Source organism: Corynebacterium sp., assembly GCF_030530965.1.
Lineage (GTDB): Bacteria > Actinomycetota > Actinomycetes > Mycobacteriales > Mycobacteriaceae > Corynebacterium.
The window spans coordinates 1-44,850 of the sequence record NZ_JAUMTY010000014.1 but is presented as its reverse complement, the minus strand read 5'-3'; the positions used below and the strand labels follow the sequence as shown (position 1 = coordinate 44,850).

Sequence of the window (44,850 nt, the reverse complement as noted above, 5' to 3'; positions counted from 1 at the left end):
TGGAAGTTCGTGTTCCTCCGTTTGCGGCGGTGCAGTGCATCGAAGGCCCACGTCATACCCGGGGGACACCGCCGAATGTGGTGGAAACCGATGGTCTCACGTGGATTCGTCTCGCGCTGGGGATCGTGGAGTGGGAGGACTGCACCTCCGAGGTAGAGTTCTCGGGTTCTCGCGCGGCAGAGGTGTCGCGCTGGTTGCCTCAGGTCCGGTAGTAGCTCAGGTGCGGTAGCGGTCGCGTGAGTTCGGCCGACGCGCCCCACCGCGCTCCCACCCCGTGCACCCCTCCTGCGCTCCGCATCGTCGGGATTTAGTTGGGAAAACCAGCAATTGTTATTACAGTGGGGGACGTGTCGCGCACTGATTGTGTTGATCCGTGGTGTGTAGAGGCCAATGCCCCCACCTCGAGCGAGCCGTTCACGACCGGGCCCTGGGAGGCCGATTCCGGTGTACCTAGTGGGGGATTCGCACCAATCAACCTCGACGATCGCGGTGAAACCGAGCCGCACGAAGAGTGTGGCGTGTTCGGGGTGTACGCGCCGGGGGAGGAGACCGCGAAGCTCACCTACTACGGTCTGTACGCTCTGCAGCACCGGGGGCAGGAAGCAGCGGGGATCGGCGTCGGGGACGGACAGCAGATTCTGGTTTTCAAGGACCTCGGCTTAGTGTCGCAAGTTTTCGACGAGCCCACGTTGTCGGCCCTCAGGGGCCATGTGGCCATCGGTCACACGCGGTATTCCACGGCTGGCGGTGTTCGGTGGGAGCACGCCCAGCCCATGTTCCGCACGGCCCGCAGCGGTGGCGACGTCGCCCTCGGGCATAACGGAAACCTCATTAATCAGGGCGAGTTGCGTCGGGAAGCAGCAGCATATGGCTTGATTGACCCCGCCTCAGACCCCACTGACTCCGACGTCATGTGCGCGTTGCTCGCGTACTACCACGACGAGGACACCTCCCTGATCGAGTCGGCTCAGCAGCTCCTGCCTCGTCTTCGCGGGGCCTTCTGCCTGACCTTCACCGATGGCGAAAAGCTCTACGCCGCTCGCGATCCCCACGGTGTCCGCCCCCTCTGCCTGGGTCGCCTGGAACGTGGTTGGGTTGTCGCGTCGGAAACCTGTGCCCTGGATATCGTCGGTGCCCGCTTCATTCGCGAGGTCGAGCCAGGAGAATTCCTTATTATCGACGACGACGGCGTGCACTCGCACCACTTTGCCCGCCCGCAGCATCGCGGATGCGTGTTCGAGTACGTGTATTTGGCCCGCCCGGATTCGACGATCCGCGGCCGTGCGGTCAATGCGACGCGCGTGGAAATTGGCCGTCGTCTCGCCGAGGAAGCCCCGGTGGAGGGCGATTTGGTGATCCCCGTGCCCTCATCGGGAACGCCGGCTGCCGTTGGTTACGCGCAAGGTTCGGGCATTCCCTTCGGCGAGGGGCTGACGAAGAATGCCTATGTTGGCCGCACGTTCATTGAACCCTCGCAAACCATCCGCCAGCTGGGAATTCGCCTCAAGCTCAACCCGTTACGCGAAGTTATCCGCGGGAAACGGCTCATTGTTGTCGACGATTCCATCGTGCGAGGCAACACCCAGCGCGCCTTAGTCAAGATGCTTCGCGACGCCGGAGCGGCCGAGATCCACGTCCGCATCGCGTCCCCGCCGGTGAAATGGCCGTGTTTTTACGGGATCGACTTCGCCTCCCCCGACGAACTGGTGGCTAATGAGTTTGATCCCGATGACGTCGTGGAGGGAGTGCGCGCCTCGATCGGCGCAGATTCCCTGGCCTACGTGTCGGTGGAAAACATGGTGGCCGCGTCGCGTCAGCAGAGGTCGGAACTGTGCTGTGCCTGTTTCGATGGCCATTACCCACTCGGGTTACCCGATATTGGCCGCAAGGCTGGTGCCGTGCGTGACTTGCAAGAACACACCGCGCCGGGTGGGCGCTGACGGCGACTGAAAGGCCCGGTGTACTCCCGCGGCGCGTTTAGTTTTATGTCGATCGCGGTGTGCTCACTGTGATCGAGATTAATTGCCCAAGGTTATATTAGTTTTAGTGAGACCGACATTTATTTAGCGAGAAAGAGATATACACAATATGAACGCTCATGAGGTAGACAGCACAGGCAATAACGACGACGCGTCGTCGGCTCACGAGGGGACGTCGTATGCCCAGGCCGGTGTGGATATTGAAGCAGGGGACAGGGCTGTTGAGCTCTTCGCACCATTAGCCAAGAAAGCTACTAGGCCAGAGGTTCGCGGTGGCCTCGGTGGCTTTGCCGGGCTTTTCGCGTTGGGGAAGTACAAGGAGCCGCTGCTGGCTGCCTCCTCGGATGGCGTGGGCACCAAGCTTGCTGTGGCTCAGGCGATGGATAAGCACGACACGATTGGCCAGGATCTCGTGGCGATGGTCGTCGATGATCTTGTGGTGTGCGGTGCGGAACCACTGTTCTTGCAGGACTATATCGCTATCGGCAAGGTGATTCCGGAGCACGTGGCGCAGATCGTCGGCGGTATTGCTCAGGGCTGTCAGATGGCGGGGTGCGCGTTGCTTGGTGGTGAGACCGCCGAGCACCCCGGTGTGATGGAGCCTGGCGAGTACGACATTTCTGCGACTGGCGTGGGCGTCGTAGAGGCGGCGGATGTGTTGGGGCCCGATAAGGTCCGCGATGGTGATGTCATTATTGGCATGGCATCGTCGGGGCTTCACTCGAACGGGTATTCACTGGCTAGGAAGGTTTTGTTGGAGGACGCCGGCCTTCCGCTTGATGGGGTTGTGGAAGAGCTTGACCGGCCCTTGGGCGAGGAGCTTCTTGAGCCGACGCGGATTTATGCGTTGGATTGCGTGGAGCTTATTCAGGAATGTGAGACTCACACGTTTTGCCATGTGACCGGTGGCGGACTCGTGGGAAATATGGAGCGTGTGATTCCCGACGGGCTCGTCGCGGAGATGGATCGTGCATCGTGGACGCCGAATCCCATTTTCCGGTTGATCGCGGAGCTGGGCTCTGTGTCTGATGCGGAAATGGAGAAGACATTCAACATGGGTGTGGGCATGGTCGCCGTGGTGAGCGCGGATGAGGCCGATCGCGCTCAGGCACTGTTGACGGCCCGCCATGTGGATTGTTGGACTTTGGGCCGGGTGCGTATTGCCGGCGATGGTGAGCAGGACCGCGCGGTTCTGGTTGGGGATCATCCGCAGGCGTAGGACCTGGTAAACCGGGGAAGCGTGCCCTGCCCTCTGGGCATACGAAAATGGCCAGCTCAGCTATGCCGCGCTGGCCTGGGTTTTCGTTGGGTTGTTCCGGGGGTGAGGTGTACTGGGTGTGCCCAGGAAGACGCCCCCAGTGGTAGTTAGCGCCAGTCGTCTTCGTCGGGCTCGTCTTCTGCCCAACGATCCCACTTGTCGTGGGAGTCTTCTTCTTCCCGTTGTCCGGTCAGTTCACGCTGGAGGCGCTCGAGGTCCATCTCAGGTGAGTTGTACTTCAACTGACGTGCTACCTTGGCTTGCTTTGCCTTGGCGCGGCCGCGACCCATGGTCTGACCCCCTTGGGTTAGCGGGCCGGTGCGGTAATCCTGCGCCGGCCCATGACGAGTTCATAGTTTCTTCCTGCCCATACCCTACCGGTTCTGAACGAAAAATTCTGCATAGGGGGACGCTATGTCGCCGAATTGCGCCGTTGTTGCAGCGCACAGGCCCCTTATTGACCAAAAATTCGGGGTAGGTGCCCGGAGCGTGAAGGGATGGGGGCGCTCCTAGTCTGGTGTACCGGGGCGTGTGCGGGTCGGCCGATTGAGGGCGATCGGCTTAGCGCGTTTCAGTTAGCGCGTTTTCCCGCGCAGCTTGTCGACGGCTTGTCGTCCGGCTTTGGGGGTCTCGTCCAGGTGAGTGGTGTCGGGATCGATGGCGAGCGTTGTGCCGTCGACCTCTAAGGCGTTCGTTTGTGTGGCTGATGAAGACTGTGCCCCACCGGTCGTGCCACCAGCAATTGCTTTTTCGACGATGCTCCGCTTGACGAGCCCCAGCGCGATAGGTCCTTCGTCGCAGTCGTCAACGACGGTTCCGATTCGGCCGACCTTCCGTTTCCCAGAGGTAATAGCCTCACCCGGTTCGGGTCGCCGGGCAGAGTAACCGTCGACTTGAAGTTTGACCAGGAGCCGGGGCGGTCGCCCGAGGTTTTGGATCCGCGATACCGTCTCTTGCCCGCGATAGCACCCCTTGTTCAGGTGAACATAGGAGGTCGTGGGCCCATCGTCGACGGTTGCTCGCTGGGTCGGCGCGCTGGCGGGGGTTCCGATAAAGGCTTCTATTTCGTGCGGCACCGTGCGATCGTCAAGGTCAGCGTGTACCTCCGGTATGACCGCTTTGACGCGTTCCGCTTCGTAGGCCATGAGCCCGGTGGGTTTCGCGCCCGTGTTGATGAGCGCTGTGAAAGCGTCGGTCAGCGAAGGCCTGGGTACCAAGAGATGGACAGAATCTTCAGTGCCGACGAGGGAATCGGTGAATGTAATTGTTCCTTCGGGAAGCGTATCGGGCTGACGCGTGGTCGCCGGCGTGCTCGGAGCGCGATGGCCACCGAAGGTCTTTGCCATAACTGTCGACGTGTCCGGGCCCATCACGGTAATGAGGGCAAGGTCTGCTTCGTGGACACTGACTGCGGACCAAAAGACCATTTGCGTCAGATACGTCTGAAGAGCGTCGAAAGTCTCTGGTCCGGAGATCAGGTAGACGCTGGGTTCGTCGTCACGGTCCGGCGAAGACGCTTTAGGCCGCACGATAGTGAACGCGTGTTCGATGTGCCCCTTTGCGTCCAAGATTAGCCCGTGAGTGGTCGAGCCAGGATCCAGCGCATCAATTTTCTGGCTGATGAGCGAGTTCAGCCACGTTAGCGTATCCGCTCCGCTGATCTGGAGCACCCGTTGATGGGATCTGTCGACGGCCCCCGCAGTGCGCTCAAATGCCCGCTGTTCACCAAGAGGGTTTCCATAATGCCAGGCCACACCATGTTGTTGGTGCCCGTCGGGCGCGTCGGCGGCTCCGTCGATGGCGTCGAGAAGCGGGCTCTGATACGTCGTGGGAGTGGGCGTTTCTCCGGGGGTCTTGCTGGTGTTCGAAGTTTCGCGGGTGGCCACGAGTGCCAGTGTAGCCGGGAATGTGGTGGTTATCATGAAACGTTTCGCCGCAGTTATGTCCCAGGGGCGTCATACAATACGGATATGTCTTCTGCTTCATCTGTGCTTCCGCCGTTGTCGCCCCAGTCGCCGGGCACGAACCCACTCCTCGTTGTCTCTGTGTTGCACGCAGGTTTGGATTCGGTCGGGCGCGAGCCCCGTGTCCATGATTCGTCCCAGCCACTATTATTTGCCGACGACCTTGCTGCGGTTCGTGGCGACGGTATTTTTGAGACGCTGATGCTCCGCGGTGGAAGTGTGCGGAATCTGGACCGGCATGCGAAGCGGTTCCGTCGTTCTGCCGCGATGTTGGGGTTGCCGGAGCCGGACCTGGATTTGTGGGGCCGCGCGACGGACTTAGCCGTGGAGGAGTGGAAGAAGCAGTACCCGGAGCTAGCAGATCGTGATTGTGGCCTGCGGTGGGTGTTGTCTCGTGGCCGTGAGTCGACGGGTCGGCCGACGGGATGGATTACGGTGGCGCCGATGTCGGAGGAGGTTGAGCGTGGCCGTCGCGAGGGGGTCAAAGTGATGTCCGCGGAGCGAGGGTTCCGCTTGGATTTGTCGGAGCGATCACCATGGGCATTGATCGGCGCGAAGACCCTCTCATATGCAGCGAATATGGCGGCCTTGCGCTACGCCCATGAGCATGACTTTGACGACGTCATTTTCATTTCCGACGACGGTGCCGTGTTGGAGGGGCCGACGTCCACTGTGATCGCGGTGTCTGATCGTCGCATGATGACGCCGAAGACGGACGCGGGGATTCTCGCAGGTACGACGCAAGCGTCGATGTTTGGAATTGCGCGCGAGCGTGGTTGGGAGTGTGAGGAGCGGCGTCTTACGCTTGACGACCTTAAAGCGGCTGATGGTGTGTGGTTGGTGTCCTCGGTACGGGTTGCTGCGAGGGTGCTGAGTCTGGATGGGTTCGAATTTGATCGGCCGGATACAGCGGATGAGGTTGAGGAGATTGCCGAGCAGGCGATCGATAAAAGATAACCAGTATGAAAAGAAAGAAAAATGACTGAGACGAATGAAATCCCTGAAGAGATAAAAAAATCTTTCAAAGAGCATGAAGAAAAAATTGAACAAATCGAAAAGCTGCAAACTAACCAAAGCGCAGACTTTGAGAAAAAGATCAAAGCGCTAAGACAAGAGGTTACACGTGAGTCAAGTTCTCTCGAGGCTAATTGCACACGTCTGCGGCGAGAGGTGGAGGAAGCAAAAAGTGAAGTGAGGGAAAGTCAAAAGAAAACCTTCAACGATGTTAATATAGCTCTGGGAAAAACAGATCAACGCTGTGAAGATAAAATAAAAGAGTATGAGAAGAAACAAAACGAAAAATTTAAACTATTAGAGGAAAAAGTAGAACGCTTGAACCAACTTGATTACGCCATGTGGCGCGACGGGACAGAAGCTGGACGGTATTTCTCTCAACAGTGGATACCTGCGGCCCGAGATTGGAATTTGGGATACGAAGAGCTCACTAAGACGTGGGTTAGATTGGTAAAACAAGCTGAACAGGAAGAATTAGGAGACCCAAAGAATTGGGAAGGGGAAGGGTGGCTACCAAACGCTAAAGAAACCGGACAGTTTTACCCCAAGCCACAACTAAAAGAAGAACCTCAACGACCAAAGATCAAACCGTATGATGGTGAAAACGTAGATTACCTGGGGGCATTCTGGAAAGCGGCGATTATTGGAGGGATCCTAGTAGCCATCGCGCTATTGGTCATGTCTACAGTGCTTAACTCTATAACGGATGGATGGTGGGGCTCCCGCCTTCATAATGGGTTATCGTGGTTACTACTACTTATCGTGATTGTGGTAGCTGTGCTATGTGGTTTTATAAATAAGAAAGTAGCTGCAGATAATAACCAAGCCGAATATAATGCCCAGACGGAAAAGCTTCTTCAGAAATATAAAAATCAAAGGAAGTATGTAAAAAACTTCAATAATAATCTAGAGAAGCAATGGGAACAGCAGGAGAGAAAAGCGCGTTCTGATCTTCATAAAAAAATTGACCGGAAGGTTGGGGTTGATAGGGAGAAGTCAGGTTGGGAAAGCGACTGGGCATCCGTACCGACGCGAGAACAATTTGTTGGAATAACGAGGATGCTGAAATCTCCCGAAAAAGTCGCTCCTGCGTACGCTGAATTGCCGAGGCTAAATGAGTATCAATTGAATGACCAAATGCCCGCCAGGTATAAGTATTGGATGAACTTATCCCGAGAGGGTCTTCAAAACAATGGGATCCGCAGTCTATAATAAAAAAGAAAAACCGGACCAGCTTTGTCGATAATACTAACGCGAGTCGTTGAGATTTGTTTATTGCCATATTAAACCGTTCTCTGGATTATAATTTTTATATAAACCACCAGGAATCCTGACCTTGACTAGTTTCGAATGGTGGCAATTTTAAAAGAATATGTTTACGAATTATTGTTTAGAGCTTGGAGGTGTGCGACGCGGAAAGGTTTCCCCAAGGTGATAGATTATCTAGCTTATAGTGCTACACCCTCTCTGGGGGTAAATTACCCAGCTTATTTTTAATGGTTCTTTTAAAATGATAGAAATCGCATTAAGATATTTATATACTCGATCTTGACAGGAGTTGAGGTAGATGATCGGACAGTCGGCTGAGTACCCCAGAGCTATAATTGATCTTTTGGATGGTAGACCAAAAGGGCGCATAAAAGCTCAGCTGGAGTACAGAAATACGGTTATGTATGTAACTCCGCGGGATGATGTGAAGCGGATGCAGAGTTACGACTTCATTAACAACCCTGGCGTGTATTTCCTCATCGGTCCATATGAGTCAAAAAGTTCTCCGGCGGAACTAGATTTCCGAAATGAAGTTTACATTGGGCAAGTCACCACCGGGTCTACGGGTAAATCTTTTACGCAAAGAATTAACAGACATTCCCACAATAAAGATAAGGATTTTTGGACTCATGTAATTGTTGCCTTTGATATACAGCCGTCTTTTAGAATGTCCGAAGGTTCTCTTAATTACGCAGAAAGGCGACTTATTAAGCAAGCCCGGGATGCCCGACGGTATATGGTTAATAATGGCAACGATGGGAATAACGATAATGCTTCGCAAGGTGAAAAGTGGTATTTAGAGTCTAGTTTCTTAGCTGAAGTTAAACTGCTTTTGCCATTGTTGGGCTATAATTTCCTTGAGACTGTGGATGATGCGAGTGAATCCTTGGAAGTTGGAGTAGGCAGCGAGAAGCTGATTTTGTCTAGTTCGAATTATGGGGCGTTTGGTCAGCGTGTACCAGAAGGCTTTGTGGTTTATAAAGGCGCTACGTTTGGTCCCATTGCAAAGACAAAAGACCCCACTCGCAGCGAAAAGATTGAAAGGCTTCGGAAACACTACGGGGTTTCTGGAAACCGTACTCTAAGCAAAGATTGTCTTCTCGACTCTCCTACCCAGGCTGCTGAGTTCGTGTCTGGTTACCATATGAGCGGACCCCTCGCATGGCGGTCCGAGGCGAACGGCAAAACACTAAGCGAGCTCGATCCTTTGTAGGGGGCGGTCTGTCGTGCGTAACTTTTTAAGCAGTTTCGGCTCTCGTATAATTTCTGACCATTAAGGCTCGCATAATTACGTTGAGTATATGCGTTAAGTTTTTAAGGCGTGTCGGCAATTGCGTTGTCGTTGCAGCCCGGTCGGTCGGGTTGCTTGTTCGCTTCTCGCTTAGTCGAGTTTTGTTTCCACTTTGTTTTCTATGTCTATAGTTCTTCATTTGTTTAAGCTCTTGTGACTATTTCGGAACTGGTTTGTGGTGGGCTGTGATGGTGTCTGATGAAACGTTTGCGAACGAGTTACTTTTGGGAAGCGTCAGGGGCTTTCTGACCGAGTTAAAGCCGAGTATTCCGTCGTCAATAGCGGTTTTTTCGGATCGCTCTAAAAGCTTGTGATTTTAACGAGGGAAGTGCGTGTGGCGGACTTCTCGCAGGGTAGGGTTCGACGACCGGGTTGCCCTGTTTTTGGCCGTTTGGATTCTCGTAGAGGATTAATGTCTGTATATTTAACGGAGTTGTTCCTGCTCTGGAAGATTAGAGGGGACGATGTTAGTACCTATTTTTTGCACCGTCACTACCTAATGAGAAAAGGGTCAAGTAATCAAGTAGTTTGGTAAGCGGAGTGACAGCCACACTGGTAAACAGGCTGATGCAACCACAACTCCTGGTTGCAACCGAGCGCCGCGCTTCTCATTTTGCTGAGAAGTCGATGCTCACACAATTTCCGCCATTTAGCCCAGTGTGGTCCTGGCGTGAGAAGCATTTTGACTTTCCAGGATGCGGTGTTGGCGTATGTCGGAAGCCCTAACGTAACAGAGGTTATACCTATTTATGAGGTTGTATTTCGGTTATTTGAGTGTTTTAGCCGTCTGCGATAAACAACTTGTTGTTTTCTTGTATGTAGCTACCATTGCTTGTTTTTCTCGAAGTAGTCGAAGAAAGTTGCTGTGTTGGCTTCGTCCTTTTCCCACTCGTGCCACAATTGCATTATCGTGCGGTCCTCGTAGTGTTTTAGAGTGTCTTCGTATTTTTTGAAGTAGCTGGGGAAATCGTCTGTGTAGGCCTCGTCTTCTTTCCATCGTTGCCACCAGTCTTCCCTCTCCATGTGGGCGTAGAATTTGCTAGGGTCGTGGCATTTGCTGAAGTAGGTGGGGAAATCGTCGCGGGTAGCTTCATCTTCTTTCCAGAATTTTCGCCATTCTTTGATGGCGAAGATCCCGTAGTGTTCGCGGAAGTTCTGGTGTTTGTTGAAGTAGGTGGGGAAATCGTCGCGGGTAGCTTGGTCTTCCCTCCACCAATTCCATATACGCGTAATGGTGACCCGATCGTTGTCGGCTTGGATCTTCAGAATTTCTTCGATATATTCTTTTTCATCAAGCGCGGTGGCTTTGTCTTTCTTAAAAGCTGATGACGGATGCTTAGGGAAGTTCCTAGGAAACATAGTAGAGATCCTTTGACGGTTTGAATGTTCATAGTATAAGGGTAAAGTTGGTCACGGTCTAGATAGTTGGACCTAACATTCTTCTGCATTCGCTGCTCAGTGCGTTACCTATCCTAGGGTTGTGTGGAGTGCAACATAACGAGGCAGCGGTTACATGCTATGTTGTCGATCCGTACGATTGATCTATATGCCTGCCCGATATTAAATAATGGTATATGGGCGACTCTACCGATCACCGGCAACTCGTTGGGCGACGAGAGGTCAGCCGAGTATCGGTGCTCGTTTTAACACCTACTCAGAACCTACTTACGTGAGATGCGGCAGACGCTCTTCTCCGTCCGCTTCGGGCGTCGTCGATAATTGAGGGAATTGCTCAGCTGCCTTGGAAAACGCACGTGTTAGGTGATCCAATGTCTCCCCAGCTTGGCCAGATTTGGGGTCTCGGAGGCTGCGGCTTAACTCAATCTGTAGAACAGAATGCCCCTGTTTTTGCAGGTAATCGGTCACAGTGTAACCGGACTCCGCCTCAAATTTGTCCTGCGACACATGACCATCAAACTCGTCTTGCAATGCGCCGACGATTGCATCCGTCGACTCTGATGGCTCGTCGCCGGTGCCGGCAGACACAGGTTCGTCCAGCGAAGAATCTTTCATTCCATGAATTTCAACAATGACGGCATTCTTGGGGAGGCGGTCGATGATCCTTGTGAACTCGTCATCCCTCGTGGCCCAATCCTTATTCCAATCCGAAACCTTGCCCGTTGTTGTTAACGACGACGCGCCCACACGGTCAGCCACAATCTCAGTAATACCGCCGGTGTACAGGTCAGCTGGTTTCCGTTTACCATCGCGAATCTGTGTTGTGGCATGAGGGGCGATTAGCACGAGAGGTGAACTTGCTGTTCGATCTACCCACCGCACCGAATCAGCCGCTCCAGCACCATCATTGTGATTCGCCTGGTACTTTTCATTCCGTTCGATAAGCTCGGCAGTTCCCGAGTCATGGGTTGTCGCCGTTTCCGAAGCCTCGGATATGGGTGACGTCTCCGGAACAGATGCGTGTGCCGAGCCTAGATTTAGCCCGCTAACCGGCCCCTGAATAAGGAATGTGCCGGCAAGGCCGAGAGTCAGCCCCAACGCTATCCCTAATCTTTTGTTGCCTAAGAAGGAGCCGTGTTGGTCTGCGGAGCGGTGGGCTCTTCTGATGTATCCCTTGGCGGATTCCGTCGAATTGGTATCGCTTGTCACAAGCTTTTCCGACGGCAGATGCCCGCGAACAGAATGGCTATGAAGAGACTGATCATGAATAGGTTGATTATTACGCATACCTAGACAGTAACCCAGAATCGGCACCGGCAACCAGTGTTTGTGATCGGTATGACTCCGCTACAAGGGCTGTAATTCCGCTGCTTAGAGGCTTATACGGATCCCGCAGTCCCGAGAGTCACACCGATGTACTACCACCTCAACCGACCATACTTCCCAGGGTGACTACACGCCCTAGAATGACCACACGTTCTAGGCCGTCGCCTCCGCTATGTCTTGTCGCGTCGCCCATTCCAGAAGCTGGAACAGGTTTTGGTAATTCTGGCCGGTAGCTTCGGTCATCCCTTGCTCGCACGTCCGGTTGATCGATGCGTAAGCAGAGTACGGCCGCTCATTGACCTCACGCGCTTCCGCCCGCGTTGCGCTCTTTGTCAGCTCAGGGTGGAGCATCCCACGGTCACCCGCATACGCGCAGCAACCCCAATGCTTCGGCACCGTCACATCCCGGGCGATAACGCGCGCAATCGCGCACATCTCGTCGATAAGACCTAAATGAGTCAAAGAACACGTCGGGTGGAGGACCAGAGAATCCAACTGCCGCTTCGCTTCCAAGTGCGGCAGCAGATAGCGCACACAGAATTCGACCACATCCATCACCTGCACATTCTCCCATTTAGGGTCACAGGCCGCAGCCTTCTTAACAGTGTCCCGCATGACGTGAATGCCCTCGGTACAGGAGGCTGCATCGCACACAATCGGCAGCCGACCTTCCTCTGACGCCTCCCACAGACCGGAGAGCACGCGTTTGCGCATGACCTCGTAGCCTTCCAACATGCCCTTGGACTTCCACGGCGTACCACAGCACATGCCACCGATACCTTTCGGGGTGCGCCACGTGAGCCCGGCACGCTGCGCTACCGCCTCGAAAGCCTTGGTTGCATTCATCGCTCGCTTTCCATCGCCATCAATGCCGCCGAACATCTCGTTGACGCAGGCGGGGAAGAAAACAAAATCCGCGTGGTCGGTGGAGACATCATGGCGCAAAGGGCCGCCTTGGGGCAGCGCACTCTTATACAGAGGCATCGTGTCATCGCCGACCACCTTTCGCGCAACCCGCGTGGCAGCCGTCGGCAAGGACGACGGAACGGCGTGCGCGGCTGTCATCGCCAGCGAACCAGCCTTGGCGCCGAGGTTCCACCCGTGTGCAGCCACCTTCCAGCCCTTTTGGGCGACACTGCCGGCACTTTCTGCACGCAACTGACGGATCAAATCGCCCGTGTTGATCCCCACAGGGCACCGCGTGAGGCACATCCCGTCCACCGCGCACGTATCCTGCCCGTCATACTGCCACCGCTCCTGCAGCTCCGTGGCCAGCTTTGTGTCCCCGCGGTTCTTTGCCGCAGCAATCTCACGACGAACAACAATCCGCTGGCGTGGCGTCAATGTGAGGTTTCGCGATGGGCACACCGGCTCACAGTACCCACACTCGACGCACCGATCTGCCACCTTCTCGATCCGGTCCGCTACCTTCAGATGCTCAACATACTCATGCGGATCGTCGGTAATGATAACCCCGGGATTGAGCATTCGCTTCGGATCAGCTGCATCCTTAATCCGACGCATAATCTGGTACAACTCCGAACCAAATTGGCGCTCAATAAACGGAGCCATAATGCGCCCCGTTCCATGCTCCGCCTTTAACGAACCGTTATACCCCAGAATGACGTCAACCATATCCTCGGTGAAACGCTGATATCGCTGGAGTTTCTTTACATCCCGGAATTGTTCATTTAGGAGGAAGTGAACATTGCCATCTTTTGCGTGGCCAAAAATAACGGAACCAGGATAATCGTGGTTTCGGAAAAGATGTGTGAGATCATCGCACGCGCGGCCCAAATCCTGGACCGGCACAACGACATCCTCCAGCAGCGCATTCGTTCCGCTCGGCCGCGCTCCAGCAACGGCCGCATACAAGTTATTTCGCGTTGCCCACAAGAGATTCCGTTCTTTCCTATCCGACGTCATCTCGTGGGGCACCGCCAAGGGCATTGCTTCAAGGTGGGGGAGTGCAGCCGAATACCGGTCGCGCAGCTCGTCGTCGCTGTCCCCGGTGAACTCCACCAGCAGCGCAGCGTGATCCTTCACGTCAATTTCGCGAATTGAGCGCGCTACCGACCCCGTCCGTTGTGCCACCTTAAGGCTCGTCGCGTCCAACAGCTCAGCAGTTTGAAATCCATCCGCGACCAATTGAGGAACGGCCGACGATGCGTCGATGAGATTAGAGAAAACCAGAAGCCCAGTAGAAACTCGTGGCTTTACTTCCAAGGTATTGAACGTAGCTTCGGCAATATATGCCAGAGTGCCTTCCGAACCAATTAAGAGGTGCGTGAAAATATCGAGCGGGGACTCATAATCCAGGAACGAATTTAAGCCATACCCCATGGTGTTCTTCATCGAGTACTGGTGCTTGATTTTCCGCACTAACTCAGGACTCGACGTAATCTGTCGACGCATCTGAACGAGGGCATCAAACAAATCCAGTTCCTGCGTGCGGAACTGTTGCTCAGCATCGTGGTCAGCTGAGTTAATGACAGTTCCGCTAGGAAGAATAAATACCAAGGAATCCAGCGTCTGATAGGTATTGAATTGCGTACCGCAATGCATCCCTGACGAATTATTCGCCACCACGCCACCAATCGTGCATGCACTTGACGACGCAGGATCTGGGCCTAGCTTGCGTTTGTATAGCGACAGGTAGGCGTTAACCATTTGGATCGTCGCACCGGGCTGAACGCGCACCTTGCGACCATTATCCAGGACTTCGATGTCTTGGAACCGCCGTCGCGTATCGACCATCACCGCGTCAGTCGTCGCCTGACCAGATAAGCTGGTTCCTCCAGCTCGGAAGCTGACCTGCAAGTTGCACCGATCGGCGGCCGCCATGATGCGGGCGACTTGGTCGGTACTGTCGGGGCGCATGATTCCCTTCGGAACAAGCAGGTAATGCGAGGCATCGTGCGCCTGCGCGATGCGGGACAGCCCGTCATCCGCGTAGTCGATATGTTCCTTGCCGTCCGCCTGAAGGGTGTTCAGAAAACGCCGGAATTGTGGGGCCTCATCGGCGTGGGGATGAGTGATGGGGGAGTCCGCCTCCGTGACAGGGGCTGAGGTCGGATCCATATGCGTCGTCGTCATGGTCCTTAGTCTAGGAACGTAATCCAAAAATCCATGCACCGGTGGCTCTGGATCGTGGCACGTCACACCCATAAATGCTTTATGAAAGTGGGTCCAGCTGCCGACTACGTATCAGTAGCCGTTTAGCGGTTCGGCACACATCGATGAGTCCCCTGCGAGATATTTCCCGCCATTTGGTTGACAAGTCACCAAAGGGTGAGCAATATGGTTGACGTGTCACATAAGGTGGCACGGGCACAACGTGTCAAGCAGTTAAAAAGGAGAAAACAATGACGAACCTGTCCACTATCAACGGAACCTACGACATTGATGCATCGCACTCTCGTTTAGGATTCGTTGTTCGCCACGCCATGGTGACGAAGGTCCGCGGATCGTTCTCCGACTTCACCGGGGAAGCCTCCGGAGACGCCTCTGATCCGTCGTCAATCAAGGTGAATGTGACGGCGCAAGCTGATTCATTTACCACCGGTAACGAAGACCGTGATAAGCACGTCAAATCAGGTGATTTCCTGGATGTGGAAAGCAACCCAACATTAACGTTCACCTCCACCTCTGCGGAGATCAAGGGAAACACGCTGGAACTTACCGGTGACCTTACTATTAAAGGAACCACCCAGTCTGTGACGATTCCGTTTGAATTCGGCGGCGAGGCCAAAGACCCATTCGGCAACGTGCGCGTTGGTTTCGAAGGCGGCATCACCATTTCCCGAAAGGACTTCGGATTGTCCTGGAACGCGGCCCTGGAAACTGGCGGAGTATTGATTTCCGACTCCGTTGCACTGGAACTAGAAATCAGCGCCATAAAGAAGTAAGCGCAAGCAAGAAACATTAGTTAGCGGAGGCGCTTAACTAATTATCGCCGGCGGAGTACCCGTCGGGGATATCTTGCCGGTGTTGTTACCCCGTGAACGACTTGTACTGGTGGTGCGATCCTGCCATTCCCTGTAGAAAGGCAATATGGGCTACTAAAGCAAAGGAATTTGTCCAACAGTACGCAACAAAAGCCGACGATAACCGCAAGCCAACCCCTGATCCAGCGGAGGATAATGCCTTCTTCCCCTCGGCATACTCCCTCGAGCAATACACCGCGGATACCACCGACTTCTCCGGGCTTGCCACCGAAGACACCTACACCGGTGACCGGTGGAAGGTCCTGGTTATCGCGACCGAAGAGCGTTACATGTCGATGCAGAACGGCACGTTCTTTTCTACCGGCAACCATCCCGTGGAAACGCTCCTTCCCCTCTATCACATGCACAAAGCGGGTTTCGGGGTCGACGTTGCGACTATCTCAGGTAGTCCGGCGAAATTCGAATGGTGGGCGTACCCGTCGGAGGACGACGCGGTCAACGATGCATGGGGTGCAACGAAAAACGCTTTTAAGCAGCCCAAGAAGCTGAGCGACGTCGTTGCACAAGGGCTCGATGATTACGCTGCAGTCTTCATCCCGGGCGGACACGGTGCTATGAATGGTGTGCCGTCGGATAGCTCAGTAGGCGAAGCACTGCGCTATTTCTTGAACAATGATCGGCTCATTATCACGTTGTGCCACGGGCCTGCAGCTCTCCTAGCGGCGGGTCATGGCTCCGACGAGAATCCTTTCGCCGGATATAGTGTCGTGGCTTTCCCGGATGCCCTCGACTTCGGTGCCAACATTGAGATTGGCTATTTACCTGGCGAGATGCCGTGGAAGCTGGGGGAGAAGCTCCAGGAAGCCGGTATTACCATTTCCAACGAGGACATGTCCGGAGCAACCACGCGGGATAGGAATCTCTTGACAGGAGATAGCCCCTTAGCTGCGAACGCTCTGGGGAAAGAATCGGCGCTCGCCCTGTTGGAGAAATTTAACGGCTAGCTAAAAACAACGGCTAGGCAGAATTAAGTTACCGACACTGTAGCTACTCGCGGTCGAGTGATGTAGGTTAGCCTCATGATCCCCATGACCGCTCCCCGCCGCACAGTGTTTTCCCTGTGTATCATTCTCACGGCTGCGATCACGCTATTGCTGTCGTCCTTGCCTGCCCATGCTGGTGATGCTCAACCTCCAGCGGCCGCCGAATCACCATCCACGGACGGTCCGCTCCCAGTCATCTACGTGTCCGCATCCAATGAATCACGGGAGTCTGCGGAAGCCTATGCAGATAGCCTGCGCAAGCACGGATTAGACGTTCACGTCTTCATGACATGGGAGCCAGACGATCCGACCACCAGCCCCTATGTGACCGTCAAAGGCAACTCGGCGCGCCTGGCCACCTACGTCGACAAGCTGAAGGAAGAAACTGGGCACGATAAGTTCGACGTCGTTACGTGGTCTCAAGGCGGACTCGTGACTAGGTACTGGCTCAAGGACTTCGGCGGTGCCGATTTCGTCCGAAAAGCCGTGATACTTTCCGGGATGATCAAGGGATCGCCCCATCACGCCGATGCCTTGCGCAAAGGTCAATGCCCGCCACCGAATGCACGGCTTTATGTTCCGAAAAAGCTGCTCAAGAGTCCCAGTGACACATGCTTAGAGATGTCTTCGGAGGGCGAGAGTATTCGTGCGCTCAACACCCCGTCGGAGGCGCTGCCGGGCATCAAGTACTACGCCATCACGACGAAACAGGAAATCAACGCCGCGCCGTATGACATTAATCTGATGGACGGCCCGGGTGACTACTCGAACATCATCACCCAAGATCTGTGCCCCAACGACATTGTCGGGCACGGTGGGCTGACCAAACTTCCATCCATGCAGGCGTTGGTGTCCAACCTTTTGAAAGACGACAATCCGACGATGCCCTGCATGGCACCCAATTCGCCAGATGGCCTGCCGACTCTCGGGGAGATCATCCCGCCGCTTACGTCCGCACCAAGCCTTGGTTAAGTAGCCTCAAGTGCGGGGGTGCGTTACGTCCGGGACGCCTACCCCGCGTGGCGAGTGAGTTCCGCCGACATACGAGGAACCATCTCATTGTCGACGGCACGTTCGTCAACCCAACCCAAGTGGTTATTCGGCATCAGCCCATAGAGGCGCTTGCCGGGGCCCAGCGTGGATGGGCCAGACGCGGTCACCATCGTCGACGCGGACTGCACATCCCATTGGCGCTCAGTCGTCGGCTGGCCATAGAAGATCTCGACCACGCCACTCGCGTGCGCGCACACGAATTCGATCTCATCTTTATCGTTAATACGCCAGAAACCCGATTCGCGCTCATCGGGACCGGAGGCCTCGCCTTCTTTATTTATCCTCCACGTACGGGACTCATAGGACAGATAGTTCTGGCCATCATGAGCAAACGTAATTTGCTGACCAAAGGGATACTCTTCGCCCGTCGATAGGTCCCGAGCTTGCCCTTCACCCCGCCAGACGCCAACCAGGGGAAGGAGCGCCAGAAGGCCATCATGAAGAGAGGGACCCTGGCGTAAATTCGCCGTGTCATCTGGAATAGGAAGATCGCCAAAAACAGGAATATTGCGGCTGGCCGTCGTTTTGGCCTGCTCCGCAGCGCGATTCACGGCCTCATTGCCGTCGAGTTTGTGACCCTGCGGCGTGCCCCCACCAGCGGAAGCACCGCTGGGGGAGTGATCTGCCTGCCCCGCGGAACCAGTTCCGGGAACGCCGAATTTCTGTGCACTGTCTTTGTCGTTTTCAGCCATGGTGCCCAGCGTACCGGAGGGGTAGGACTCGTCACGCCCCCGTCCTCGCTACTCCTTACTCATTGTCGTTTTCGTATTTCGCTTCCTCGGGGTTCCTCCCGAGCCATAGGTGCCAAATCCGACAAATTAATCGTCACATTTTGTTGGCTAGCCTGCAGGAAAATAGATCCGCCTTCGCAATAAATAAAGTCAGGGCGAGCCCGTAGTGGAAGATATTTTCCTTCTAATTGGAGGGAAAACGCTTTCTTTATTTCATCCCTAATGTCTTCCGGGATCTCTCGGCCCTTCACAACCGGGGCGTCCTTATCCCTGCTCGCCGGACCGTCGAGAACCTCGTAGGCATCCATGGAAATAACGTCGGCTTTAATTCGCAACCGAACTGCAACTGTGGCTGGCTTATCTAAACCACCAATAGAACCACTAAACACCGAATCCGATTCCTGACCGCCGTTCGGCGCCGTATTCGCTAATCGTCGGATAGTCAGATCGGTAATCCCGAGCCGCTCGCCCAAGGCTAACCCGTCCAGAGAGAGCGTCGTCGATACTGTTTCTACCGGGGCATCCTCGATCCGTCCGTGAAGAATGTCGTGTGTCGACGCCTCAATATTCGTTGCCGAGGAATGGACAGTCACCAAACCAAAACCAGGAACGTCGAGATCCTGAGCATCGACCGTCAGCGATGATAACTTCCCACGCTCTGCTTCATACAAGAAAGGAAAACCGCCGGCTGTCACATCGGGTTGAACAGGCAAATTAGAGTATTGCTGCAGTTCACGCGAGATACGCGACTCCGTCCGAGCCGCCACCAATGAATCCCCCACCCATGCACACACAGCAAGAACCATCAGGACGATGGCCACAATGATTCCCACTTTGCGCACTGTCCGACGGCGACGAGACCGCGCCACAACGGGCACGGAACCGGCGGGCGAGGAAGGCTGATGAGTCACCCCTACAGTTTTACCGGTTTCCCGGCTATTCATCGAACCTACAAGCGCAAATAGACTATCCGGTTCGGTCAATGGGGCGAACTGGGCTAAAGTGACCCAGTATTGAGCTGTTGAGCTAGTCAACGAAAAAGGATTACACCGTGAGGATAGCGTTACTCACCAATGCCACAAGCGTGGCCGACGTGCTCCCGCCTTTGGCGCTGTTGCCACACGAGACCGTCATTCTTCCCCCCGACGCTACGTCCTCACGACAACTTGACGACGTCGAACTCGCAGTTATCGACGTTACCGGCTCCGATCTCCTCGGCGCACGCGAGCTCTGCCGCACCGTTGCCGCTGCTCATCCTGACATGCCCGTGGCCGTCGCCATCGCGGAAACCAGCCTGATCGCCCTAGATTCGTCCTGGGCCGTCGACGAATTCCTCCTGGCCAGCGCCACGCCGGTCGAAATCGACGCGCGCTTCCGGCTCCTGCTCACCCGTCGGCCAGTCCCCGTCAACGAGATCGACGATTCGAACGTCGTCACTGTCGGTGAACTTGTTGTTGATGACGCCACCTACACTGCGCGGATTCACGGAACCCCGCTGGATCTGACGTATAAGGAGTTCGAATTGCTCCGCTTCCTGGTCCAACATTCCGGCCGTGTGTTCACGCGAAAGCAGCTGTTGCAAGAGGTGTGGGGGTACGACTTTTTCGGCGGCACCCGAACTGTCGACGTGCACGTTCGGCGGCTCCGCGCCAAGTTGGGCACTGAGTACGAGGGAATGATCGCCACTGTGCGCAACGTCGGCTATAAGGCTATCGACGTTGATGCATGATCGTGACGTGCCCGAAACTGTGACTCGAAACTATGACTCGCGCCAGAACACCGGTAGCCTGTGCGACGAAAGCCAACCACATTCGGCCACAAGTACAGACGAACAGCTCAGACGAGCAGAACCCAGAAATGAGTGAGGATTGTAGTGATGGCAGACGCACCCACGTTCAACGCACAGCCGTGTGACATCATCACGCAGCTGGTGTTAGGGCCAGTTTCTCCCCGGGTTCGCAATGCTCGACAAGCCTCAGCCGATCGCTGGATGGAAATCGAAACGATTCTGCACGAGAGCACCCGGCATGACGGCGTCGCACCGTTTTCCGAACAATTCTTGCGCGGAATGGAGGAGCCGGACCTCAATCATTGGCACGCGTTAGTCAGAGTCGACGGGCATGTGCGCGGCATTGCAGCCGTCGATCCTTCTGGCCCGGCCGTTGAGCTGGCTGTTCATCCTTCTTATCGACGAGGCGGACTGGCTACAGCGCTGCAATGTGCGGTGCGAGCACATGCGTCGTCGCTTGGTCTGGGTGATGAGCGTGATATTCACACCAATGGAATTGGGTTGACGTGGTGGGCGCATGGTGACCTTCCCGCGGCGCGGGCAGCGGCTGAGCACATTGGTGCTACCGCTGATCGTGAACTCCTCGTGATGGAGCTCCCCGGGTCTGTCGTCAAAGACGAGTCTGATAACAATCCCGTTGCTCAGGCAGCAGCGACGCTACCCGATGATGTCACGGTCCTCAGCTGGACGGAATCAGCGCGTCGATGGGGGAAAGACGCAGTTGATGCTGCATGGCTGGCCGTCAATAACGAGGCCTTTGACTGGCACCCCGAACAAGGCGGCTGGGATCAGGCGCGGCTGGATCAAGCCCGGCGTGCATCGTGGTACGACCCCGACGGCGTGTTGTTGCTCTGGGGGAGCGAGGGTGACCAGAAGGACGGAGACGCTGATTCGCTTCCCCCTCTTCTAGGGTTCCACTGGACGAAATTAGCGCGTGAGGGTGACGACGAAACCGGGCGTAAAGTCGGCGAGGTGTACGTGATCGGGCTGGCGCGAAAAGCCCAGGGGCGAGGCTTAGGCCGAGCTTTAACCGCGAAGGGAATTCAGTACCTGGCCAGCAACGATGCGGCCTACGTCGAACTCTATGTCGAGGCGGATAACGCGCCCGCCGTTCACGCTTACGAAGCGCTCGGATTTACGGTGGTTGAGCGCCACACGGCGTGGAAATTCTGAGTGTTCACTCTCTGTTCATCTTGAATCTGCTCACTGGCAACCTCCACGGGTTACTTTCAAATCTGAAACCGCATGTGTCGGAATCAGTAGGCGCCGAACGAGGCAGATGACGTCAGCCATCCGACGTGGCTCGTTCTGCTCCTGACCTGGCGAAATCCCTGAGTCCCGGAGGAAAAGTGAACAGGAAACAAGTAGGACGTGGCACTGCCCTGGCTACCATCGCAGCCGTCTCAGCCCTCACCTTGGTGGGCTGCAATAGTGATGACAACAGCGCGGACGGGGGGTCATCATCGTCCAACGGAGATTCAAACCTCTCTGGAACCACCGGACAACTCACCGCAGAGGGCTCATCTGCCCAGCAGAAAGCCATGAGCGTTTTCTCTGCGAAATACTCACAGGCAGTACCTGGCGCACAGTTCTCGTACAACAGCACCGGCTCAGGTGCTGGTCAAAAGCAATTCATAGCCGGACAGGTTAACTTCGGCGGGTCCGATTCGCCGCTTGACGATAGCCAAATGACTGAGGCGAAGGACAAGACCTGTAAATCCGACGTCTGGCAACTTCCTATGGTGATCGGGCCCGTTGCCGTCGCTTATAAGCTCGATGGCGTTGACAGTGTCGCCCTCAGCCCTGAAGTGATCGCCAAGATTTTCAAGGGCGAGATCAAGAAGTGGAATGATGACTCCATCAAGAAACTCAATGATGGAGTTAATCTTCCCGACAAAGACATCAAGGTTATCTATCGTTCAGATGAATCGGGAACCTCAGATAACTTCCAAAAGTTCTTGAAGGCATCCGCGCCGGGGCAGTGGGATTCCGAAGGGAAAGCGTTCCCCTCCACCACAGGGTCGGGAGCGAATGGGTCTTCCGGCGTCGTCCAGGAAGTCGGAGCCACCGACGGGGCCATCACATATGTCGAAGCCGGATTTGCCAAAGAAGCCAAGCTGAAAGAGGCGGCGATCGATTTCGGACAAGGCCCCGTCGAACTTAATAAAGAGACCGTCGGCAATGCCTTAGACAAGCTCACATATAAAGGTGAGGGCAACAACATGGTTGTCGATACCGACGCCCTGTTCGGTCTGAAAGAAAAAGACAGTTACCCGCTGTTCCTCACCACCTATGAACTGGTGTGCTCGAAGTACCAAGATTCGTCCACCGGTGATCGCGTCCGCGACTTCCTGACCGTCGCTATCAATGATGGGCAGGACTCGAATTTGGAAGACCAGGGCTATATTCCGGTCACCGGTCAATTGAAAGACAAATTGACCAGCGCGATTAAAGAAATCAAGTAATCCGAGGGAACGCGTCATTTCAGATGATTTGGATTGCGCGTTCCCCGGATACAACCAAGTTCACACGTTCCAATAGACCCCAATGAGTGCAGAGACACCAATGACCACTCCATCTAGCGCCGGAGCTGCAACATTCCAGCCTGCCGGATCTCATCTTCCCTCCGCTGCTGACCAGGCAGGACTATCATCACCCAGTAACGGAGATATCCCGCCGAAGGCCCAAGACGGCCACAACGCACCAGGGAAAGTCCGCGCCGGTGACCGAATCTTCCACGGCTTGGCGACAGGGTCCGCAATGATGATCACCGTCATCATCGCTGCTATCGGAGCGTTTTTGCTGTGGCGTGCAGTCCCCGCACTACGGAACAACACCGAGAACTTCTTCACCTACAGCGGTGACTGGAATACCGCGACGACGTCGGCCATGCACTTCGGTATTCCGAACCTTTTCTTTGTCACCGTGACAGTGTCCCTGGTAGCCCTTGTGTTGGCGATGCCAGTTGCGCTGGGAATAGCGATCTTTTTAGCGCAGTACTGCCCCCAGCGATTCGTCAAACCGATCGCATTTGTTGTTGATCTTCTCGCAGCCGTTCCCTCTATTGTTTTTGGTTTGTGGGGCGCCCAAGTTCTCGGACCAAAACTCGGAGGCTTCTACGAATGGATTCATTCCTGGGCAGGTCAGTTCATTCTTTTCAAAACCTTTGCTAATTCCCCAGCTTTCGCAACAAGTAGAAACCTGTTGACCGGTGGAATCGTCCTTGCCATCATGATTCTCCCCGTGATCGCGGCAACGGCCCGAGAAGTTTTTGTTCAAACTCCACAAGGTCACATTGAATCCGCGTTGGCCTTAGGGGCAACGCGATGGGAAGTCGTCAGATTGACCGTCTTACCTTTCGGCTTTTCGGGATATATTTCCGGAGCCATGCTGGGATTAGGCCGTGCTCTCGGCGAAACAATGGCCCTGTACTTAGTGATCTCGCCGAGCTCGGAATTCCGCGGATCCCTCTTCGACGGTGGCACAACGTTCGCCACGGCAATTGCGAACGCCGCTCAGGAGTTTAATAACAACATTCAGGCGGGAGCCTACATTTCAGCTGGCCTCGTTCTCTTCCTCTTGACGTTCGTCGTCAATGCCATTGCCCGGGCCATTGTGGCGAAGAGATAAACGCAGAGATAAGCCCCGACTCGACACACCAGCCATCAGTTACACAAAGTAGGGAGCGCCACGATGTCACACGCGGTCTCATCGCCAGCATTACAACCACATATTTCTCCGCATCAAAAAATCGAAACCTCCACGACCTTTACTGCTATTTCGACTCGTCGAAAAGTGACGAATAACATGGCGCGGGTTCTTGTCTTTGCGACGGTGATTGTTGCGTTCATCCCGCTGCTCTGGGTGCTCTGGGAGCTGGTCTCACGCGGTGCCGCCGTCACGTTGAGTTCCACCTGGTGGATGAAGTCCCAGATGGGGATTATCGAATCCCAAGCCGGTGGCGGTGCGTATCACGCGATTATGGGAACGCTCATTCAAGCGCTCATAACCTCGGCGCTTTCGATCCCGATTGGTGTACTGACCGGAATCTATCTGGTTGAATACGCGGGACAATCGCGTCTGGGGAAAGTGACCACGTTTATGGTGGATATCTTGACGGGCGTGCCCTCTATCGTTGCGGCGCTCTTCATTTATTCGCTATGGGTAGTGCTCTTCGGATTTGAACGCTCAGGTATGGCTGTATCTCTTGCCTTAGTTCTGCTTATGGTCCCGGTGATTATCCGAAACACCGAAGAGATGTTGCGGGTTGTTCCTCAAGACCTGAGAGAAGCCGCCTACGCATTGGGAGTTCCGAAATGGAAAACTATTGCCCGTATCGTTCTTCCCACCGCAATGTCCGGCATTATCACGGGGATTATGTTGTCGGTCGCCAGGATCATGGGGGAATCAGCGCCCGTTCTCATCTTGGTTGGATATAACGTCGGAACGAATTTCAATCCGGTTGAAGGGCCACAAACGTCGCTTCCGCTGATGATGTTGGCCATGTATAAAGCTGGAACTACGGGCGCAGCCGTCGACAAGATGTGGGGTGCGGCCTTCACGCTCGTCGTCATTATTGCCGTATTGACTATTGCGGCTCGGCTCATTTCCCGTCGGTTCTCGGTCAAGTCATAACAACGTCAGTCCGGACAATTATCTGCACACGGTTATAAGGAGAACGGTCACGATGGCTAAGCGCTTAGACCTAGAAGATGTCAATATTTATTACGGAGATTTCCACGCTGTTCAGGACGTCACCATGCATGTTCCGCCGCGATCTGTGACCGCTTTTATCGGACCGTCGGGGTGCGGTAAATCCACCGTGCTCAGGACAATTAACCGGATGCATGAAGTGACGCCCGGGGCGTATGTCACCGGGTCGATCAAGCTAGACGGCGAAGACATTTACGATGCCAAAGTTGATCCCGTCGCCGTGCGAAACACCATCGGTATGGTTTTCCAAAAAGCGAACCCATTCCCGACGATGTCCATCGAAGACAATGTCGTCGCGGGATTAAAACTATCCGGAGTCAAGAACAAAGCGCGTTTGAAAGAAGTCGCCGAACGGTCGCTGCGTAGTGCGAACCTGTGGGATGAGGTAAAAGACCGGCTGGATAAACCAGGTGGAGGGCTCTCCGGTGGCCAGCAGCAGCGACTGTGCATCGCGCGCGCGATAGCGGTGGAGCCAGAGGTGTTGCTCATGGACGAGCCCTGCTCTGCGCTCGACCCCATCTCCACGTTGGCGGTGGAAGATCTCATTCACGAGCTGAAGAAAGAATTCACCATCGTCATCGTCACCCACAACATGCAGCAAGCTGCGCGCGTCAGCGACCAAACAGCCTTCTTCTCGCTCGAATCGACGGGTAAGCCAGGTCGGCTCGTCGAAACTGGGCCGACACAAGAAATCTTCGAGCGCCCCAAGCGGAAAGAAACGGAAGACTACATTTCCGGTCGGTTCGGATAGCAACTCGCGCTAGTAGACCGTGCGGGGCAGTCCGACGAGACACATCGCCCGCACAGGTCAGGTTGTCGAAACATACTGTCGTGAAAAAGTGACAGGGCCCATACTGCGCCACGGGCAAAGACATGAGATAGTCATAGGGGTGAGCAACCACATCCGCGTTGGCTGGACAAGGTGGGGTGGTTGCGGACCGGTGTTCGCGGGCACAGCGCCCGACACAACAGGTAGCTCACGCGGACATCCAGATCAGAGGGCGAACTGGGGGTCATTCGGGCCTAGGGGAGTCCTGCAAACTTGTCAACGTAACCGCACGGTGGCGTCATGACGTGTCCCGAACAGGAGAAAACATGGGCCGACAATCAACTCCGCATATCAACCCGAACGGCGTACCCATCGCCGAAACGATCCTCCTGCCCGGCGACCCGCTCCGTGCAAAATTCATCGCAGAGACCTACCTCGACGACGCCGTCCAGTTCAACTCCGTCCGCAACGCCTTCGGCTACACCGGCACCTACCAGGGCAAAGAAGTCTCAGTGATGGGGTCGGGGATGGGTATCCCCTCTATCTCTCTCTACGCGTGGGAGCTCATCCATGACTTCGGTGTGAAAAAGCTCGTCCGCGTCGGCTCATGTGGCTCACTGCAGAAGGATCTCAACCTCTACGACGTCGTCATTGGGCAAGCTGCCTGCACCGACTCGAATTTCCTGTCCCAGTACAACCTGCCCGGGGTATATGCACCGATCGCATCGTATCGGCTAATTGAGGACGTTCGAACCCGTGCGAAGGAGGCCGGAATCACCACCCACGTGGGCAACGTCCTGAGCTCCGATGTGTTCTACAACTACCAGGACGACGTCAACCAACGGTGGGCGGCAATGGGTGTTCTCGCTGTGGAAATGGAATCCGCCGGGTTGTATGCCACCGCCGCAGAAGCAGGCGTCGAAGCACTGGGGATTTTCACCGTCAGCGACAATATCGTGACGGGCGAGGCCACCACCGCGAGCGAACGGGAAAAAGCATTTACCACCATGATGGAGCTCGCGCTTCCACTCGCGGCGATCTAAGCAGGCAACGATGGCACATACTGAAACAGCAACACTCGCCCCGGAGAAGGCCGGCAAAAAGGTACTTAACCCCAAAGCCGCCGTCCCTGTTATTTTATTTACCTTCGTCTTCAGCTTGGTCATTGACAACGGCTTTAAGTTCATGTCCAAGCCCATTGCCGACGACCTTCACCTCTCTGCGACGACGGTGAGTCTGCAAGCCACACTGGCAGGAATTGTCATCGGTATCGGCGCTGTGGTGTATGCCGCGCTTGCCGATACGTTCAGCATTAAGAAGCTGTTGTACGTGGGGATCGGGCTGACCGTCATTGGTTCCATCATCGGGTTTGTTTTCCAACACTCGTGGCCGATGGTGCTGACCGGGCGAATTATCCAAACCACCGGGTTAGCCGGGGCAGAGACGCTCTACGTCATCTACGTCACCAAGCACATCTCCGCGAAAGACCAGAAGACGTACCTCGGGTTCTCTACCGCTGCGTTCCAATTGGCCATGCTGATCGGTGTGCTTACCAGCGGATTCGTGTCCACGTACATCTCGTGGACCGCAATGTTCTTGGTCTCTGCGGCCCTGATCCTTGCAGTGCCTTTCATCGCGAAAACCGTACCCGACGATGAAAAAGTCAGCGCCAACTTGGATGTCATTGGCCTCTTCCTCATCGGCGTCTTCGCCACATTCGCCGTCATCTTCATGCAAGAGTTCCAGCCGATCTACGCTGTCATTTCAGTCATTGGGGTTGTGCTCTTCGCGGTGTACATCAAGATGAACAACAAGGCCCTTGTCCGGCCAGAGTTCTTCCTCAATGGCCGTTACGTGTGGGCCCTCGTCGTCGTTCTCATCTTGTACTCCGTGCAGCTGGGGTACATTTTCTTCTTCCCCTTCATCGTGTCCACCCTGCACGGGTTGGGAACCGATACAGCATCCATGTTGATCGCGCCGGGCTACGCCTGTGCAACCGCCGTCGGAGCAGCATCGGGTGCTATCGCGAAGGTGCTGAAAACACGGCCGGCCATCATTATCGCGTTGTCCTCGATTTGCGGTGCGCTTGTCATTCCCGCAATTATTCCCGACACATCCGTGTGTTTGTTGATTCTTTCCATGATGTTCTTCGGGAGCGGATTCGCGCTCATGTACGCACCGCTGATGGCCTCAGCGATCAAGAAGATCCCGGCCGAGAAAACGGGCGTTGCCATCGGTTTTTACAACCTGACCATCAACATCGCGATCCCCGTCGGCATTGCGTACACGGCCAAGCTGATCGATATCGAACCGACATTCCTCAGCGGGCTGACGCAGGGCTCAGGACACACTGCCCACGCGTATGCCACCGTGCTGTGGATCCTCGCAGGCATTACCGCCGTGGCCTTCGTCGTTTATGTGGCGTCCGATCGTTATCTCACCAGGAGAGAGAAGCGGCGTGGCGAGACGCTCGACGGGGCATCCTAAAACGTTCCCCCGTAGCGCTGCTGGATTTCGTCAAAGTGGCGGGTGAACGTGGCTTCGCGGTCGCGTTCATCTTTCCCGCCCACGTACTCTTCCGGGCGCATACCCGTCGCCAAGTAAATAACGCGGGCACCAATCTGGACCGCGTGATCGGAATAACGCTCGTAGTAGCGCGATAGCAAGGTGACATCCACGGCGTTCGTCGTCGTGTATGGCCACTCGCGCTGCGTCGTTAAGACAAAAATGTGGTGGTGGAGATCATCGATGGCGTCGTCGTCGCGGGCCAACTGCAATGCCAGCTCCGGATCGTAGGACACCAGGACGTCGTGCAAGGTAGCCGTGATGTCCAAACACTGCTTCGCCATTTCGGAGAAGTACGGCACCATGGATTCCGGAACCGCGCAATCCGGGTGACGACGGCGGGCCACCTTCGCGATGTGCACCATCAGCGCCGACATTCGTGACAGATCTTCCACAATGTACGTGCCGGAAATCACACGGCGAAGATCCCGGGCCACCGGGCTTTCTAACGCCAGAAGCTGAAAAGCTTGTTGTTCGCACTTCACGCGAAGCTCTTCGACGTCCTCCACGCTGGTCAACACATCTTCTGCAGAAGTGAGATCAGCGCTCAATAACGCTCGGGAAGCATGCGACGCCATCTCTTTAATCGAATCGCACATGACGATGAGATTATGGGCGAATTCCGCCAAGTGTTCCCGATAATCGTCTCTCATGATGGCCTAGTTTAGGACAAATCGGCTAACAATGCTTGGCTAACCCAAGGCCGCGCAGGTCACACCGACCCCCAATTAGCCACCCGAGTGCATGATGTCCGCACCAGCAGGGACAGTACGATCATCCGGATCATCCAGCCATCCCTCCGGTAGCGTCACCGCCTTCGCGGACCCTTGGCGGCCACGAGGGCCGTCGGCATCGTCGGGGAGAGCCGACGCCAACGCCGGATCGCTCAGTACCGTATTCAGGATCTCTTCCAGTTCATTGATGCTCGTGATGCGCGTGACCTTCTGACGCAAGTCCGACCCCGCAGGGTAGCCGCGCAAATACCAGCCCATGTGTTTCCGCATGTCCCGGCACGCAGTGGACTCCCCGGAGTGAGCCGCCAACAAGCGGGTGTGGCGCAGAATCACGTCGCATACCTCCGCGAATGTGGGCTGAGCAGGGAGGGGCTCGCCGCGCAGGGCGGCAGATAACTCAGCAAACAACCACGGGCGCCCCAAACAACCGCGCCCCACAACCACACCGTCGCAGCCAGTCTGATCCATCATGTCCGCGGCATCTGTTGCCTTGAAAATATCGCCATTGCCGAGCACCGGTACGCCCGTTCCCGCCAAATGCTCCTTAAGCTCGCCGATACGGTTCCAGTCCGCAGTTCCCGAATAACGTTGCGCTGCCGTCCGCGCGTGTAACGCCACAGCCTGGGCGCCCTCCTCGGCGGCAATCGCACCCGCGTCCAAAAACGTCAGATGGTCGTCGTCGATACCCGTCCGCATCTTGACCGTGACCGGGATCGTCGTTCCCTCGACGCCACGGACGGCCGCTGCGACAATCTCGCCGAACAGGCGTCGCTTATAGGGCAGGGCAGCCCCGCCGCCGCGTCGAGTCACCTTCGGCACCGGGCACCCGAAATTCATATCAATATGGTCAGCCAGGTTGTCGTCGGCAATCATGCGAGCAGCTTCGTACGTCCACTTTGGGTCCGTGGTGTACAACTGCATGCTGCGCGGCGTTTCTTCGGGGGCGAACTCCGTCATGTGCAGAGTCTTCTCATTCCGCTCGACCAGTGCTCGCGCGGTCACCATCTCGCAGACATAGAGCCCCGACGTCGTCCCCGTTTTTTCTATCTCGAGTTCACGACACAACAACCGAAAAGCCACATTTGTTACCCCCGCCATAGGTGCAAGAACGACGGGTGACGATAGCTCAAATGGGCCGATTCGGAGGGGTGTGCGGGATCCAGAAATCACCGTGCCAGTGTAAACGTGTGTGAATCTCACACCAAGCGAGGGAAGGGGGAACCCATTTAGGGGAATAGTCTGGGCTAAGACTGCCGTTTCTTTCCTCCTCTTGACCTAAAGTGGTACACGTAACAACACACCACGATCGTGGTGCGCCTCACCGAGCGGTGCCCCCTCGACGACGCACCAAATTACGGACGTGGAATGTAAAGAGAACCCCCGATTGACCAGGAATTTCGGCGGGAGCACAGGAGGAAAATATGTCAGGACGGATAGCCAACCCGAAGTTGCAAGGCCTCATCATGAGTGCCGACGAAGCCGCCGCCAAGATCAACCCCGGCGATCAGATCGGCTTCAGTGGATTCACCGGTGCCGGATATCCCAAAGAATTCCCTCAAGCCCTGGCCCGCCGGATCAAAGAGGCACATGACCGCGGTGAAGAATTCAAAGTCAATGTGATGACTGGTGCATCGACCGCTCCGGAGCTCGACGGTGCATTAGCCGAGGTCAACGGCATCAACTGGCGCATGCCGTACCAATCTGACCCGACTCTCCGTAAGCGGATCAACGCTGGCGATACGTACTACAGCGACATTCACCTCTCACACTCGGGAATGCTCCTTGACCAGGGATTTTTCGGGGCGACCGACGTGGCCGTCGTTGAGGCGGTGCGCATTAAGGAAGATGGGGCAATCATTCCCTCGTCGTCCGTCGGTAACTCGACAAACTACCTGCGTAATGCCAAGAAAATAATTATTGAGGTCAACTCCTGGCAGTCCGAGGACCTCGAAGGCATGCATGACATCTGGAGCTATGGTCAGCTGCCTAACCGTCAGCCGATTCCGATCGCCGACCCCGGTGACAGGATCGGAACTCCCTACATTGATATCGATGTTGACAAGGTCATCGCAGTCATCGAAACCGACGCTGCGGACCGCAACTCCCCGTTCAAGCCGATCGACGACGATTCCAAGAAGATCGCCAACTACCTGCTTGATTTCCTCGACGGCGAGATCAAGGCTGGGCGTCTGACCAAGGAACTGCTTCCGATGCAGTCCGGTGTGGGGAACATTCCGAACGCTGTTCTCGCGGGCCTGCTGGAAGGGCCGTACCACCACATCACGTCCTACACGGAGGTTATCCAGGACGGGATGATCGACCTGATGGACCAGGGCACCATGACGGTGGCGTCGGCAACCGCATTCTCGCTGTCGCCGGAATACGCACATCGGGTCAACGAAAATGCTGCTGAGTACGCCAAGAAAATTGTTCTGCGCCCGCAGGAAATCTCCAACCACCCAGAAGTTATCCGACGCCTCGGCGTGATTGCATGTAACGGAATGATTGAGGCCGACATTTACGGCAACGTCAACTCCACGCACGTCACGGGCTCCAAGATGATGAACGGCATCGGCGGATCCGGCGACTTCACGCGTAATGCCTTTGTGTCGTGCTTCGTGTCGCCATCGCGCGCGAAGGGCGGCGACATCTCCGCGATCGTGCCTATGGTTTCTCACGTTGACCACAATGAGCACGACGTCGACGTCATCATTACTGAGCAGGGTCTGGCTGATCTGCGCGGACTTGCTCCGCGGCAGCGCTCCCGGAAGATCATCGAGAACTGTGCCTACCCGGACTACCGCGAGCCGTTGCTGGAGTACGTGGAGCGGGCAGAGAAGAACGCATCCGGATTGCACACTCCTCATGACCTCCACGAGGCGTTCAATTTCCACACTCGTTTCATGGAGACTGGCTCCATGATGCCGGAGAAGTAGTTGACGGTGGCGGCGGCCTTGGGTGGTTCTCCAGGCCGTTTGCCAGGCGTCCGCTGTCATGATCTATACTGGCTAGCGCACATTCAAACATTGTGCTGAGTACTGCCGTTTACTTTCGTGGTGGTGGCAGCAGTTAGCGCTTAATGAGAATGTGTGTGGGCCTTTAGCTCAGCTGGTAGAGCTACGGACTTTTAATCCGCAGGTCGAGGGTTCGAGCCCCTCAGGGCCCACAACAATGCCCCTCACCGGAATTGCCTGGTGAGGGGCTTTAGCGTTAGTCCTTCTGCGGACTGATGTCGTTGTGAGCTAGCCATTCTTTTGCAATACGCGCGGCCCGTTTCTGATCGGTGACGCTTTCGTTATTGAGCTCCGCCAGATCCTCCGTCGTCATCTTTTTACTTATTGAATTGATGATGTCCTCTGCTTTGCCATCCTTAAAGTTATTCAACTTTTTACTAGCAAGAGGAACGACATTTGACGGGAGGAGCAGGTGCTGTGGGTCATCGAGAACAGTGAGATTATTTTTCTTAATGGCTGGATCTGCACTGAAGATATTCGCCACCTGAATTTTTCCGTCCGTCAGCGCCTTGACTGTTAATGGCCCGCCAGAGTCTTCGATAGGCGTGAAATCGACGTCGACGCCATACACCGCTTTAAGACCCTTCGGCCCGTAGGGGCGGGACTCGGCCTCTGAGGGTCCTCCGTATTTCACCGACCCCGGCACGCGGGTGAGGTCACCGACGCTGTGAAGGTGGTAACGCTGGGCGAAGTCGTGGGTAACGGTGTACGTGTCTTGGTCCGATGCGGGGGAGTAGTTGAGAAGATGAAGCCCCTGTGGCGTGGCGTGAACGAGGTCGCGATACACGTCGTCGGGATCTTTCGCAGCTGTCGCGTTGTCATCATCCCCGTGTGATGATTCTTTCTCGAAGTACTGGAGTAAGTTTCCCGAATATTCGGGGATCAGGTCGATCGATTGGTGCTCTATTTCTGGGATATAGACCTCACGCTGGCCAATCCGAAATTGTCTATCAACCTTAATGTCGTTCTTTTCGAGCGCTTGAGCGTAAATTTCGGCGATTATTTCATTCGAATAGTAGTCCTGTGAACCGATAACGATGGTATCGGAATCATTACTTCCGCTGGACAAAGGGTTAGATCGCGCGCACGACGATAACGTGAGGATAAGAAGGCATGAGGTGATGATCGCCGCAATAATCGTGAACGATCGTGATCGTGACTGTGACTGTGACCGGGATCGCGATCTTATACCTGAAAGAAACGTGTTGCTGACCGGAAACGGAGTTCGGCGTGATGTGGTGTGTGCGTATTCCACCCGGTTGATCGTCATGGTAAGTGTCCCAGCTTTGGTATCGGTAGTTTGTGTTGCAGGGCGGGAGTTTTTATCCGTTCCATAGTTGCTGTTATATAGCTATTGTTAGCTCCAGCCTCAATGTTTAATGAGCACCGAAACGATTCCCGGCCCACTTCTGAGCACGCCCAAGGGCTGTATCAATGACAACTGCGAGAGCAATGACAATAAGTGACGATCCCAACATTTCGGAATAATCGCGCGATTTCAATCCTGCGAACAGAAAGCGCCCAAGCCCAATATCAGCGGTATATGCCGCCAGCGTTGCGGTTGCGATGACTTGTAATGTCGCCGCTCGGATTCCACCCATAATGACGGGCAATGCCAGGGGTAATTCGACGGAAGTTATGACTTGCCAGGGCGTCATTCCTATTGCTTGGGCTGCCGACGGGATATCCGGTGAAATTGATTCCACGCCGGAATAAGCTCCGGCCAGCAACGATGGAATAGCTAACACAATGAGCGCGAGGGTGGGCGCTTTTAATCCGATGCCCAGCCACAAGCCGAATAGCGTCAGCAGCCCCAACGTAGGGATCGCGCGTGCTGCTCCGGTCAGTGCGCCGATGAGGCCAGCTCCTCGTCGAATATGGCCAATGACTATTCCTGTTGGTATTGCTAATACAGAAGAAATAGCCACAATCATGAGCGTGAACCATAGGTGTTCAACTAATCGTTGCGTGATCGAATTGTTTCCTGACCAATGGTCTGCCGAAAAAGCCCAGCTTAGGGCGTCGATAAAATAGTTCATGATGATGCGCCACCCGATGCGTGGCTCCACGGGGTGAGTAGCCAGGTAAGGCCTTGAATGATGGCATCGATGATGAGAGCAACAATGATCGTGGCGGCGATACCTGCAGTGACTTCTGCTGTTATTCCACGTTGAAAACCGTCGGTGAGTAGTGAGCCCAAACTAGGAATACCGACGAGTGCGCCGATGGTGACCAGGCCAATCGTGGAGGACGCGACCACGCGGAGTCCTGACGCGATAACGGGGATAGCCAGCGGTAGGTCGACCTTCCATAGGATTGTGCGGGGGGAGTGCCCGAGGGCGAGTGCCGCGTCCCGAGTGCGTGCATCGACGGAGGCGAATGCGTCGGCCGCGGTGCGGACGAGTAACGCGACTCCGTAGACCGTGAGCGCGGTGATCATCGTGAGATTCGATCGCAATGGTGTGCCGATAATGATCGGAATTGTAATGATGAGTGGTAAGGAAGGCACTGCGTACATGAGAGAGGCCGCATTTAGCAATGGCCTACCAAACAGAGGGTGGGAGAATGCGTAACGCCCAATTGGAATGGCAATAAGCAGTGAGAAAAGAATCGGGGGTAGCGCTAATTCAAGGTGTTGGCGCGTTAGTTCCGCAATATCCTCCCAATTGGTGATCACCCAGTTCATGAGGTAAGTACCCCCACGCTTCTTCCGTAGGAATCAACAGCAACTGTTTGGCCATTGACTGTTCGCGTTGTCAATTTCCTATTCGTATTGCTTGCTCCGGTAAACGATGCAACAAAGTCATTCTTTGGATTGGTCATTATCTCGGAAGGTGATCCATGCTGCGATATCACTCCACCTTTTTCGAGAATAACGACAGAGTCACTCAGTCGAAATGCTTCGTCGATATCGTGGGTCACGAAGAGAATTGTTTTCCCTAATTCTTGTTGGAGGCGCAGGAGCTCGTCTTGCAATTCCCGACGAACGATCGGGTCAACAGCTCCGAAGGGCTCATCCATGAGCAGAATGTTTGGATTTGATGCAAGGGCCCTCGCCACACCGACCCGCTGCTGCTGGCCGCCAGAGAGCTGGTGAGGGTATCGCTTCGCTAATGCTGGATCGAGCCCCACGCGCTCCATAATCTTTCGCGCGTTTTTCCGGGCCTCGCGACGAGGTGTGCCTTGGAGCGTCGGCACGACCGCAATATTCGCTTCGACTGTCTTGTGGGGCATGAGCCCGCCGGATTGTATGACGTATCCGATTCGACGCCGGAGGTCGACGGCGGACTCGTCCATGACGTTGTGATCGTCGATGCAGACTTGGCCGCTCGTGGGCTCGGTCATGCGGTTAACCATGCGTATTAACGTCGTTTTCCCCGAGCCAGATGTGCCGACGAGTGACACGATGTGATGCGACGGTATGACCAGCGAGAAATCGTGGACGGCGGTTGAGCCATCTGGGTAGGTCTTGGAAACGTGATCGAAGGTAATCAATTATTAGGCCTCCTCAGCAATAGTCTCGAGGCTATCAGAATTCGACGTACCGGTGCCTGGGAGCAGTGTGGGAGAGTGGTTCTTCTGGGGTTGAGGTGGTGTTGAGGAAGCGGCCGTAAAAAGAGGTGGCTTACCAGGCGATTTTGTGAATTTTAGGTGGTTAACGTAGTCTGTAGCAGCTGCTGCAGAGAACTCTGTAGCGCGTGCTCTCATCGTCTAGTGGCCTAGGACTCCGCCCTTTCACGGCGGCAACACGGGTTCGAACCCCGTTGAGAGTACAGCGCCCCCTCGCCTGTTGTTGCAGGTCAGGGGGTATTTTTTATTTGTCAAATCGACTTTCTCAACAAATTTCACGACATTTTCACGACATCCGAAACAGGCCAGCCATAGCCTGCCCCACTGTGTCGAGGTCCTCCTCGAACAAATCTGCGTACGTATCCAGCGTCAAAACGGCTGAGGCATGACCTAGCTGCCGCTGTACCACTTTCACGTTTGCCCCGGCCGACACCAACAACCCAGCGGCCACATGGCGCAACCCGTGAGGCGTGATTCGCGGAAACGACGAGTCTTCAGCCTGAGCTTTCTTCACAGCAGCAGCGAACCAACCTTTAGTACCGTCCGGCCGTTTCAGTGGCCCCCCGTCCGTGTGAGGGAAGAGCCACGCACTAGGCAACCTCCCAGCAGCCTGGTCGTGAATCATCCGCATAACCGGCAAACTGACCGACACCGTGCGACGCTCATGCGTCTTAGGCAACGTCTCGCGCGGCTGACCGTCAATGTAGACCACAGACCGGTTTATGCGAAGCCTAGAGTGCAGCTCGTCCACGTCCTCAATCTTGAGACCAACCAGTTCACCCCACCTGAGGCCCACGGTGCCAAGAACCCACACCACTACAGCCTTATCCCCCGCATGATGAGCCAACCGCTCAAGCTGCGTAGGGGTTAGATACACCTTGACGGGTTTGCCCTTGGGCGGGAGTTTCACCCCACGCGCCGGGTTCGACTTCAGATAGTTATCGTCTACGGCCACGTCGAGGATTTGGGCTAGCAGGTTGTGGGGGTGTCTGATACTGGAGCCGGAGAGTGGGGACGCGGATACCCATGCTTGGATTTCGCTTTTGCGTAGGGTGCCGATCTTCCGTTTACCCCACACGGGCAGCACTGTGCTGCGTAGGCGTTAGGCCTCACGGTCGAGGGTGGAGGGTTTGAGGTGCTGGCGGCCCCGCCACCATGTTTTAGAGAGCACTTCGACGGTGATGTTTGCCCCGGCGGGGTCGCGCCACTGCCCGGTGGTGAGGTCTACCGTATTTTCCGCTGCCCAGTTTTCAGCTTGCCACTTTGTTGCGAAACCGCATTTAGTCCGTGATTTTCCGTCGGGTGAGCGGTATTGAACTTGCCATTTGGTGCCGTGGGCGACTTTATACCTTTGTATGCTGGCCATAATACGGTGCTATCCTCAAAATTGGGTTTGTTTCAGTTAGTCCTGGAACGCCTGTCGTGTACAAACCCCCGTCTGCTCTGGAGCTACGGCAGACGGGGGTTCGTTTTTATTCGATGTGTGGGTATAAGGACCTCGGGAGTGTATCGTCTGGGTCCAGTACCTTCCAGCGTTCGGTGGCGGTGCCTCGTTCTTTAAACGCTCCGACGATACGTTTAGCGTCAAAGCGGTTTCCGACGATAGCTTCGACCTTGTCGAGGAGTGCGTCGAGGTCAGTGCTATCGGAGCCGAGGAAATCGACAATGGCTTTGCGTGAGCGCGCCTCTTGATCGAATGTGAGTCGACATGAGAAGCATTCGTAGTCCCAGGCTTTCACTGGAGAGTGACCGTGGCTGAGGATGAGGGCGAGGCGTTGTTGGTTGAGCTCGAGCAGTTCAATGCGCTCGAGCAGTTGCTCGATAATAGTGTTCATGTGAATTACCATTAGTGGAAAGAACCATTTAGGAGTGTGACCCGAATACATGGGATCATCTTCGTCGGATACGGCGATTTTCTTGACCCCGTAATAACACCACATAACATCGATGATGATTGTGGCCAGAAGAGTTTGCCAGTCCATAAACACATAAATGGGAGCCAAAGCTGCGGTAAAGAGGAAATGCAGTGTTCCCACTAGCCATTGGCCAAGAAAGAAATTATGTCCGCCGAGGCATGAACTCCACACTGCAAATTTGTAAGCGCGGGATTTCGTTCTTTTTACTTCTTTGAAATCAACATAGCGAGAGTCGAGATCATGTTTCTCGGGGATGTAGTCAAACACAATCCGTACGCTCCTGATATCGAAAACCTAGTCGCTAACCGGCCGGACCTGCGTTTATGACCTTTTCCGAATTCTATTGAACTCAATGGAACAGATACCTCCCAGAAGTAGGCCAATTCCTCCAACTTCTTTCGGAACGACACCGAAGACATACAGGAAGCAGGCGACAATACCGACCACGCCGCCGATCACAGTGAGATATAAGATCGTCTTCGAAGAGGACATTTAGTTCACCTCATCTCGTCCGTAACGGGCAGCCATCACTACCCTGAGTATGTGATACTTGGCTAAGTATATCGAATTTAGTTTTAGTGATGTTCCGGGCGAAGGTAGTTGGCCGTGTCTAAGTCGGTCCCGCTAGCCGCGAGTGGCCCTGCGCGCCCATTGCAGCCCCGAATTGCCGGTAATCAGAAAAACGCCCGGCAAACAACAGCCGGGCGGATACTTGGTGGCTCGATCTACGAGAGCTCTTTAAGGACCTCCATTCCTCGCTTCGGGTAATCGGTGATAAGCCCGTCGACTCCCGCGTTATCGATAAAGTATTTGATGGTCTCTTTATCGTTGACCGTCCAGGGGAGAACTTTGATATTCATCCCGTGCGCTTTTTCTACATAGTCGCGGTCAGCGACGGGGTGGAAGTCCTTGTCTCCAACCTTCGTGTCGTAGGGCTGCGCATAGCCAGGCGACGTGATCTGAGCCCCGAGCGCCTGGATCGCCTTGAGAGCATCACCGTCGTACTTCTCGTAGGTGTAATCGGCTAGCCACGGTGAATCTTTTTTCCACGTGGTCTCGTCGTACAACGCGGCCAAGGTGACGTCGGGCTGCTGTTCTTTCAGGAGTTTGAGTGACCGCCAGTCGAAACTTTGGATAGTCACTTTGTCGCGAACACCGTATTGGTCAACAACACCCATGATGGTGGAGACGAATTCTTCCGGTGTTGCAGAAACTTCCCGCTTATCCGCCTCAATCTTCGTTTCGATGTTGTAGCGGACGTCGGCCCCTTTTTCTTTAACGAGGTCAAAAACGTCGTTGAGCTTCAGAATGTGGTTATCGGGGGCCACCTTCTGATCAGGAAAATCAGCGAGCTTCTTGTCACACTTCAACGTGCTGATCTGATCCCACGTCAGATCATGAACATTCTTGCCGACGTACGGGAACTGCGGATCATCAGGCGTGGCGGGTTGGGTGTCAGAGCATTTCTCGTCCTCGATCTTCGGATCGTGCCACACCGCCGGCACGCCGTCCTTCGTAAGGACAATGTCCATTTCGAGAGTGCGCGTGCCTTCATCGATCGCCGTTTCAAAAGCTTGTTTGGACTCTTCGGTGTTCTCGCCACGGCCACCGCGGTGTGCCTGAAGGTCAAAACTTGCGAGGTCGACGTGGTTTCCGCTGGTCTTCTCTGCGGACTGCGTCGTCGAGTCTGTTGCCGACGTGGCGCTGGAGGTGTCATTGTCGTTGTCAGAGCTGCTGCATGCTGCAAGCGACCCGACGGCTGTGAGCAAAAGTGCTGCGGTGTAGATCCGTGCCCGGGGAGTTCTCATTACTTGGCTCCTTCGTCGTTTCTCTGCGCGGTGGTGCTGTTGGCGGTTGCCTCGGTTGTCTCAGTTGGGTCAGTCGCGTCGGCTGGGGTCGTGTTGACCTTGGAATGATGCTCCATCAGCAATTTCTCGTCCTTGCCGACGCCGGCGATAAGGGCAATTGCGATGAAGGCACACACAAGCAGGAAAATGAACGTGACATTCCATCCCCAATGCTTGATGATAAAGCCGATTCCTGTGGAGGCAAGCGTTGCACCAACGACGTATCCCATGAGTCCAGTGAACCCAGCCGCTGTGCCCGCAATATTTCGCGGGGCGAGGTCGATGGCTTGAAGGCCGATCAGCATGACAGGACCGTAGATGAGTCCGCCAATGAGGCTGACTAACAGCAGAGGAATCCACAAAGGTGAGTTATGGGGGACGAGCCAGTAAGCAAGGGTGCATAGAGCAACCGCACCGAGGAAGAGGATCCCGGTGCTTGTGCGATATCCGCGGAAGATTTTATCCGTGACCCAGCCACAGATGAGGGTGCCAATAATTCCGGCAATTTCGAAGGTGGAGAATCCGGCGATCGAGCCGTTGAGGCTAGCTCCGTGGATGTCGTGGAGATACACGGGCGTCCAGCTGAGGATTCCGTAACGCAGAACGTAGATGAAGATGTTGGCCAGAGCTAGGAGCACCATGACGCGGTTCGTCAAGATGTGGCGCCAAATGATGGTGAAGGTCGACTGGTTTGCGATCTCGCTGTCGTCGATTGCTTCGGTTTTGGCCGGGTCGTTCCGGTACTCCTCGATGGGAGGGAGGCCTTCGGACTCAGGCGTGTCTCTAATTAATAGGAAAGCAATAAGAGCGACGATGAGTGAGATAATGCCCGGGAGCCAAAACGCTGATTGCCATTGATTTCCGGTGATGGACAATGCCCATGCGATGGAGATACCGACGCCAGCACCGCCCACGTTGTGAGCGCAGTTCCAGATCGCCGTTTTCCACCCGCGCTCTGTCGTCGAAAACCAATGTACGAGGGCGCGGCCAGACGGAGGCCACCCCATGCCCTGGAACCACCCGTTGATGAACATGACGAGGGTGAAGATGGCCACCGTGGCATGGAGGGCGGGGATGGTTCCCAGAAGGATGTTGGTGATGCCTGACAGCGCGAGGCCGAGCGGCATGAACAGTCGTGCGTTTGCTCGGTCAGACAGCGTGGCCATCATGAACTTGGAGAGACCGTACGAGATATAGACGGCGTTGGCAATAATGCCGATGGCGACCGTATCGAGGATGCCGTCGTTCTTGATCAGTGCGGCAACTGGCGAAATGTTGTTTCTGACCAGGTAAAAGCCTGCATATCCTATGAATATCCCCATGAATACTTGCAGACGGAGCCGAGGATATTTATGGGCGATTTCGTCTGCGGGGAGCAGGGGTTGTGGTGGGAGCGCGCGGAAGGATAATTGGCGCGCAGTTTTCTCTTGTGACACGCCAAATATTATGCGGTAGCTAGGACCCTAAAAAATATTATCAATTGGTAACCGTCGCATCGGTCGAGGTCAGACAGGCCCGTATATCCCCCGAATGGGGATAAAACCCTCATCCCTAAGCGACGGTTGCGTAGGTTTCGGGGACCTCCGGTGACCTCGTGACGGTTTAGGGGCATTTTTCGTGCTCTTTTCTTACAGAAAACGCCCTTGACGTGGTGATTTGTGGACATTCTGTGTTCTGTGTAGAGTTCTAACACGTTCGAGCGGCTCCCCGAGAGAGCTACTCAACGCAATCGGCACTCTTTTAATAGACGTGTTGATGGCCCTGTGGCGCAGTTGGTTAGCGCGCCGCCCTGTCACGGCGGAGGTCGCGGGTTCAAGTCCCGTCAGGGTCGCATTTATTTCGGCCGGACTTTGTGTCCGGCCGTTTTTCGCATTCCGGGGGACCAGCAGCATCGCTGTCGTATAACCCGTAAAGGCCGCCGTTGTAGAGGTCCGAATTTATTCCCCCAGTATTGCCGTGTTTCTCCTGCATAAATGGGTAGTTGGGAAGCTCTACCGTAAGCTACCTGTAGACGGATAGCCATCAAACTGGGAAACGCGGGGAATGCAGTGAAAATCTGCAACTGACGCGCAACGGTGACACGCTCTTTTGCGTTAAGTCCGAATACCGTGTTTCGCCTTGGAAGGCTAGCCGTGAGCTTCGATATCTCGCGTTTAGGTAGAGAGGATAGTTTTTCCATGCGCGGTTTCTCACTCTTTTCCCACTCTGGTTCTGACCATTCGTGGAGGACTCCAACACTTGCAAGCCAACCACCAAGCAACCGCCGGGTAACGCGGAAAAGCAGGTTGAGCGTGGCTATTCTCGCGTCGGTAACCATGCTGGGAGTGGCCGGTTGTCAGTCGGGAAATGATTCCTCAAATGATGCAGAAAAGTCAGCATCGGATAGCGCTTCGTCGAAAGGGGATCAATCGGGAGACTATCCGGTTACCCTGAAGAATTGCGGCCGGGACTTAGAGATTAAGCAAAAACCTGAACGCGTCGTTGCTTTAAACCAAGGTGTGACCGAGGAATTATTGTCAATGGGCTTCGGTGATCGAGTTGTTGGTACAGCGACCTGGACCGATCCAATTTTGGATAATCTCAAGGCTGCCAATGACAAGATCAAACGTTTGTCCGATAACAACGCCTCGATGGAGACAGTTCTCGATCAAAACCCGGATTTTGTAGCCGCGACATTTGCGCAAACGTTGGCTGATAGTGGTTCCGGTAGTTACGAGAGCTATAAGAAGGTCGGTGTACCGGCATACCTCGATCACACGGAATGCACGAAGTCGGATAAGCCAGGTGATAATGGCGACGGGGGTCGGAAAGAAAAACTCCGGATGTCTGATATCTATACAGATATTCACGATCTCGCCGAGATCATGGGTGACAAAGCCGCAGGTGATGAGCTTCAGAAGAAATTAGAGGACCGCATTGCCAACCTCAGCTCTTCAAGTAAAGACATTCCTTCCGGGACGTCTGTAGTCTTTTGGTTTGCCAATTCAGAAAGCCCGTACATGGCAGGCGGTAAAGGCGCTCCGCAGATTATTGCGGACCAGCTCGGCCTCAAGAATGTGTTTGCGGATAATTCGGAAGAATGGCCACAAATTGGGTGGGAAGCCATAGCCGCGAAAGACCCCGATTATCTCGTTGTAGGAGACCTCACCCGTAAGCAGCAAACTGCCGAGACCGCTAAGGAAAAAATCAAATTCCTTAAAAATAATCCGGTCACGAAGAATATGAAGGCAGTGAAGAATGACCACTTGATTGTGGTTGCCGGTGGTGATCTCAACCCTGGAATTCGCACTGTCGATGGTATGGAAAGGGTTGCGCATGCTCTCGCCGATGGCAACCAGAAAGGTGGTCAGGGCTCCTCAGAGGACAATTCTCCGTCAGAGCAGGGGAATAAAGAAGAGTGACGTCGACAGTCAAACTCTGGATTCTCGTTGTTGCATCGCTGGTAGCTCTCTTTGTCTCAATTTTATTTTCTATAACGTTGGGGCCATTGAGTGTTTCGATGACCGATGCATGGCGAGTTGTCGCTTTCAAACTAGGTCTTAGTTCGACGCCCGAAGGGGTCACTCTTTTAGAACAAAACACGATTTGGGAATTGCGTATGCCACGTGCGCTGCTGGCTGCAGTGGCAGGTGCTGCTCTCTCCATATGCGGTGCCGTGCTGCAGTCTTTGCTACGCAATGGTTTGGCCGATCCCTACCTGCTTGGTATCAGTTCCGGAGCCTCGGCTGGGGCCGTGGTGGTCGTTCTTACCGCCTCGACGGCAGCGTCGTTTGTCATGGCGTCGGGAGCTTTCGCGGGAGCACTTGCAGCGTTTTCGCTTGTCCTTCTCCTCGCGTGGGCGGCGGGGAACGGTAACCACAACATTATTCTCGCGGGCGTTGCTATTACTCAGCTCTTCTCCGCTCTCACCAGTTTCCTCATCATGTTTTCAGCCGACGCAAACACCACGCGCGGAGTGTTGTTCTGGATGCTGGGCTCCTTGGCGAGTTCATCCTGGCAGACGGTTGCTCTCAGCGCTGCCATCTTCGCGGTCAGTTTCGTGGTGCTCTTTTGTCATTCGACGGCACTGGACGCCTTCACCTTCGGCGCCGATAGCGCGGCGTCATTGGGCATCAACGTCAAGCGCGTCCGAATGGTAGTTATTGGCGTCGCCAGTCTGTTGGCCGCGACGATCGTGTCGAGTTCCGGAGCGATTGGCTTCGTCGGCCTGGTCCTTCCGCATGCCGCTCGGCTGATTGTGGGAACCGGTCACCGCCGGGTGCTTCCTGTCTCTGCTGCTCTGGGTGCCATTCTGTTGGTCTGGGTCGACGCTCTGGGCAGAACGGTGGCTGCACCTGTCGAGATTCCCGTGGGCGTCATCACGGCCCTCGTGGGTGTCCCGTTGTTCATCGCTCTGTTGGTCAAGCAGGGGAGGGGGAGTCGTACTCATGTCTAACAATCATGATGCCGTTACTCAGCGGGTTGCGAACACGGATCGGTCGGTCTCGTTCGTTGTTTCCGACGTGTGCTCGCGCGTTCCTCCAGTTAATAACGTGTCGTTCGAGGCTCGTTCGGGTGACACGGTCGGAATAGTCGGGCGTAACGGGTCAGGCAAGACCACTTTGTTGCGTGCTATCGCCGGCCTGGCCCCACATTCCGGGCACGTCACGATTGATGGGGAAGACTGGGATACGATTCCGCGGAAGATTCGCGCACGTCGGATGGCTTTTGTCGCGCAACACAATGTGGCTAGTGCCGACGTCACCGTCCGGGATGTCATCGCGTTGGGGCGAACCCCGTACCTCGGTGTGCTCGGGATGCGCCAAAGCGACCGTGACATGGTGGTGGCGTCGGCACGAGAGGTGGGAGTGCATGACCTGCTTGATCGGCGCTTCGTCCATCTCTCAGGCGGTGAGCAGCAGCGTGTACATCTCGCGCGCGCTCTGGCGACGCAGCCTGATGTGATCCTTCTTGATGAGCCGACGAACCACCTTGATATCAGCGCTCAGCTGCAGCTGATGGGGTACGTGTCGAGCTCGAGTCTGGTGACCGTTGTGGTCCTCCACGATTTGAACCTAGCCGCGAAGTTTTGTGATTACGTCATTGTTTTGGATGGTGGCGACCCAGTTGCTGCGGGGGCGCCGCGCGATGTTTTCACTGAGGACGTCATTAAGCGGCACTTCGATGTGGAATCACGCGTGTGGGAAACCCCGGATGGGATTAATCTTGAGTTTCACTCGGCGACGACTAATGCTGGTTGAGTAGCCAGATTCCGTCGTTCGCACGTAGTCCTCCACGGCTGTGCAAGTGGTGTACGCGCAGAGTACGGCCCTATTTGCGTTCTTTCTGAGGCGACAGGTAAAGTATCGTCTCGTGCGTGAAGCCCGGTTTACCTGGGCTGACGTGGTGGCCAGATAGCTCAGTCGGCAGAGCGTTCGCCTGAAAAGTGAAAGGTCGCCGGTTCGATCCCGGCTCTGGCCACATCACCCCTACTTCACCGATGTGTGGAGTAGGGGTTTCCTTCGTTTAATCCGTCTAGAGTGGGCTTATGCCAGATAACGATGTCAATGCCCATGTCAAGCACGAAGCTGACCGTCACCGTTTCATCATTGAAGTCGACGGCGAAGTAGCAGGATTCGCCGAGTACGCTCCCACAGCCGCTGGGGACGTGCGGGATTTCA

40 protein-coding genes, 4 tRNA genes and 1 riboswitch are annotated in these 44,850 nt (G+C 55.2%); of the genes, 25 read left to right on the top strand and 19 right to left on the bottom strand.

Features of this window, described 5'->3' with window-relative positions; all coding sequences use genetic code 11:
- The 3 genes from Q3981_RS04465 to purM form a co-directional block, all read left to right on the top strand.
- On the top strand, positions 1-212 hold a 212-nt coding region (locus Q3981_RS04465; RefSeq protein ID WP_303124267.1), incomplete at its 5' end, for a sterol carrier family protein.
- A gap of 258 nt (positions 213-470) precedes the next feature.
- Positions 471-1,940 carry an amidophosphoribosyltransferase gene (gene purF, locus Q3981_RS04460; RefSeq protein WP_303124272.1) on the top strand — a complete coding sequence of 490 codons (1,470 nt, stop codon included), beginning with the start codon at positions 471-473 and terminating at the stop codon, positions 1,938-1,940.
- 148 nt (positions 1,941-2,088) lie between these two features.
- Positions 2,089-3,198, top strand: coding sequence for a phosphoribosylformylglycinamidine cyclo-ligase (gene purM, locus Q3981_RS04455; RefSeq protein ID WP_303124266.1), 1,110 nt, complete (start codon positions 2,089-2,091; stop codon positions 3,196-3,198).
- Between the two features lie 146 nt (positions 3,199-3,344).
- Here purM and Q3981_RS04450 read toward each other — a convergent pair whose 3' ends face one another.
- Positions 3,345-3,527, bottom strand: a complete 183-nt coding sequence (locus Q3981_RS04450; RefSeq protein WP_012731053.1) for a DUF3073 domain-containing protein — start codon at positions 3,525-3,527, stop codon at positions 3,345-3,347.
- A gap of 285 nt (positions 3,528-3,812) precedes the next feature.
- On the bottom strand, positions 3,813-5,123 hold the full coding sequence (locus Q3981_RS04445) for a folate-binding protein YgfZ (RefSeq protein ID WP_303124265.1): 1,311 nt from the start codon (positions 5,121-5,123) through the stop codon (positions 3,813-3,815).
- A gap of 159 nt (positions 5,124-5,282) precedes the next feature.
- On the opposite strand from Q3981_RS04445, the gene Q3981_RS04440 reads away from it, so the two are divergent.
- The 3 genes from Q3981_RS04440 to Q3981_RS04430 all read left to right on the top strand — a co-directional run bounded on the left by Q3981_RS04440 (position 5,283) and on the right by Q3981_RS04430 (position 8,697).
- Positions 5,283-6,158 carry an aminodeoxychorismate lyase gene (locus Q3981_RS04440; RefSeq protein WP_303124271.1) on the top strand — a complete coding sequence of 292 codons (876 nt, stop codon included), beginning with the start codon at positions 5,283-5,285 and terminating at the stop codon, positions 6,156-6,158.
- 21 nt (positions 6,159-6,179) lie between these two features.
- The gene (locus Q3981_RS04435) at positions 6,180-7,427 is read left to right on the top strand and encodes a hypothetical protein (RefSeq protein WP_303124264.1); all 1,248 of its coding nucleotides are present in this window, start codon (positions 6,180-6,182) and stop codon (positions 7,425-7,427) included.
- 355 nt (positions 7,428-7,782) lie between these two features.
- Complete coding sequence (locus Q3981_RS04430; RefSeq protein WP_303124263.1) at positions 7,783-8,697, top strand: hypothetical protein; 915 nt, start codon at positions 7,783-7,785, stop codon at positions 8,695-8,697.
- Positions 8,698-9,597: 900 nt separating this feature from the next.
- On the opposite strand, the gene Q3981_RS04425 is transcribed toward Q3981_RS04430, so the two are convergent.
- The 3 genes from Q3981_RS04425 to Q3981_RS04415 form a co-directional block, all read right to left on the bottom strand.
- A complete protein-coding gene (locus tag Q3981_RS04425; protein WP_303124262.1) occupies positions 9,598-10,134 on the bottom strand; it encodes a hypothetical protein in 537 nt (178 codons plus the stop codon).
- A gap of 306 nt (positions 10,135-10,440) precedes the next feature.
- Complete coding sequence (locus tag Q3981_RS04420) at positions 10,441-11,460, bottom strand: hypothetical protein (RefSeq protein WP_303124261.1); 1,020 nt, start codon at positions 11,458-11,460, stop codon at positions 10,441-10,443.
- Between the two features lie 192 nt (positions 11,461-11,652).
- Entirely contained in the window at positions 11,653-14,595 is a 2,943-nt protein-coding gene (locus Q3981_RS04415; protein WP_303124260.1) for an FAD-binding and (Fe-S)-binding domain-containing protein, read from the bottom strand.
- 269 nt (positions 14,596-14,864) lie between these two features.
- Here Q3981_RS04415 and Q3981_RS04410 point away from each other — a divergent pair, with 269 nt between their 5' ends.
- The 3 genes from Q3981_RS04410 to Q3981_RS04400 all read left to right on the top strand — a co-directional run bounded on the left by Q3981_RS04410 (position 14,865) and on the right by Q3981_RS04400 (position 17,461).
- Entirely contained in the window at positions 14,865-15,407 is a 543-nt protein-coding gene (locus tag Q3981_RS04410; RefSeq protein WP_303124259.1) for a YceI family protein, read from the top strand.
- A 143-nt stretch (positions 15,408-15,550) separates the two neighbouring features.
- Complete coding sequence (hchA, locus tag Q3981_RS04405; protein ID WP_303124270.1) at positions 15,551-16,450, top strand: glyoxalase III HchA; 900 nt, start codon at positions 15,551-15,553, stop codon at positions 16,448-16,450.
- A 75-nt stretch (positions 16,451-16,525) separates the two neighbouring features.
- A complete protein-coding gene (locus Q3981_RS04400) occupies positions 16,526-17,461 on the top strand; it encodes a triacylglycerol lipase (RefSeq protein WP_303124258.1) in 936 nt (311 codons plus the stop codon).
- Positions 17,462-17,499: 38 nt separating this feature from the next.
- Here the strand turns inward: Q3981_RS04400 and Q3981_RS04395 are convergent, their stop codons facing one another.
- Positions 17,500-18,234: an FABP family protein gene (locus Q3981_RS04395; protein WP_303124257.1), complete on the bottom strand. Its 735-nt coding sequence runs from the start codon at positions 18,232-18,234 to the stop codon at positions 17,500-17,502.
- A gap of 59 nt (positions 18,235-18,293) precedes the next feature.
- On the bottom strand, positions 18,294-19,217 hold the full coding sequence (locus Q3981_RS04390; RefSeq protein ID WP_303124256.1) for a DUF2993 domain-containing protein: 924 nt from the start codon (positions 19,215-19,217) through the stop codon (positions 18,294-18,296).
- A 107-nt stretch (positions 19,218-19,324) separates the two neighbouring features.
- Between Q3981_RS04390 and Q3981_RS04385 the strand changes: the two genes are divergently transcribed.
- From Q3981_RS04385 to Q3981_RS04350, 8 genes are all read left to right on the top strand, one after another.
- On the top strand, positions 19,325-20,002 hold the full coding sequence (locus tag Q3981_RS04385) for a winged helix family transcriptional regulator (protein ID WP_012731063.1): 678 nt from the start codon (positions 19,325-19,327) through the stop codon (positions 20,000-20,002).
- Positions 20,003-20,149: 147 nt separating this feature from the next.
- Complete coding sequence (gene mshD / locus Q3981_RS04380) at positions 20,150-21,235, top strand: mycothiol synthase (RefSeq protein WP_303124255.1); 1,086 nt, start codon at positions 20,150-20,152, stop codon at positions 21,233-21,235.
- 176 nt (positions 21,236-21,411) lie between these two features.
- Positions 21,412-22,527 (top strand): phosphate ABC transporter substrate-binding protein PstS, encoded by a 1,116-nt coding sequence (gene pstS, locus Q3981_RS04375; RefSeq protein WP_303124269.1) that lies wholly within the window; start codon positions 21,412-21,414, stop codon positions 22,525-22,527.
- 100 nt (positions 22,528-22,627) lie between these two features.
- The gene (gene pstC, locus Q3981_RS04370; RefSeq protein ID WP_303124254.1) at positions 22,628-23,692 is read left to right on the top strand and encodes a phosphate ABC transporter permease subunit PstC; all 1,065 of its coding nucleotides are present in this window, start codon (positions 22,628-22,630) and stop codon (positions 23,690-23,692) included.
- Positions 23,693-23,755: 63 nt separating this feature from the next.
- Positions 23,756-24,697, top strand: a complete 942-nt coding sequence (gene pstA, locus Q3981_RS04365; RefSeq protein WP_303124253.1) for a phosphate ABC transporter permease PstA — start codon at positions 23,756-23,758, stop codon at positions 24,695-24,697.
- Between the two features lie 52 nt (positions 24,698-24,749).
- Complete coding sequence (gene pstB, locus Q3981_RS04360; protein ID WP_012731068.1) at positions 24,750-25,526, top strand: phosphate ABC transporter ATP-binding protein PstB; 777 nt, start codon at positions 24,750-24,752, stop codon at positions 25,524-25,526.
- Between the two features lie 344 nt (positions 25,527-25,870).
- Positions 25,871-26,587, top strand: a complete 717-nt coding sequence (deoD, locus tag Q3981_RS04355; protein ID WP_012731069.1) for a purine-nucleoside phosphorylase — start codon at positions 25,871-25,873, stop codon at positions 26,585-26,587.
- A gap of 10 nt (positions 26,588-26,597) precedes the next feature.
- Positions 26,598-28,031 carry an MFS transporter gene (locus Q3981_RS04350; protein WP_303124252.1) on the top strand — a complete coding sequence of 478 codons (1,434 nt, stop codon included), beginning with the start codon at positions 26,598-26,600 and terminating at the stop codon, positions 28,029-28,031.
- Here Q3981_RS04350 and phoU read toward each other — a convergent pair.
- On the bottom strand, positions 28,028-28,762 hold the full coding sequence (phoU, locus tag Q3981_RS04345; protein WP_303124251.1) for a phosphate signaling complex protein PhoU: 735 nt from the start codon (positions 28,760-28,762) through the stop codon (positions 28,028-28,030). The two genes, Q3981_RS04350 and phoU, sit on opposite strands and share 4 nt — an antisense overlap.
- Positions 28,763-28,837: 75 nt before the next feature.
- Positions 28,838-30,013, bottom strand: coding sequence for a tRNA dihydrouridine synthase DusB (dusB, locus tag Q3981_RS04340; protein ID WP_303124250.1), 1,176 nt, complete (start codon positions 30,011-30,013; stop codon positions 28,838-28,840).
- Positions 30,014-30,264: 251 nt separating this feature from the next.
- Between dusB and Q3981_RS04335 the strand changes: the two genes are divergently transcribed.
- Together Q3981_RS04335 and Q3981_RS04330 are read left to right on the top strand one after the other, a co-directional pair.
- Entirely contained in the window at positions 30,265-31,779 is a 1,515-nt protein-coding gene (locus tag Q3981_RS04335; RefSeq protein WP_204088050.1) for an acetyl-CoA hydrolase/transferase family protein, read from the top strand.
- Positions 31,780-31,936: 157 nt separating this feature from the next.
- Positions 31,937-32,009, top strand: a tRNA-Lys gene (locus Q3981_RS04330).
- Between the two features lie 44 nt (positions 32,010-32,053).
- Here Q3981_RS04330 and Q3981_RS04325 read toward each other — a convergent pair.
- The 4 genes from Q3981_RS04325 to Q3981_RS04310 all read right to left on the bottom strand — a co-directional run bounded on the left by Q3981_RS04325 (position 32,054) and on the right by Q3981_RS04310 (position 35,352).
- Positions 32,054-33,127 carry an ABC transporter substrate-binding protein gene (locus Q3981_RS04325; protein WP_303124249.1) on the bottom strand — a complete coding sequence of 358 codons (1,074 nt, stop codon included), beginning with the start codon at positions 33,125-33,127 and terminating at the stop codon, positions 32,054-32,056.
- A 106-nt stretch (positions 33,128-33,233) separates the two neighbouring features.
- Complete coding sequence (locus tag Q3981_RS04320; protein WP_303124248.1) at positions 33,234-33,896, bottom strand: ABC transporter permease; 663 nt, start codon at positions 33,894-33,896, stop codon at positions 33,234-33,236.
- On the bottom strand, positions 33,893-34,543 hold the full coding sequence (locus Q3981_RS04315) for an ABC transporter permease (RefSeq protein WP_303124247.1): 651 nt from the start codon (positions 34,541-34,543) through the stop codon (positions 33,893-33,895). The genes Q3981_RS04320 and Q3981_RS04315 overlap by 4 nt, the downstream gene beginning before the upstream one ends.
- On the bottom strand, positions 34,540-35,352 hold the full coding sequence (locus Q3981_RS04310; RefSeq protein ID WP_303124246.1) for an ABC transporter ATP-binding protein: 813 nt from the start codon (positions 35,350-35,352) through the stop codon (positions 34,540-34,542). Before Q3981_RS04310 ends, Q3981_RS04315 begins: the two co-directional genes overlap by 4 nt.
- Before the next feature lie 205 nt (positions 35,353-35,557).
- On the opposite strand from Q3981_RS04310, the gene Q3981_RS04305 reads away from it, so the two are divergent.
- Positions 35,558-35,630: transfer RNA gene (locus tag Q3981_RS04305), tRNA-Glu, on the top strand.
- A gap of 83 nt (positions 35,631-35,713) precedes the next feature.
- Here the strand turns inward: Q3981_RS04305 and Q3981_RS04300 are convergent.
- The 6 genes from Q3981_RS04300 to Q3981_RS04275 all read right to left on the bottom strand — a co-directional run bounded on the left by Q3981_RS04300 (position 35,714) and on the right by Q3981_RS04275 (position 40,626).
- Positions 35,714-36,382 (bottom strand): site-specific integrase, encoded by a 669-nt coding sequence (locus tag Q3981_RS04300; protein ID WP_303124245.1) that lies wholly within the window; start codon positions 36,380-36,382, stop codon positions 35,714-35,716.
- Positions 36,383-36,529: 147 nt separating this feature from the next.
- Positions 36,530-36,793: an Arm DNA-binding domain-containing protein gene (locus tag Q3981_RS04295; RefSeq protein ID WP_303124244.1), complete on the bottom strand. Its 264-nt coding sequence runs from the start codon at positions 36,791-36,793 to the stop codon at positions 36,530-36,532.
- Between the two features lie 106 nt (positions 36,794-36,899).
- A complete protein-coding gene (locus tag Q3981_RS04290) occupies positions 36,900-37,610 on the bottom strand; it encodes a hypothetical protein (RefSeq protein ID WP_303124243.1) in 711 nt (236 codons plus the stop codon).
- 54 nt (positions 37,611-37,664) lie between these two features.
- A complete protein-coding gene (locus tag Q3981_RS04285) occupies positions 37,665-37,835 on the bottom strand; it encodes a hypothetical protein (RefSeq protein WP_156441643.1) in 171 nt (56 codons plus the stop codon).
- Between the two features lie 233 nt (positions 37,836-38,068).
- Positions 38,069-39,151 (bottom strand): glycerophosphodiester phosphodiesterase family protein, encoded by a 1,083-nt coding sequence (locus Q3981_RS04280; protein ID WP_303124242.1) that lies wholly within the window; start codon positions 39,149-39,151, stop codon positions 38,069-38,071.
- A complete protein-coding gene (locus tag Q3981_RS04275; RefSeq protein WP_303124241.1) occupies positions 39,151-40,626 on the bottom strand; it encodes an MFS transporter in 1,476 nt (491 codons plus the stop codon). Before Q3981_RS04275 ends, Q3981_RS04280 begins: the two co-directional genes overlap by 1 nt.
- Before the next feature lie 321 nt (positions 40,627-40,947).
- On the opposite strand from Q3981_RS04275, the gene Q3981_RS04270 reads away from it, so the two are divergent.
- The 5 genes from Q3981_RS04270 to Q3981_RS04250 all read left to right on the top strand — a co-directional run bounded on the left by Q3981_RS04270 (position 40,948) and on the right by Q3981_RS04250 (position 44,650).
- A tRNA-Asp gene (locus Q3981_RS04270) sits at positions 40,948-41,021 on the top strand.
- Between the two features lie 208 nt (positions 41,022-41,229).
- Positions 41,230-41,298, top strand: a riboswitch (cobalamin riboswitch).
- 183 nt (positions 41,299-41,481) lie between these two features.
- Positions 41,482-42,591: an ABC transporter substrate-binding protein gene (locus Q3981_RS04265; protein WP_303124240.1), complete on the top strand. Its 1,110-nt coding sequence runs from the start codon at positions 41,482-41,484 to the stop codon at positions 42,589-42,591.
- Positions 42,588-43,625, top strand: coding sequence for an iron ABC transporter permease (locus Q3981_RS04260; protein ID WP_303124239.1), 1,038 nt, complete (start codon positions 42,588-42,590; stop codon positions 43,623-43,625). The genes Q3981_RS04265 and Q3981_RS04260 overlap by 4 nt, the downstream gene beginning before the upstream one ends.
- The gene (locus tag Q3981_RS04255) at positions 43,618-44,430 is read left to right on the top strand and encodes an ABC transporter ATP-binding protein (RefSeq protein WP_303124238.1); all 813 of its coding nucleotides are present in this window, start codon (positions 43,618-43,620) and stop codon (positions 44,428-44,430) included. Before Q3981_RS04260 ends, Q3981_RS04255 begins: the two co-directional genes overlap by 8 nt.
- Before the next feature lie 147 nt (positions 44,431-44,577).
- A tRNA-Phe gene (locus Q3981_RS04250) sits at positions 44,578-44,650 on the top strand.
- Positions 44,651-44,850 lie beyond the last annotated feature (200 nt).

What these genes read in the sequence shown, in the direction of transcription:
- purM (WP_303124266.1), top strand. Translation starts at nt 2,089, where the DNA reads ATGAACGCTCATGAGGTAGACAGCACAGGCAATAACGACGACGCGTCG.
- Q3981_RS04450 (WP_012731053.1), bottom strand. Translation starts at nt 3,527, where the DNA reads ATGGGTCGCGGCCGCGCCAAGGCAAAGCAAGCCAAGGTAGCACGTCAG.
- Q3981_RS04435 (WP_303124264.1), top strand. Translation starts at nt 6,180, where the DNA reads ATGACTGAGACGAATGAAATCCCTGAAGAGATAAAAAAATCTTTCAAA.
- Q3981_RS04430 (WP_303124263.1), top strand. Translation starts at nt 7,783, where the DNA reads ATGATCGGACAGTCGGCTGAGTACCCCAGAGCTATAATTGATCTTTTG.
- Q3981_RS04425 (WP_303124262.1), bottom strand. Translation starts at nt 10,134, where the DNA reads ATGTTTCCTAGGAACTTCCCTAAGCATCCGTCATCAGCTTTTAAGAAA.
- Q3981_RS04420 (WP_303124261.1), bottom strand. Translation starts at nt 11,460, where the DNA reads ATGCGTAATAATCAACCTATTCATGATCAGTCTCTTCATAGCCATTCT.
- Q3981_RS04415 (WP_303124260.1), bottom strand. Translation starts at nt 14,595, where the DNA reads ATGACGACGACGCATATGGATCCGACCTCAGCCCCTGTCACGGAGGCG.
- Q3981_RS04410 (WP_303124259.1), top strand. Translation starts at nt 14,865, where the DNA reads ATGACGAACCTGTCCACTATCAACGGAACCTACGACATTGATGCATCG.
- Q3981_RS04400 (WP_303124258.1), top strand. Translation starts at nt 16,526, where the DNA reads ATGATCCCCATGACCGCTCCCCGCCGCACAGTGTTTTCCCTGTGTATC.
- Q3981_RS04395 (WP_303124257.1), bottom strand. Translation starts at nt 18,234, where the DNA reads ATGGCTGAAAACGACAAAGACAGTGCACAGAAATTCGGCGTTCCCGGA.
- Q3981_RS04390 (WP_303124256.1), bottom strand. Translation starts at nt 19,217, where the DNA reads ATGAATAGCCGGGAAACCGGTAAAACTGTAGGGGTGACTCATCAGCCT.
- mshD (WP_303124255.1), top strand. Translation starts at nt 20,150, where the DNA reads ATGGCAGACGCACCCACGTTCAACGCACAGCCGTGTGACATCATCACG.
- pstC (WP_303124254.1), top strand. Translation starts at nt 22,628, where the DNA reads ATGACCACTCCATCTAGCGCCGGAGCTGCAACATTCCAGCCTGCCGGA.
- pstA (WP_303124253.1), top strand. Translation starts at nt 23,756, where the DNA reads ATGTCACACGCGGTCTCATCGCCAGCATTACAACCACATATTTCTCCG.
- pstB (WP_012731068.1), top strand. Translation starts at nt 24,750, where the DNA reads ATGGCTAAGCGCTTAGACCTAGAAGATGTCAATATTTATTACGGAGAT.
- deoD (WP_012731069.1), top strand. Translation starts at nt 25,871, where the DNA reads ATGGGCCGACAATCAACTCCGCATATCAACCCGAACGGCGTACCCATC.
- Q3981_RS04350 (WP_303124252.1), top strand. Translation starts at nt 26,598, where the DNA reads ATGGCACATACTGAAACAGCAACACTCGCCCCGGAGAAGGCCGGCAAA.
- phoU (WP_303124251.1), bottom strand. Translation starts at nt 28,762, where the DNA reads ATGAGAGACGATTATCGGGAACACTTGGCGGAATTCGCCCATAATCTC.
- Q3981_RS04335 (WP_204088050.1), top strand. Translation starts at nt 30,265, where the DNA reads ATGTCAGGACGGATAGCCAACCCGAAGTTGCAAGGCCTCATCATGAGT.
- Q3981_RS04325 (WP_303124249.1), bottom strand. Translation starts at nt 33,127, where the DNA reads ATGACGATCAACCGGGTGGAATACGCACACACCACATCACGCCGAACT.
- Q3981_RS04320 (WP_303124248.1), bottom strand. Translation starts at nt 33,896, where the DNA reads ATGAACTATTTTATCGACGCCCTAAGCTGGGCTTTTTCGGCAGACCAT.
- Q3981_RS04315 (WP_303124247.1), bottom strand. Translation starts at nt 34,543, where the DNA reads ATGAACTGGGTGATCACCAATTGGGAGGATATTGCGGAACTAACGCGC.
- Q3981_RS04295 (WP_303124244.1), bottom strand. Translation starts at nt 36,793, where the DNA reads ATGGCCAGCATACAAAGGTATAAAGTCGCCCACGGCACCAAATGGCAA.
- Q3981_RS04285 (WP_156441643.1), bottom strand. Translation starts at nt 37,835, where the DNA reads ATGTCCTCTTCGAAGACGATCTTATATCTCACTGTGATCGGCGGCGTG.
- Q3981_RS04280 (WP_303124242.1), bottom strand. Translation starts at nt 39,151, where the DNA reads ATGAGAACTCCCCGGGCACGGATCTACACCGCAGCACTTTTGCTCACA.
- Q3981_RS04255 (WP_303124238.1), top strand. Translation starts at nt 43,618, where the DNA reads ATGTCTAACAATCATGATGCCGTTACTCAGCGGGTTGCGAACACGGAT.